The sequence below is a fragment of the Candidatus Villigracilis saccharophilus genome, from assembly GCF_016711665.1.
The window spans coordinates 230,066-273,124 of the sequence record NZ_JADJSO010000002.1 but is presented as its reverse complement, the minus strand read 5'-3'; the positions used below and the strand labels follow the sequence as shown (position 1 = coordinate 273,124).

The following is a 43,059-nucleotide window of genomic DNA, read 5'->3' as shown; positions in this document are numbered from 1 at the left end:
CATGGCAGTGATGCTTGCAAGGATGAACCAAAGCAGATCTTTTTTCCACGTTTCAGGTGAGAACTTGAAGATGTCGAAGAAGCGTTTGCCCTCGGCTTTGTACAGGCGCATTTGCAGATAGATGGATACGAAGTTGGCGAGGGACACTACAAGCGTCCACCAGCGCGCGGATTCATCCCACGCGGAAGCCGTGCCTGTTGCAAAGAGGATCAGTGCGATCAGGGCTTGGAACAGGACGAACAGCACAGAGCGCGAGATGAGCATGAGCCAGGGATGGGAAACGGTCTTTACATTTGCAGCGTGCATGGAATTGGGTTGGGCTGCGGTTTGCATGAGTTATCCTTTCAATTAAATCAATGTAAAAATGGGGTATGACATCTACGTTTCCATTTTATGATTTCCAGCAAAAAGACTCCCCCGCCGCTAGGGGAGTCTTTACTGTCCGAGTGGATAGGTGATTATTTTTGAAGATGGCGCGGAGTTATTTGTACCAACAAGGCAAAAACCAAAAGCGCCACGGAAGTGAACCATCCACCCACGGCAAAGGTCTGTGGCAGGAGCATTCCAATTGACACTCCGCCTCCGATCAATAAAGCGGCAAGCACGGCAAACTCCCGCATACCATATAAGAATATGAAAGGCATATAATGGACTCCCACCACGATCATAAAGGCGGGATAAAACCAGTTTATGTTATACAGTGTCGAGGCTCCAATTATAGGCAAACTGAGAGGTACGATAAATGCCACTTGCATGGCAAGCGAATTCATTGGGTGTGTTTTGGGCAAACCAGAGGAGTGACCAAGAAGACGCAAAGCGAGCTGGGTCAATGGGAAGATGAATATCCCGGCTAGCGTGAGAGTTAGGATGGCATGGCGTTCACTGACCCAAGTGCCTAGAACCGCTGAAGCAAGCCAAATGATTCCTGCTACGGTCTGTCCAACTGAACCGCGCAGAAAAGTTGATCGGACTTCTTGTTGTGCAGATTTTATATCCACGATGTTTATCCTTTATCTGAAATTAGAACAGTCCCCAAAGCACATGGAAGACGACATCCGCCCAGAAGTGGACTCCCGCCGCGGCGACCAGTCCATCTTTCATGTAGCGTTCGCCCATAATGAGTCCGACGACTCCGTTCAGGAGAAAGACCTCTATCAAGCAAAACGGGACTAACGTCGGCTAGGGACGAAGCGCCTGTCAGTAATAAGATGGTGCCGAGATGTCCTGCGCCGAATGCAAGCGCGGCGATGATGTTGGCGACCCAAAGGGACAATGCGACGGTACGTCCATTGAAACGTTTGAACAGCCAGTTCAGGATGAATCCCCACAAGCCGAATACGAATCCACGGAACATGATCTCTTCCCCAATGCCCGCGCTGATCGATGCGAGAATGGAGACAGGAAAGGTCGGATGGGAAAATTTGCCAAAGTCATTGATGGGAGCGAAGAGAAGGTCGCCAACGACAATGAAGACACCGCATACCAGACCCAGCACCAGAGGGATGACGAACCAGCGTTGCCAGTTGCCGTCTTCGCTGAAGATGCCAGGCAGTTCGAGTTTGCGTGCGAACCATAAACCCGCCAGCCCGAACAAACCGTAGAGAACAAACACGCTACCTGCGTTGATAAGCCCCAACACCCAGTCGGGGACTCCCATATCAGGTGTGGGAATGCCAATGGTTGCGGTGAGTTCATCCATGAAAAAGGCGTAGGTTGCAAAAGCAGAAAGTGCATACCCAGCGAGCAAAATCAAATATACAGTGAGTTGTTTGCGACTCATTTTTTCTCCTTTCTCCAATTCCAGATTATTTTTGTACGAACTTATATATGGCGAATCCTATCAGGGCAACGCCAGAAACAGCCACCGAAACAAGGGGATTCCACATTGCACTGAATAACACGATCAATGCGGCGACAATCGCGAGTGTGCCTTCTGTTTTTGCGTTCATTTCATACTCCTTCATAGGGCTTTAAAGCATCGCGCTTTAAGAAGATGATCAACGCTACTACCGCGATTGCCCATGAACCTATAATTCCTGCCAGCGATGGACCCAATACCAAGTTTGGACTGCCCTGTGTAAAGAACACATAGATGCCGGCGATCCCATTGATGGCGCCGTGACCGATGACCGCGGGCCACACACTATCTGCACGTAATGCCGCCCAACCGATGAACGTACCCAGGATGAACGTGAACCATGTCATCGTTAGGATGCCCAGCCAGGGCGCACCAAGATATTCTGTGCCATAGTTATGGCCCATGGCGATGATCGGCGCATGCCACAGACCCCAGACTACCCCCATCACAAGCATTGCCTTTTTTCCGCCGAGTGGCATTAATTTAGGTTGCAAATAGGCGCGCCAGCCAAATTCCTCTCCTAGAATGGGAATCGCATTCAGGATTGGTGCCACTAAAAGAGCCGTCAGCGTTTGCGACAGGACGATTATCCACGGATTCATCGCGGGCAAGGTCTGACCCGCCGCCGCGGCGGCGGACTGTTCCATCAGCTTTGTTACCGCTGAAAAGGTGGGATCATAATACTGTGGGAACAGCGCAAAGAAAACTGCCATGCCCGCGAACGCAAACAGTGCAGGCGAGACCCAGCAGATCAGCCAGTACACCCAGCCTTTCTTGATATTGGGACGAAGGTAGAGTCCCTGCCAGCCTTCACGCGTGACGAGACGGGTGAGGATGTGAGCAAGCGCAGGTGCGCTCATATATCCGCCACCCAACATGATGAGCGTATAAGGGGTTGGGGTAAGCCCGCCTGTCAGATAAAGTACCAATGCCACTAACCAGGCGGTTCCAAATGCGAATGCGATAAAAATACCAACACGTTTCCAATCTACAAGATTGTTTTCCATTTTTATTCTCCTTTTATGATTTATGAGTCTTTCCACTCACCAGCCAGAATAGTTTGACAAACCCTTGCGCATAATCGGGGACGGAACCGACGATCATCAGAACAGCAATATCAGGCAGGGTACGGAACATTGTCACCATTTGATAAGTTAGATTAAAGCGATAGCCCATGAAGGCTTTGACCTGGCTAAAAACAATAACAAGGATCACTGTGGGGATAAGAAAACTTATGCTGGTATCCCAGATCTTTTTTCCAGCAGACCAGGTATGGGCACGTTCAGTCCAACCGCGCAGGGAATAAAAATTCCTTGTGTGTAATATGCTCAATGCAAGGACGAAGGTTAGCAATCCCCAGCCGATGTGCTTTACCGACCAACCTTCGGAAACAGCGGGCGGCGTCTTTTCCAGCACGATGGCTTCGACGCCTTGGAAAATCTGTGGAGCCGAGATGTAATGGTCGACCATGTATCCTTGATTGATAAGCAATACAATGCTTATGTCTTGTAACGGATAAATATCCACGTAGGTCTTGAAGGTTTCGTTCGCACCGCCGTGAAAGATGTGTCCCTGCTCGATGAACCAACCCATGCCATAGCCATTCTCGGAGCGGAAGAGCATATCCATGCCATTGGGCGATAACAATTGCTTTTCTTTGTAGTGTCCAGCGTTGTCCATTGCCATCGAGTAATGGGCCATGTCCTCGGCGGTTGAAATGATATATCCCGCGCCAACTTCAAATACGCGATGCGGTTGTCTCTGCGGGATCGTAAACCCGAAGAGTCGGCCGTAGCCTTGTGAAAGCCCGTTCTCACGCGCAAGAGCAGGGTCGGTATAGGTGCGCGTCATCTCCAGCGGGTCAAAGATATTTTGTTGAATGTAATCCTCATATTTCATCCCACTCACGTTTTGCACGATCACCGCCAGCACGTCATACCCAACATTGAGATATTGGAATTTCGCGCCGACAGGTTCGGTCAATTGAGCAGAAGCCAACGCACGCACAGCATCTTCGTTCGATGCGTTTTCATCGAGAATAACGGTGAAACCTGATTCGGAGAGTCCGCTGGTGTGATGGAGCAGATGATTGACCGTGATCTTTTTTGACGCTTCTTCATCCGCAACCTTGAACCACGGGATATATTTCTGCACCGCGTCGTTTGGCTTGATCTTGCCTTGCTCGATCAACTGCGCGATCGCCAGCCCTGTGAACGACTTGCTTTGCGAACCGATATACATCGGCGTCTGCGGCGTCATCGGTCGGTCATCACCAGCCGTGCCATAGCCTTTGAGATAAACGATCTCTGTTTTGGATGTCACCGCGATGGAGATTCCCTGAATCCCATGCTTTTCCATTTGCCCAGTGATGTACGCATCGAGAGCCTTCGCGTCAAATTCAGACCGTGAGCCTGCTTCAGCATCAACAGGCATTGTCCATGCTGACAGCGCAACGATGAATACGATTGCAGTAAACAAAAGAAAACTGCGATATCCAACCACATTTTTTTCTGAAAATTTCATGCCCACATCATAGCCATTAAGAACAAAAGACTCCCCCGCTGATGGGGGAGTCTTCACTATCCACTTGGACAGGTGATTTATCTACGCTGAATATTTATCCCATCAAGCGCACATCAGGGAAGTAAATGGTTGGGAAGGAGAAATTCATTTGAGCGAACTTCCAGCCATCCGTTTCGTGAACGAGGACAGCGGTAAACCGCAACGCCCAAACAAAACTTTCGCCGCGGCGCAGTTCGTAGACAGTATTCGTCCCGCCGCGTAAGATATGGAGCAGTTTTTGTTCGGCGCTGAGGTTCGGGTCGTTGAGGAATGTTTTGATGAATTCCAAATAGGATTGATAGTTTTCTGGGCCGATGGTCTTTGTGACAGTTGCAGAGGCAGCAACCCAGCCCACATCCTCTCGGCTTTGAACGGACATCGAATCAAGATCGAGACGCAGGTCGCCCCAGCCTTCCCAATCACCAGCCACCAATTCACGGGCGGAGATGCGGTTCATATACCATTCGTCCATATTGGGCTTGATGCCGTTCGTGCCAATGACTTCTGCATCCGCCGTGAAGAGTTCCATAAACGAATCCACCTGCGACAGATCGCGCTGTGTATAACCATCCTGAAATTTTTGCAGGAGCGAACGAATTTCATCTTGTGAGTTCATGTGATTACCATTCCTTGATCCACGGTTCGAGTAGATCTAATTTTGAGGATCCCATTGAATTATATAACGCACGTGCGCCTGTTGAGTATGAACTGACCGTCGCAAGAGTCGCGCCGAGTCTTCCTGCGCGGCGCAAACCTTCGCTCATTACGGCTTTGCCAAGTCCACGATTCTGGTGATTCGGATGCGTACCCACGAACTCGAAGACCGTTGTGAGCGTCACATCATCGAACCAGACAGTGCAGAACGCGGTAAGTTCTCCATCTTCGGCAACGGCGACAATATCAAGGCGATACAAAGGTCCACACTGAACATTTTATACCATTCCAAACCTTGATTTTTTTTCGCCGGGCTCATCGGATGAAATACTTTCCACGAGAACCAAATGCGAGCGGGCAATTCACTCTCGTCGCCCACTGCACGGACGGAGTATCCACTTTTGGGTGTTGAATCAAACAGGTATCGGTGTAGAAATAAAGCGGCTGCGCATCGATACTTCACGCAATAACCCTTGGAGCCACCAATAATCTTCCTTGGTCTGATACGGGCGTGATATGGGTTTCATGGTTTCCATTATAAGGATCAATGGTAAAGACTCCCCTGCCATTGGACTGAACCCGTAAAGCGAGACAAAAAAAGAAAGCCCCCGCTGGTCAACTGGACAGACACCTGGTTTCAAAAGGTGTCTGCTTTGTTTTTAATTGTATCCGTTCATAGTTATAAAAGTAAATGTATTCATCAATGAGTTGCTCTGCATCCATAAAGGTGGTTTGTTTGAATTGTCGCAAAAATTCCTCTTTGAGGTGCCCAAAGAAGTTCTCCATCGGAGTGTGGGCAAGGATACAGGCGAGACCGCTCATATGGAACGCTGGAATTGTACTATCCGTCAACGCCTGGCCAGGTATGTCCGCAAAACCTTATCCTTTTCCAAAGTCGGGTATATGCACCTCTGGTGAAGCGCTGGTTCATTGTTGAATATAATCTTGCGATTACTCATAATCATGTATTTTGACCCACTACCAACTCAGGAGACTGCTTCGGACGAAAGAACCGCCCTCGCAACGGCATGATAGTTTCCCTGCAACTTTTTTACCTCTAAACCTGTAATACAATTTAGCTATGAATGCGCCCTCAGACCGTGACCTGATCCTGCAAGCCCGGCGCGGAGAATCTGAAGCGTTCGGGGAACTCGTCACACGCTATCAAACGGGCGTGTTCAATGTTTGCTATCGCATTCTGCATGAACGCGGCGAAGCGGAAGACCTTGCCCAGGAATCTTTTATCCGCGTGTATGACCGAATCAACACCTTTGACATTGAGCGTGAGTTTGGTCCGTGGATTCGGCGGGTGGCAGCGAACCTGTGTCTCAATCACCTTGAGACACAAAAAGTCACGGCTGAACTCGACGAGGAACGGGACGCCGATCCAACTCAAAGACCAGAATCAGATGTCGAGGTAAAAGAAAGAAGCGAGCAGATTCGCAAGGCGCTCATGTCCCTGCCCGCAAATTACCGGCTGGTTATCGAACTGCGTCATTACCAGGAAATGTCCTACGATGAAATTGCCGCGCAGTTAAACATCCCGTTGAGCGACGTGAAGAGTCACCTCTTCCGTGCCCGTAAAATTTTGGCGGAGAAACTCCATGCACCTGACTGACGATCAACTCAACGAATACCTTGATAAAGAAAGCTCCGAGCGTGCACAAATTGAAATGCATCTTGATTCATGCGACGATTGCGCGGCGCGATTATCCAGGCTTCAGGATTTGTTTGCCGAGTTGGAATCTCTGCCCGAACTGGCATTGACCAAATCCCTCGCCACTCCTTTCTCTCTCCGCCCGAGCCTGCCAACCCAACTTCCACATTGGCTCTCTCTGACAGTGATTCTGCAAGCCGCCATCGCGCTGGTCGCGCTGATCATCGCCGCGCCATTCGTAATTCAGCTTTTGCCCGTTGTGGAATTGCCATCAGTGAGTGACGCATTCATCCAATTGCAATCCCAATGGACAATCTGGCTCGATATGATTTTGCAATTTCCAATGCGCACTATTCCCACCTTGCCGTTCAAACTTTCGAGCTTGTACCTAATGTCTGCGCTCGCAGTTGTATCCGTGCTCTGGCTGGTAGGGAACGGGTTGCTGTTACGAAATCAAAGGTAGGGACATAGCCTCGCTGTGTCCGCGTAAATAAAAAATCAGGAGATCACATATGACCGACATCCTTCGTATCTTTTTCATCATCATCCTGCTGACCATTGCCCTCGCCGCATATTTTCTTGTCATCGGCGCATTATTTTCCAGTCGCATGATGAAGACCCGGCGAGTCATTAGCCAGATGCCAGGACGCGCATTTGGCGTGGGCTTTGTCAACTTTATGTTCTTTGGAGTGATCCTGATCATACTATTCACACTAGCCGATGGAAATGCAAACAGAGTCTCTTCGGTAATTCGGGGTATTTTGCTTATTCCCACGCTTACCCTTGCTGCACTGTTGTCTGCGGTCCTGAGCTTTGGCTTGGCGGGAATCGCAAATATTCTGGGTGAAAGAATCTTTCCCGAATCAAATGCATTAAAGCGAAATATATATGGAACTGTGGCCCTGTCCTTTGCCTGTGCCTTGCCTGGGGTCGGTTGGTTTTTATTATTCCCATACCTCGGCTTCATTGGTATCGGCGCATTTATTCTTGGACTTTTCCAACGAGAAAATATTTAAATCCAAAAACTCTTTTTCCCACAAAAAAGGACGTGCGGGTGCGCGTCTTTTTCTTTTCCTTTATGTACCTTCGTGTCCTTCGTGGTGAATAGCTTTTGCAACTTTTCCCCATCCATCCCTGTATCTCTTGTAACCTACAAAACGAAAGGACATTTCCAATGGCTGATATATCCACTATCTTCTTCATCCTGCTCATCATCGGGATCGCTTTCCCCGCACTGCTCACCGCCTGGTGGCTGTTGTTTCCTTCGCTCATTTCCCGCGCACAGAACCGAGTCGAAAAGACGCCCATGCAATCTTTCTGGATGGGAGTCGCCATCGTCATTGTTGTCGCCATCCCCGTTATTATCCTGCTTGCGCTTCCATTTGGCCCTGCCAAATTCATCGGCTGGATTTTGCTTGCTGCCGCGTTGGCGCTTTCCTCAATTGGCTCCGCAGGCATCGCCGCTCATTTGGGGGCGAGACTGTTAACCCAAAGCACCTTCTCTGCCCTAAGCGGTTTTATCCGCGGCTCCGTCATCCTCGAACTCACCGCTTTTTTTCCTGTGCTGGGTTGGTTCTTCATCTGGCCGCTTCTGCTCATCATGGCTTTTGGCGCAACAGCTTTTGCCCTACTCAATTGGATACCACGCGAGAAAATCATCCACGCACCTGAACCAATCTTAGGTCAAGCCTAATCTACTTCCCCCTTTTCACTTATTCCATTCTTCATCCTTATCATGCCCCTCTCCAGACGCGACTTCCTCAAACTCTCTGCCCTTGTCACTGCCAGCGCGGCGCTTTCCGCCTGTGCTCCCGTATATCAAAGACTCGCAGGTGATCTGCCCACTGTCCCGTGGACTGCGCTTGGCGCAAATGATTTCCTCGCGTTGAATCGCCTAACCTTTGGCCCACGTGTTGAGGAACGCGCACGCTTTGTCGAGATCGGTTTGCGAGCTTGGGTTGAAGAACAACTTGATTTTGAATCCATCAACGATCTCGATTGCGAACTTCAGCTCGCTCCCTTTAAATCCTTGAAGAAGGCAGCCAACGAACTCGAAGGCATCAGCAACCAACTCTTTGACGGCTATGACCGCGAGACCATTCCAAATGAATTACGTCAAGCCACACTCATACGCCAGATCTACAGCAAGCGTCAACTCTACGAAGTGATGGTTGAGTTTTGGAGCGACCATTTCAACATCTTCATCGAAAAAGGCAACGGGTTCTATCTAAAAACCGTGGATGACCGCGAAGTGATCCGTAAACATGCGCTCGGCTCATTCCGCGACCTCGTTTGGGCGTCGGCCCATTCGCCCGCCATGATGATCTATCTCGACAATCAGGCCAACGAGAAAAGTCATCCCAACGAAAATTATGCCCGTGAACTTATGGAACTCCACACCCTCGGCGTGGATGGCGGCTACACTCAAAAAGACGTGATGGAACTCGCGCGCTGTCTCACGGGTTGGAATGTAAAGGAACATTTTTGGCTCGGCGACTTTGTCTTCAAGGATGACCTGCATGACACGGGTGAGAAAAATGTTTTGGGTCTTTCGATCCAGCCGTCGGGCATTAAAGAGGCGGAGCAGGTTATCGAGATGCTGGTCGTGCTTCCATCCACTGCAAAATTTATTTCCACCAAACTTGTCCGTCGCTTCATCGCTGATGATCCTCCGCAAGCACTCATCGAAAAAGCTGCGCAAACTTTTATTAACACCAAAGGCGATATTAAATCTGTTTTGCGAGTCGTCCTGCTCGAAGGACTGCCGCTTGCTCAACCAAAATATAAACGCCCCGCAAATTTTGTTCTGTCATCACTTCGTATGCTCAACGCCGAAACTGACGCCGTTGCGATCAACGAACATTTGCTTCGCATGGGGCAGCAATATTTCAATTGGACCACGCCGGACGGCTATCCAGATTACAGCGAAGCATGGCAGGGCAACCTCATGCCGCGCTGGCAATTTGCGTTCGCGTTGATTCGCAACGAACTTAAAAATACAAAGCACAATCTCAATTCATTATTGGATGTCTCATCTACCGGCATTTTACAAGACGATGTGGATTCGATTGCATCTCTGTTATTAGGCGCCCCCATAGAATCCTCCGTTCGCGACGGGTTGATTGATACAGTCCGAGGGGCAGACGCCACCGACGAAGAGACTCTGCAGATCATCGCCGCGAGTGTTATTGCTTCGCCTGCATTTCAATGGCGTTGATCATGTCGTTGCGAGGGTGTTCTTGTTCTTCGCGCGAAGCAGCCACCCAATTGTTCGCTATGAGATTGTTTCGTCTCAAAAAACTCTCATCCCCATGACATTTAACTTCAGGAGTTTTTAAATGCTCACACATACCTGGCTCCCCCGCCTTTCCTTTGCCCCGGTCAACACCGCCCCGCGCGAGACACATTAGTTGTTGTCTTCCTCCGCGGCGCAGCGGACGTGCTCAACATGGTCGTGCCGCATGGTGAAGATGCTTATTATCAGTTGCGCCCATCGCTTGGCATTCCCCGTCCCGACGACTCAAGCGCAAGGAAAGAAGACCGCGCTGTTGACCTCGATGGTTTCTTTGGTTTTCATCCCACCATGCGTACCTTGATCGAAGCATGGCAAAGCGAACACCTCGCCATCATTCATGCCTGCGGAGCGCCCGACGAATCACGCAGCCATTTCAAAGCCATGGAGCTCATGGAGCGCGGCGTTCAGGATGAACGCGGACCCGCCTCCGGCTGGATCGGACGCCACCTTGCCACGTTGAACACAGGCAATTCATCTCCATTGCGTGCGGTGGGAATGGGCACACGTCCTCAACGCAGTTTAAGCGGATCAGTCCCCGCGTCAGCCCTGCGTTCCATTGCAGACTTTCACCTTGGCGGTGATCCACGCACCTTACAGCAAATGCGCGCGGCATTGAGCACTGTCTATCAAGATGACGTGTTGGGACAAGACACCCTGTCCATCATGGACGCCCTGCAAAAACTTAATCCAGCCAATTACCAATCTCCCAACTATCCTGATACTGAATTTGGCATGGCACTCAAACAAACCGCTATGCTCATCAAAGCGGATGTCGGACTCGAAGTCTCAGCAATTGACCTCGGCGGTTGGGATACGCACTTCGCGCAAGGCTCCGCCAGTGGGTTAATGCCCAACCTGATGAAAGATTTATCCGATGGGCTCGCCGCCTTCCATTCAGAGATGGCGAACCACATGAATCACCTCACCACAGTCACCATGTCCGAGTTTGGACGGCGCGCTTCCGAGAATGGCAGCCTTGGCACGGATCACGGTCATGGCAGTATGATGATGGTCTTGGGTGGAAATGTGAATGGCGGCAAAGTCTACGGACAGTGGCCTGGGCTGGCGGAAGGTCAACTCATTGGTCCGGGTGACCTTGCCGTCACCACCGATTATCGTGATGTGCTTTCCGAGATTTTGATCGAACGATTGAATAACCCCGCAGTAAATGAGATATTCCCCGACTACCAGCCCACAATGCCGGATGTGATATTGTAATTTTGCAGGTACCGTTGGTGACTGCCCTTTTTATTTATTTTGCGCTTGTCCACTTCTCCGCTCGTGAAAGTTTGATTCAATTGGAATTGTCATCTCCAAAACGCGATGCTATTCCATATCACGAATTTGGTTAAGCGCTGAAGATAAGGAAGAGAGTTTGGAGTACATCCAATATCAAGCAGGCAGGCTTTTTCCTGATGCTGTTAAAACCTTTCTAGAAATGACTGGGGAGTGAATGCGGCGAAAGATTCAGAAACGCTGAGTGTCTTGTAAATTTAGGTTGAATATGGCAGATGCCACCCCAGCCAAGAAACGCGGATATCAGGCCTAAAAAGGTTATTACGGAGAATTTCTGAGAGCTTTTCATTTTTTGATTGTGACAATTCCTATCCATTCGCCGGTTGGTGTGTTAGGTTCACCCGTCAAGTCCCCCCACAGACTCTTTACATAAAAGCCGCCCTGCTCCAATTCGGCGGTGATGGTTTCAGGCGTGTAATCCTGGAACCAGTTACGATAGACGGAGACTTTCCCGTCCGCTTCGACGACGGTGTATTGGTCGAGCCAAATGGATTCTTCGGGATAATCTAAGCCTTGTTCCAACACAAAGTGTGGACCGGGTTTCCAGAATCCGCCTTCCGCAGCGTACCAATTGTTTTTATTGCCATACTGCTTGCGATGTTCACGCGTGGATACGTCCAAGACGAATTGCCCGCCCGGTTTGAGCGCACGATGGATATTCATCAATAGCGTGGCGCGTTGCTCCGGGCTGAGCGGACAATAATCTCCGTAGATCAACAGAGCCGCGTCATACTGATCTTCATCGCGTAGTTCAAGATAGTTTTGATAGCGATAGGCGATGTTTTAAATTATTGTCATTCGCATATTTTGTAGCGTATTCGATGGAACTGTACGAATAATCCATGCCGGTGATCTGGAAACCAGCTCGGGCGAGGCGGGAGGTATATAGACCGGGACCACATCCCAAGTCCAGAATGGAAGCGTTTTTTTTAATCCCAGCGTTTTGATCAGCCACTTTACCGAGCGGTCTATCGTTTCAGGTTTGCGGCTTGCAGCTTCAATGTTCGGATCGAGGTGCGCATCCAACATCTGTTTTGAGATGTGCGGGTCGTTCCAAAACAAGAGTTCGCCGGGCGCGAAGGGTTCGGGGTTTTGTTGGAGTTCAATGAGTTGTGAAATGATCTTAAGCATGTGAGTTCCTTACTGTATGGATCTTACCGTAAATGATCGACAATGTTGTCAAGTACCTTGCGCACCCAGGTTCGCCTATCGGGTATCTTTGTACGAACCGAAATTGGTCAAGGAAACTATACTTTTGCATTTCTCCTTTTTCTGTGACGGATGAGCTAAGTAGCCAGCACAGGGGGGAAACTCCAACTATACGATCTTTTTTTTATTCGGTAAAGACAATATTTGTAGAACTCAAAATTTTTTAGATCCAGTCCTACCAACACGCGCTCGGTATTTGACATGTCGCCGATCAACCGCCGTAATGGAAGAGGCATTTTTTTATGAGGACTGGAACCGCAATGATCTGTTCCCCCCGCCGCGAGATGAGGTTTTCGATCAGGTCAATGACTTCAAGGATGTACTGACCCTGCAAATTCTCGGCACAGATCTTATTTAAGTTTGCGATGGCGCGCTTGGAATTTGGGGTCATTCCTGCAATATACAACCGTAGAATCCATTTTTCCTTATTGGCTGAATTTTCAGTTGAAGCTGAAGGTGATTCCGTTTTCATAAAGAGACACCTTTATTCTTTTTTGAGCGTATGTCCGCTTTTCGTCTGCGGGCCATTTCTTCGCGGTCTGTCGTCAATTGTACTTCCCTGTTTTGATCCTGTTCTATTGCACGTAAAAGCTCGGCTTCCTGTTCATCAAATTCACTTTGTAATGCTGCGATCTGGGTTTCCAGTCGGTTGCGCTTGCGTTCCAGTTCGAACTGTCTGTGGGTCATCTCCTGCTTCCTAACGATCTGTTCTGCCTTCTCTTGTGCCTCTTGGGTAAGGCGGGCTGAGCCGGTTAACACACCGCCAGGGCCAATATATACATCGATCAGTTCCACGCCGTGGTCGGTAAGTTGGAACTCGCGAATTTGATTTGAATGCGCCATGCCGCGTGATTTAAAGAATGTACAGACCGCGGTTTCTTTCTCCGCCCGCTTCAATTATACGGAGCAATAACCAGGTGTCGATCAGGGATGAGAGATGGCAGCATCGGTTTGTTCGATCGGACCACCGCTGGAAGTCAAACTTGTGAAGAGTCCGTGATTTGGTTCATTCTAAAAAAAATCAACCAGTCTCATCAGCATGGTTTTAACCTCCATTTCATTGCCTCCGATGACAAAGCTGTTCAGCGGATCCACCACCACGACTTGTGGTTTGAAGGTTTTGACCGCTTTATACATGCTGGTTAAGTGCATTTCAAGCCCGTAAATGTTGGTCGATTGGCATGAAAGTGAAGTAGACCCTTACGCACACAATCCTGCAGATCGATTCCGATCGAGCGCATGTTGCGGGTGATCTGACTTGGAGATTTCTTCGAATGCAAAGTAGAGCGCACGCTCCCCGCGGCGGCACGCCGCCTGAATAAAGTGTGACGCCAGGCTGCTTTTGCCTGTGCCGGCAGTGCCGGAGATGAGAACGCTGCTCCCGCGGTAATATCCGGAGTGTTCACCACCGAGCATGGCGTCAAGGCGGGGAACGCCGCTGGATATCTTTTTTGTGGAAACGGTTTGCTGCAACCCGAGCGATGTGATCGGCATGACAGAAATACCCGTTTCAGATATTAAGAATGGATATTCATTCGTGCCATGTAACGAGCCTCGATACTTAACCACACGCAGCCGCCTCGCCGAGACCTGGTCCCGCACTCGGTGGTCCAGCACGATTACGCAGTCAGACACATATTCCTCCAACCCCTGGCGGGTCAATGTCTCTGAGCCGCCTTCGCCCGTGATAACGGCGGTCACACCTTTTTCGGTAAGCCAACGGAATAGGCGTCGCAGTTCAGCCCGCAAAATAAGCGGGCTGGGAAGACTTGCAAAGAGCGATTCAACCGTATCCAAAACCACCCGCTTGGCATGAATGGCATCGATCGCCTGTCCGAGGCGGATGAACAAGCCGTCGAGATTGTATTCGCCGGTTTCTTCTATCTCGTTACGGTCTATGTAAACAAAATCCAGATGGATTTTGTTTCGCCCAACCCCTTTGAGATCAAAGCCAAGAGAGGAAAAATTCTGCATCAGGTCCTGGGCGGTTTCTTCAAAGGCCATGAAGACTTCGGGCTCGTTGAACTGCTCCGCGCCGTGGACTAAAAACTCCATTGCGAGAACGGTCTTGCCGCAGCCGGCGCTTCCGCAGACCAGGGTTGTTCTTCCTTTTGGGAACCCGCCGTTGGTGATTTCGTCGAGTCCCTGAATCCCGGTTGGAACCTTGGGAAGATTGCTGGGTATTTTTGCCATTTACATGCTCCTTGATTTTGAAATTTCTTTTGGATATTCCATGACTTCAGACAATGTTTCTTTCAATAACCACTTTATTTCGTCCAGACTGTTTTGCCCGGTACAAAGCCATATCGGCAAGACTTAAGAGCCTGTCGAGCGAATCAGACATATTTTCCAAACTGGAGATGCCGGCACTGATGGTGAAGGAAACGGATATGCCATCCGAGTTAAGGGATTGTTCCATGATGGCGGTACGAATTCGTTCGAGGATTTGATTTGCCTGATCTGCGCTGGTCTCCACCAAAAGAAGTACAAATTCATCTCCTCCGATGCGGGCAAATACATCCACGGTACGGATATAGTTTTGGCAGATGATCGTGAATTTCTTAAACACAAGGTCGCCCAAGGCGTGCCCATGGGTATCATTGATCTGTTTTAAATTATCCAGGTCGACTACAGCGATTGCCAGAGGATGTTTTTGCCTTATTGCGCGGGCAATTTCCTTGGATGCCTGTTCCAGGAAGTGACGGCGGTTCGAAATTGAGGTCAGAACGTCCGTTTCAGCCTGGTATTGCAGTTGTTTTAGCAGGCGTTTTCGCTCAGTTGCATCCCGCAGGCACACAAGGTAAGCCGGGCTGTTCAGCCAATGAAAATTGCTGACGCGCATCTCCACAGTATGGAACTCACCGTTGGGCTGGATAAGATCGATTTCGGTTGATTCGTTTGAGGTCAGTTGGCAACCCGAAACGCTGCCCGACTAATTGTTTAATGGGTCTTTTAAGAAGCTTGGCTGCAGCGGGGTTTCCCAACCTTACGATCCCGCTGCGGTCAACAACGATCAATCCATCCAGATTTGTGTTAAAAACGTCCCGAAGCTGGGCTTCGCTTTCGTGCAGCGCCGATTCCATTCGTTTTCGATCAGTGACGTCGTGGATGATGGAGAAGAGAACGGTCTGTTCATTGACCGTCACAGGGGTGGAATGCACTTCGACCGCCCGGACCTCACCGCTGGATACTCGGTGTGGAAGGACAAAAAAATTCTGCTTCCCCGGTCAATGTGATCCTGCGCTCTGAGGCCACTTCGTCCAGCGAAAGACGGTTGACTTCCTCGATATTCATTTTCCTCAGTTTTTCAACGGATATCCATAGAAATTTGATGCGGCTAAATTGGCATCTAAAATCGCACCGCTTTCAGGTTCGATCATCAACATAATCACATGATGCCGCTCGAATAAACTCCTGAAACGGTGTTCTGACTTTAGAAGAGACTCTTCCGCTTTTTTACGTTCTGAGATTTCATGTTCCAGCTCGGAATTTCTTTGAATAAGTTCGGAGGTTCGTTCCCGTACTTGGGCATCGAGTTGGGCATTTAAATCGCCTAATTCAGAGCGCGCCTTGGTTAATGCTCGTATCGTTCCAACAAAATATACGATCACTGCAAGCAGAATGACAAATAATGCGACGACTAAGATGGGCTCTGGCGGATTTAGATCCCAATCTGAATATTGGGGATGAAAAAAATATGAATAATGATTTGTTTTCTACAACTTGAAAGTATCGCTTAGAAGTTTGGTTGTCAGGGTGTAGTCAAACAATCCGCTTGTAGCATTGATTGGGGCAACATGTTCATAGCAGGCTGGATTTTGCCATAGCGAATCCTAAAAAATCTTCACTTGGAATACTTTGGGATGAATGGCTGTCGAATAGTGGACTGACCCGTCAATAAAATGCAAGGTTCTCATTGAAAACTGGGGATAAATTTCCCAACTTTCAAAATAGTTGATTTTGAGTCAGAATACTTTACTTTATCACCTCGAACAAGTGACTTTCATCACCATATTGCAGGGTAAATTCATATAAACAACTCCGATGAGCAGGTGGAGGAAACAAAAATTGAAATTGAATCTCTTGGTGATAAAGTTCATCTCTTCCAGGCTAATTTCCCCAACCTAACAAAATTTATTTTTTATTCTCATCACCGGGAGCGCGCACTTAGGAACACCTGTACTGGTGGTTGGCCTATTATCACTTCGCTCGTTCACACGAGAGCTTGCGATAAGAATGGAAGAGCCAATAGCTCGCAAGGGGAAATAGGGGTCGAAAGCAGATAGGAAGGTAACGCCTGCGGTAGCGGCGGGCCTGACAGATCGGCGTTGGTCAGTGATGGAACTGATTAGTTATCCTGTGCCGGTTACTTACTCATCCACGAGATTTTTTGGGATTTTACGCAGAGATTTCGATCAGGGGGGAATTCTTTTCCTGCCAAGCTGGGCTCAGCTTATTTTCAGAATACGCACTGGGAATCACTTGGATGATCGCTTTTAGGCAAACACAGCGGACGCAGGCAGCCAATTTCAAATCCCATTGTTCGTTTACTATCTGAGGGCGGGGTTGTTCCAGAGTTTGATGCGCTTTTGTAACCAGAGAAGGATTTTGCCATCATGCTGCTCTCAGATAATTATGAGACGAGAGTAAAATAACATGATAATCCTCTTTTTCCGGGCGGATAAGCGATGTAGCCAGCACAGGCAGGTTCTTACGAACCACATTTACTGTATGGATCTTACCGTAAATGATCGACAATGTTGTCAAGTACCTTACGCACCCAGGTTCGCCTATCGGGTATCTTTGTACGAACCGAAATTGGTCAAGGAAACTATACTTTTGCATTTCTCCTTTTTCTGTGACGGATGAGCTAAGTAGCCAGCACAGGTCGAATGATTGAGCAGAAAATCATCATTATATATTCAAAAAGCTCGCAAAGATTCAATTGAATCTTTGCGAGCTTTCTAACTCGATATATTTTTGATTAACCGTTTCCATTTGAGTTGTCGTCATTGGAATTGCTGCCGCTGTCGTTTGAGTTGCCGCTGCTCGAGTCATCATTATTAGAGTTGCTGCTGTTTGAGTTATCGTCCATCGAGTCATCATTGGAATTGGTGCTGCTGTTTGAGTTATCGTCCATCGAGTCATCGTTGGAATTGGCACTGCTGTTTGAGTTGTCGTCAATCGAGTCATCGTTGGAATTGGCACTGCTATTTGAGTTGTCATCCAACGAGTCGTCATCGTTTGAATTGCTACTGCCGCTGCCATTGGAGTTGTCATCATTGGCGTTTCCATTGGAGACATCGTCATTTGAATTGCCGTTGGAATTGTCATCCCCAATTCAGACTGGCCTGCTGTTGAGGGGAGTTCAACGCGTGTGACGCTGATCGTGCCGTCCTGGCTGACTTCCACTTCCACCTTAACCGTATCTCCGACCACGAAGGGGCCATCGTGGATTACCGTAGGCTCGACAGTGATAGTTTGTCCATCGACGACCCATTCCATTCCATTAACGCTTTCGATGACCCCGGTAAATTCAATTGGTGCGGCGCTAACTTTGCTGGCACCGGCGGAAGCGGGTGCGGCAGCACAAGCCCCGAGCATGACTGCAGCGAGTATAAAAATAACCAAGACATAATCTAGCTACCTGACAGTTTAACAAAAGAGATGTTGATCGGCACGGAAATCGGGTAAAGTTGTTTTGCGACAAACGATTTCACCTGGAGGTTCCAATGCCGATCAACGAGACCTATCGTACTTGGATTCAACGAATTTGTGAATTGCGGCCGAAGCAAAAGAATTACCCAAGTTCAAAACTTTGTTTGGCTGTTGGTTGGTATTTTTCATAGTCATTCAGTAAACCTCAGTAAGGTGGCAGGGAAAGTGATCAGTCCTGCCAAGAATGTAAGTATCACTCGGAGATTGAGTCGTTTCCTAGCGAACTCTGCGATAGAAGTACGCAGTTGGTACAAACCGATTGCAAAGAGTTGGCTGCAGTCCCAATTTGAATGGGTCGGCGAGATCCGTCTGATCGTGGACGGCACCAAAGTTGGGTTTGGTCACCAACTATTGATGGTCAGTCTGGCCTATCGAAAACGAGCTGTGCCGATCGCCTGGTCTTGGGTCAAGCATGTCCGTGGACTGCCGCTGGCAAACAACAGGTGCGTCTGCTCAAGTGTGTTGAAGCCTGTTGCCCAAAGGAGCACCTGTTTTCTGGTCGGAGATAGCGAATTTGGCTCGATTTTCGTTCTGCGACAGCTGGATCAATGGCGTTGGTTCTATGTGCTGCGCCAGAAAACGAACACTGGTCTCTGGATCAATGAACAGCTCAGCTGGCGAGAGTTGGGTAGCTTTGTGGATCATCCCGGACAAACCGCTTGGTTTCAGAAAGCCTGCCTGACTAAAAACGAGATCTATCCGGTGTCAGCCTTGGTTTATTGGCAGATCGGCGAGAAGGAACCTTGGTGTTTGGCGACCAATCTGCCGGACCAGACTTTGACGGTTCGTTATTATCGTCGTCGCGTGTGGATCGAAGAAATGTTCGGCGACTTCAAAAAACATGGCTTTGATCTCGAGCATACTATGTTGCGACATGCACCTCGTTTATCTCGTTTGACTTTAGCCGTTGCACTTCTTTATGTTTGGCTCGTTTCAACAGGGAGTCGTACGCTCGAGCTGGATTCCGTCATTTGGTGGATCGAATAGATCGCCGTGACTTGAGCCTCTTCCAAATCGGACTGCGTTTCATCGAAAAGAAATTTGATTCGCTCTATTCGAATTTCGGTACTTTGTACACGTTATTGAAACTGTCAGGTGACTAGAACATAATTAGATAATTTTTTCATTTTTTCACCTCAATAATTAGGATGTGTTATATCCTAATAGTCGCAGAAGGTTTAGAAAAGTTACGGGCAATGAATAATGAGGAAAATGCGAATCCACCCTGCGCAATCCTACAACGCATTTTCCTAATCAGTTTGGTCGGTAACACCCAAATCACAATACCGTTTTGTTTCATCAAGAATTCCAAACAGTTCATGCGATTGACCTATGTTCAGGAAGTGGGGTGGATAAAATTCCCACGCTATTATCTCGACAACATTTGCCTTATTCAGCGCAGTGTGATTGCAGCGAAGTATTCCCTCATGACTTTCTTGATGGGTAGCACCCTCATGGACGGCAATGCAACCATCGTACTGCTCATTTATCACCGACGATAAAGCCTTTAATGATCACACGATTGAAGATGTTATGCGCGAGACCGACCATTACGAAAATGGCAATTGCTACGTCCCGCACCTGCAATTGCCTCATTCTCAAGCTCGTTTATCCCACTGGAAGTTTGATAGAACGTTTATTACCAAAATCCTATGCCGTCACGGCTAAAGGTTTTGAAATCAAAGTGGCTCTTTTGTTTTCGCTTGCAGTATCAATTTCCTCTGGAATGTAGCAACTTAGGTTATGTATGGAAATAATTAAGGCTTTTCCCAATAGACTGGGCGGATGACGTTAGAAGTAGTCATGCCAAACACACGGACAACCCTATTAGGCATTTCGTGTATCTTAATATTAAAACTTGATTATTACGTGTTATCTCTCGGGATTTACAACAGGATATTTTATACGGGCCGAGTCCTAACCTGCAAAATTATATATTTGGCATGTGACCATAATAATGGGGAAGCGATCTCACCCCAGCGATCCATCCAGGTTGAAAAATAAGTGGGGAAATTAAGATTTTCAGAGATCTGCTCGGGTAAAAATAACATGTCTGCCCTTGATTCAATCCATGTCTGGCAGGTCTGTATTTTTTGTTTGAGCCCTGCTTCCAGGTCAGGACGCGCCACTGATAATTCCGCGTAGTACCAGCCCAGCCAGGCGGTCAGCAGGATCCAGGCTCCACCGCCGTAGTAAGAATCCTTGGCGTAACGGTGAAGACCTCCACCGTGCAGGATGGTCGCTTCAATCTGTTCCACTGTTTTGAGCATGATCGGGTCATCAGGAGCTACAACACCATATGGGACTGCCAACGCCAGCAGGCTTGCGTCCACAGCAGTTGAATCAGGAAATTTCACAAAGTGGCCGAATTGTTCCGCACCGTCAATCAATTGATCTCGAATGGCATCCGTCACCAATGGATGGCTCTTGCCGGTTAATTCGGAATGTGCCATAAGTCCACCGTAGATCGCGGCAAGCGTGTGCGGATGAACATTGTCTGGGAATTCCTCCCAGCAATCATAGCAGGGGAGTTTCCAGAGTTCGCTCAAATATTCAGCCGCAAGGTCGGCAGCGGATAGCAGCTCCTGTGAAAGCTTTATTCCAGGGGTTTGTTTTTGATGTTCATTGAGCGCCCAAAGCCATGTGCCAAAGCCATCCAGTTGAAAGTTTGGCCAATTGCCGGGTTCACCATCGGTTCCATCCAGTCGATAGCGGGTATGCAGGATATCCGCTTCAGTCAATTTTTCGCCAGCACGCACTTTGAGGATGCTGGCGCGCACCAGATCTCTGCGTTCGTTTATGCGATCAGCCACCCATTGATGAAAACGATGCGCGCTTTCGTGTTGCTCAGCCAGATCCATTGCATAAGCGATGAAAGAGCCATCGCGGAACCAGCAATAGTGATAGGTCGGGAAGTTGGGGCTGGCAATATAGCCACCGCTCTGGGATTGATTTTCAAGAATAATTTCGATGCTGCGTTGATATAAGTCATTCATGGATAACAACCAATCCTGTGAAATGAATTTGAGGAATATCGAAAGTCAACACTCCGTCCGAGTATTCAAAATTTATAATTTGTGTTCCTTCAAGCTGTTCGGGACAATCCCAGATGACTTTAGAAGGCGAGTGCTGCATTTGAATTTTGACTTCAACATTCTGGCGTAGTGTTGGCGCGGGATGAACCACATCCCATTGTTGATGGAGATCGAGATTGGAAAAATTAACCATATGAAGGATCAGCAGGTTTGGTTGACGCCTCAACAAGGTCAAAATGGTTTCGTCAATGGATATGAATTTGGGATTTAATTCGCCATTTGACCATGCTTCCTTCTCAGCTGCTGACAATGTATAGGGTCTTAGCCATTCTCCATTGCGGACAGCGAAATCCGCAAGCACTCTCAAGTTTGAACACAAGTCTTCTGAGAGCTCTTCATGCTTGGGGAAGTAGGGATCGGACAGCAGTTGCGCATCCTCGCCCAATTCAATACGCGTACCGCCGCAGGCCAAGATGACCGCGTCTGCCAAAAGATTATTCGCCGGGCGATCGGCCGGCAGATAATGGGCGATCACAACCGCCTTGCCGTGGGATAAGCGAACCGCGTTTACTACGATCTCAGCAAGGCGGCGATACTCGAGATCAGGCGGCCAGATCTCAATATACATGAAGTCAACTGCCGATTCCGCCAGGGTTTCGATCGGCCAGTTGCCGACCGCGTTGAACAGGATCGTTTTATCAGCATGTTGATCAGAAGCAGATTGGATGAAATCAGCAAATGCGCGCGGCAGATCCACACTCTCGTGCTCAGCATTCCATGCTTTTTTGGGGTCACCGTACTGGTCAATATGTAATCCATCAAAGGAAATGCCTTTCAATGTATTGGCACCTTCCTTCAAAAGGTGATGACTCCAGGAACTGCCGGCTGATGGATCCATCAGGCCGAGGAAATTCTCCCCAAAGGCAATGGGCTTGCCTGCTTCATCAAACAGCGCCCAATCAGGATGCGCGCGCCAAAAATCAGCGGAGGCTGCATAGATTGCGAGATACGGCATGGCCGCCATGCCATGTTTGTGGGCGGCGTCCACCAATTTCCGAACGATGCCCAGCGACATGGCACGTCCGAGCGGGTCGATATATTCTTCGGTGGAAGCCAGTAGTTGATCGTGACGATATTGCCAGTCGTAGAACTGCAGCCCGTTTATATGGAAAGGCATCAGTTTTCTAAGAGCAGCGTCAGGATCTGAGCGGGACGTGTTAAAGTCTGAGAGAAATCCGTAGCGGGGAAAATCGGTCCAACTCCTAAGTACATCGAAGGCTGTGGATGCTTGAATGTCAGGATCGATCAACAGCCGGGCCGAATACCCCGCAGGTGTGTTAGGAGGGTTCCAATCAACTTGAATTGTTTGAGAACCAGATTTTGTTTGACATTGATGTTCGAGAACGATGAATTGTTCGGTTAGGTGTTGTATGAAAATTCGAAGTGAGAGGTTTTTGGGAGCAGGAGCTTCAATTTCAATGAACAACGTGACAATTTCGCCGGGGGAATAACTTCCCTGCGAGGGATAAAAATCAACGATACGCATATTAACCTTTTAGACCGGTCGTGGAGATGCCCTGCACAAAATGGCGCTGGAAAATAATGAAAATAATCAATACCGGGACAAGTGCAACCAATGAGGCTGCAAAGACCTGTCCCCATTCGGTCAGGTGTTCGCTTTGAAAAAGTGCAATGGCGATGGGCAGGGTTCGCTGACTGGAATTCTTAATGGCAACATTGGCCCAGGCGAATTCCTCCCAGCTATAAAGAAAGGTATTTATGATCACCACTGAGATGCCGGGCCATGAAAGGGGCAGGATGATGCGCCAGAAAATAGTCCACGGGCTGCCGCCATCGATCAGGGCTGCTTCCTCAAGATCGCGTGGTACATTTTCAAAAACGCCACGCAGCAGGAAGGTCTGCATGGAGATGTTCATCGCGGTGTAGACCAGGATCAGACCCGTATGGTTGAACAGATTCAGCCACTTTGCAACAATGAATTGCGGGATGATGAGCATGACCGGTGGAACCATCATGCCGAGCAGGAAAATATAAAATAAGGTTTCCTTGCCGCGAAAATGCAGGCGGGCAAAAACAAAAGCCAGCATGGAGGAGATCAGCACGGTCAGCAGCGTGCTGATGACCGCCACTTTGGCGCTGTTTAGAAAATACAAGCCGAACTTGTCCTTGCCAAGCGCTGCAATGTAGTTCTTTAATGTCCAGACCTGCGGCCACATACGCGGGGGAAGTTCGAAGATCATCGTTTGGGGTTTGAACGAGGTGATGATCATATACCAGATGGGGAGGAGCACGAGTCCCAATCCCAGGGTCAGGACTGTGAGTTTGACAACTTTATCAAAATTCAGCTGTGATTTTCTGTTCATCAGAGTCCGCTGGACCCCTTGCCTTATCAATTGGGAGGAATACCGCCTTCTTTTGAATTGGTTTCAATTTTCAATTTAAGCCTCTGTATAATTTTGGTAAGGCACTCCATTTTTTGCAACAGCAATTAGCTGATTGAGAATGAAGGTTGCAGAGAATAATCGTTCTTTGCATTAATCTCGGCGTCAAAAGTGTAAAACTTTTGTAACTTCGAGCCAGTCCTTTGTACTGGCGGGGCGTAACGTATTGATCTCAACCTAAGGGTAGGGATAGCCTCCGCTTTAGGCGTAGGTTGTTTACACTAGTCTGCCCGTTCTCATCAAACGAAGTTCGACAGACTGATGACGAAACCAACCTGTCAACAAATAGCTGATGGCCGCGCCCAGCCAAAGTCAAGTCCGGTGGCTTGGTACCGAGCAATGGCGCGTCAGATCAGTGGATCTCCAACTTGGTCATTAATTGAAATGGAACGCCGTCAACCCGCCGACACTCAACCACCACCAGAACGTGGTGCGGGGAATAGCCTGGGAATCAGCGCCGTCAACCAGGAAAATGATCGCAGCCCAACCGATCCCTTTCCAGATGTCGAGCAGAATAATGGGAACGAGTGTCAGGTATTCATCGGCGAACCAGAGGATGTCCTTGGGGATAAGGTGCAGGAAATCCTTGAGGACATAATTCACCAGGCCGGCCTGACCGTTGAACATATATTCAAACAGCAGGCTGACAATTACCCAGGAGGTGATCACCGGCAGGTAGTATGCCACGCGGAAGAAGGTCCGCCCTGGCAGCTGTTGGTTAAGTAGCAAGGCCACGGAGAGCCCCAGGATCATTTTTACGATCACGGTGATGACCGTGTATGCGAGCGTATTCAGGACTGCGCGTTGAAAGATTGGATCGGATAATGCGTGTTGATAATTTTCAAATCCCACAAAAATGGATCGTTCCGGGTGAACGATCTTCCATTCGAAGAAGCTGATCCGCAGGGAATAGGCCATTGGGCCAAGAAAGAACAAGGCAAACAGGATCAACCCGGGCAGCAGGAAGATCAATGCTGGAATGATGTCGGAATGGCGGCTTTTGTTGCGCATGGTTGGGAAGGCTGCGGACGGGTGGATACCGCCCGCAGCATTTCTGGTTCCGGTCAAGCCCTCGATAGAGCAAGGACTTGACGATGATAATCTATTTTACTTTCCGAGCAGGGCATCGATCTCAGTAGCAGCCTGATCGAGTGCTTCCTGAGGAGTCTGGTCGCCTTTCAACATGCGTTGGTAGGCATTGTTGATGGCGTTGTCCATATCAGACCACTTGGGATGTGGAACGCGCGCCTGGGCGGTCTTCAATTGTTCCTGGAAGACGGCAAAGTATGCAGGCATGGCAGGATCTCCAACCAGGGAAGCGAGGGTTGGCATTTGACCCACTGCGGCCATCATCTTCTGAGCATCCGGGCTAAGCAGGTAGGCTGCCCACTTCATGGCGGCTTCCTGGTTTTGTGAATCTGCAAGTACAACCACATCTTCTCCACCGACGACTGAACTGGTGGTTCCCTGAGGGCCGCTGGGGACGGGGGCAAAGTTGACTTCAAAGTTTGGATAGTTGCCTTTGTAAATATCGACCATCCAGGGACCGTCAATGATCATGGCATAGGTGCCTTCGGCATGGCCGGCGTCGGTTGCAATACCACCGCCAAGCAGGTTCGGGGACAAGCAGCCTTGATCGTATAGATCCTTGAGCATGGTGAAGGCTGCGACGCTATCAGCGCCATTCACGTAACCGGTGGCTGTGGTGATCTTCTCGTCTGTGATCTTGCCGCCCATGGCATAGAAGACAGGCGCGGGAGCCCAGAAATATGTGCCGCCTTCAGCATAGCCGTACGTTTTCTTGGTTGCATCAGTCAGCTGACAAGCCGCTGCTGCAAATTCTTCCATTGTAGTCGGGGCGGCAGTGAGACCAGCCGCTTCGAATACACTCTTGTTCCAGAGCAGTACCTGGGTGTTGGTATCCAGGGGCATACCGTAATAGTGATCCTGCCAGACGTTTGTGGATAACGGGCCGGGGAAAGTGTCTGCAATGATGGCTTCGAAATCAGGAAGATTCCCATCCAGCTGGGTGAGCGCGCCCTGGTCGGCAAATTCAGAAACCCAGGCAATATCAAGACGGGCGACATCCGGAACTGCACCGCTAGAAATCGCGGTGAGAAGTGCGGTTTTGTAATCACTGTAGGCATAGCGGGTCGACTCGACTGTGATGCCAGAATTGGCGGCTTCGAACGCCGCGATAACCTGGTCCAATTGAGCAGCTTCAGCATCGCTGTGAGTGTGCCAGTATTGAAGGGTGACAGGTTCTACAACTGGCGCTTCAGTCGGGGCTTCAGTAGCAACAACGAGGGCTTCGGTCACTGCTACGGCCGCTGATTCTGTTGGGGTTGCAGCAGGTGCGCAGGCTGCCAGGATGGTAGCCGTGATGATGATCAAACTAAAAATCAGGATTGCGATACGATTGGATTTCATTTCTCTATTTCTCCTTGTTGGTTTGAGTTTTGAGGACTGTCAGATTATGAAGTTATGTTTGTCAGATGGCTTGTGCCTCCTACTTTATTCGCTGAGTAAAATAACTCAGGGCAAAAAAATTACACGGTTGCTGCCGTCGGGGTCTGTTTATGGATGGGTGACTCAAATAATTCACGCAGCACCAGACCCGCTGCACCACGTGCCCAGACATCGTCACCCCACGGGATAATTTCAACGATCTTCGGATCAAATAATCCAGGCATGGTGTTTTGCTGGATGGACTCCTTCATGGAAATGAAAAGATAGTCGCCTTCGCGGGTTCCCTCTCCGCTGATGATGATCTTCTTTGGGTTGAACAGGTTGATCAGATTTGCAATTGCGATCCCGAGAATGCTGCCGGCTTTTTTGAAAATCTTTATTGCAGATGTGTCGCCACTTTGAGCCAGCTGCAGTAATTCCTCAATCGTCTCGACTTTCACGGAGAGATGTCCACGTTCATATTCTTCATTGGCTGCACGGACCAAGCCAGGATCGCCCACATACGCCTCCAGGCATCCGTGTTTACCGCAGGCACACAAGGGTCCCTTCGGGTCAATGGTGGTGTGCCCCAATTCACCGGCGCCCCCGTTCTGGCCGCGATAGAACTGTCCGTTCACAACAATTCCCAGACCGACTCCACGTCCGACAGTGACGGTCAGGAAATTGTCCACGCCCTGCCCAGGACCGAACCATCTTTCGGTAAGCGTCAGTGTGTTCACATCGTTTTCAATATAAATAGGAACATTCAATTTGCTTTGCAGCATCTGACGGAGAGGGACGTTGTCCCAGCCGTAGATGGGGGATTGGCGCAGGATGCCTTCATCCGCATCCACGATACCTGCCAGGCCGACACCCACGCCCAGCAATTGTTTTTTTGATATTTTTTGTTCGCGGATGAACGTGGTAACCATGTGTGCCAGATCCTCTACGACCCGTATCGGGTTGTGGCCGGAGAGCGGCATGGATGCTTTTGCGATCACGGTAGCTTCCAGGTCGGTTAGTGCGCATACGGCATTGGTCTCGGTTAGTTTTATCCCAACCACATATCCACCCTTTGGATTAATGACCAGCAAAATGGGAGGACGTCCGCCACTGGAATCCCCGGCAGACTTTTCAAAGACGAGGTTCTGGGAGATCAACTTCGCGGAGATGGACGTGACTGTAGCCGGGCTCAGTCCTGTGCGGCGCGCGATGTCAGCCCTTCCAATCGGGCCATACGCCTTGATCGCATTCAAGACGTGTGAGCGGTTGATTGCTCTGATTAGTTCGCGGTTTCCAGTAGGGTGGGTCATATTGACTAACTTTATTCAGTGAATAAAGTTAGTCAGATTATATCCTTGTTACCCAACTTGTCAAGTGCATTGCAAGGAGCGATCATGGCTTTTCCAAGGTCAGGAAATTTTATGCTTTGGCTTCGTATGGGAACCGAAAATTCGCCAATTAGCCCTTTTATTCAGATGACGCCGCGAGTCTTAATTCTTGTCAAGCGACCTTGGAATAACCATGGAGGAGCGATGAATATCCAATAGAAACATTCATTATGTTGCCAATTCCTGCCTTGTGCTGGCTATTAGTTCATCCACCCAGATTTGAGCGATAAACGAGAGTTGCAACGTTGTTTACTCTCATTTTATAAATTCTCAGGTATAGTAAAATGGCTCAAATCCTTCTCCACTAAAAGAGCGGATTAAACTCTGGAAAAAATTTACCACTTGGTTCTATTCATCGATTTACTTTCAGATTAAAAGTGCAACCATGTAGATTTGTTGTGGAAAATTCGTTGCTGTGCCAAGAACTGATCGCTCTAAAATGGCAAGTCAAGCTATTTCAATTGAAAACGCCCTTTCCTACAAAAGGTCAGGTATCGATTCAAGACATTGGAGTTCCGCATCGATTTCTCCAATTTTTGATCCGAAAGGAAATATTACCCACTTTGTGGCTGTGAACGAAGATATTACTGTCTGCAAAGCGACTGAAGATAAGATCCGATCTTTAAATACAGAACTGGAAAAATTGGCAGCAACAGATTATTTGACAAACTTACCCAATCGCCGGTTTTTCATGCAACGGGGCGTGGAAGAATTCAAACGCGCCGTTCGAAACAGTCATCCACTTGCCTTATTGATGCTTGACATTGACGAGTTTAAAAAGTGAATGATACCTATGGACATGAAGTCGGGGATATGGCTCTTCAGCAATTTGCAGTAACCCTGAAATCTGCTTTGCGTGAAATTGATATTCTTGGAAGAATGGGTGGTGAGGAATTTGCGGTGCTCCTGCCTGATACATCCCTGGAAGATGCCTTCCTATCAGCTGAAAGAGTAAGGGAGGTCATCGCAAATACAACTTTTGAAAAGATGGGGAAGACATTATCTGTTACCACATCTATCGGAGTGGCATCTCAATTGGAAGATATGTCAGGAATTGACGAGTTGCTCAGTAATGCAGACTCTGCTCTATATCAGGCAAAGAATGGTGGGCACAATCGTGTTGTGAAGTTCGAGAATATTTGATCAAAGAGGAATATGACTAATTTTGGTTTGGCTCTCGAACAAGAGGAGTACCACCATGAAACCTGGAGATAATATCCTCAAAATCCTGAAAACCATCCTTGTCACCATAGCGCTTATCTTGATCGCATCTGCCTTGCGCGTGTGGCCATTGCACCCTCTTGGGATTCGTGTTCCCTGGCTGACATACTATCCTGCGGTAATTCTTTCTGCCCTCTACGGCGGGCTTTTTGCCGGTTTATTCGGAACAACCCTGGCCAGTCTGGTTATTCTATATATGTGGCCGTTCCTGACGGCTGTTCCCTTTATCAATGATTCTGCGGACTGGCTGGGTGTGGCAGTTTTTTACATCACTTGTTCAATGATTTCTGGAATATCAGAGTCGATGCACAGGGCTCAATTACGCGCTAAAAGAGCTCAGGAACAAGCCGAGACAGCCAACCGCGCCAAGAGTATCTTCCTTGCAAATATGAGTCATGAACTGCGCACCCCTTTGAACGCTGTACTTGGGTTTTCGAGACTGATGCGCGCAGAGCCGAATGTAGCCCTCGAACAAGCTGCAAAACTCGATATTATTATCCGCAGCGGGGAGCATCTCTTGAATTTGATCAATAACATTCTGGATATTTCAAAGATCGAGGCTGGCCGTGTGGTACTGGAAGAATCCGATACCGATCTCCACCAATTACTGCATGAAATGCAATCGTTGATGTATGTTAAAGCGGTCGAGAAAAACTTAACATTCGAAGTTGTTCCCCCCCCGAACCTGCCGCATTTTGCGAGAGTAGATTCCATAAAACTACGGCAAATATTGATTAACCTTCTTGGAAATGCCATAAAGTTTACCGAACATGGAAGTGTAACCCTGCGAGCCGGTCTATCTGAAGGCAAAACAAACAAAGATGGCGCAATTGGTGATTCAAATCGGTCAATTATCCGTTTTGAAGTTGAAGACACTGGCAGTGGGATTCAATTTCAAGACCGCCAGCGTATTTTTGAGTCATTTGAACAATTGACCAACCAGCCAGGTTCTGAAACCGGAACTGGTTTGGGATTGACGATCAGTAGACAATACGCGCAAATCATGGGTGGGAAAATCGGTGTGACAGATAGAAGTGTGAAGGAACAAGGGTCCGTCTTTTATCTGGAAATTCCAGTGACCAATATTACAGGGAAAGAAATTCAAGTTGACCATAATCCTGGACGCGTAATTGGAGTTGCGGAAGGACAGCCGAGATATCGCCTCTTAATCGCCGAAGATCAGCCTGAGAACCGTCTGCTCCTGCATTCCCTTTTGGAGCCGTTGGGTTTTGAGCTGCGTGACGCGGTCACTGGACAGGAAGCAGTAGCGCTCTTTGAGGAATGGCATCCTGATCTAATTTGGATGGATATTCGTATGCCGATAATGAATGGGTTGGAAGCAACAAAAAGGATCCGGGCAACTGAAGGAATTTCCCGCAGTACCCCTATTGTTGCACTAACTGCGCATGCGCTGGAGGACGAGCGCCGCGAAATCCTTTCAGCGGGTTGCAATGATTTTATTCGCAAGCCTTACAGGGAAAGTGAAATATACAATGTGCTAGAAAAACACCTGCGACTACGCTTCCTGTACTCTCAAGATCTTGTTGCTGTGGATCATAAATTTGAAAAAATAAATGCAGATGATCTGCGAAAACTGCCCTTGAATTTGGTCGAAGAGTTAAAGCGGTCTGTCGAGTTATTGGACAGCCAGCGCTGTTTAAGTACAATCAAGCTTATTGCTGAGATAGATCCCCGTGTTGGAGATCAACTGCAGCACATGCTGGAAAAATTTCAATATCAGGAACTTCTTTCAATACTGGATAATATGCCATGAATCCCATTCCAATCCCTGCAGACGATTTTTCAACTGACAAGTCTTTTGATATTCTGGTTGTAGATGACTCACCGGCCAACCTCAATTTGTTGGTGAATATTCTGGGTGAAGCCGGATACAAGGTACGTCCGGCCAACAGCGGCGAACTTGCCCTTAGAAGTGTTCAAGCCAAACAGCCAAGTCTGATCCTGCTCGACATCAAGATGCCGGGATTGGATGGATATGAAGTTTGCCAAAAGCTAAAAGAGGATGAAAAGACGCGAGCCATACCTGTGATTTTCATCAGCGCCCTTGAAAGCGAATTTGATCGAATTAAGAGCTTCAAATTGGGAGGCGTGGACTACATCACCAAACCATTCCACTCTGAGGAGATCCTGGTTCGTGTCGGCACTCACATCAAGCTGCGGCGTACCCTGATGGACTTGGAAACTGCCGCGAAAGACTACCGAATGCTGGCAGAGAACTCCCCCGATCTGATCGCGCGATTTGATACAGGGCTTCGGCATTTATATGTCAACGCGGCAGCGGCAAAGGCCGGGAATTTGCGAGCCAGTGATTATATTGGCCTCTCGATTGCAGAGACTGGTGTTCCTGAGGCAACTGCGGCAGTTTGGGAAGAACGCATCCGAAAGGTTATTGATATCGGCGAAACGCTGGATGTGGTGGACTCCTTTTCCACCCCGGAAGGTATCCGGTATTTCCACACAAGTTTCGTGCCGGAATTTACCCAGGATGGCAGGGTTGGATCGGTATTATCGGTGGCCCGCGATATTACCAACAGCAAGCAGATGGAAGATGCACTACGCGAGAGTGAGGAGAAATATCATCAACTCTTTGAAAACAGCCTCGACGCGGTCATGCTCACGAAAGTTGACGGCAGTATTGATGCGGCAAACCCGGCTGCCTGCCAAATGTTTGGATTGACCGAGATGGAAATCAAACAGGCTGGGCGAGGTGGCCTGATAGACAGATCAGACCCACGTTTGGTAAAAGCCTTGCAAGAACGTGCCCTGAAGGGAAAATTTAAAGGTGAACTCACAGGGATACACAAAAACGGTTCCAAATTCCCAGTTGAAATAACCTCTTCAACTTTCGCTGACAAAAATGGCACTATGCGAACGAGCATGGTGATTCGTGACATATCAATACGGATCCAGGCGGAGAAGGATCTCCAGTCTGCATTCGAACAACTGCGATTAATTTCCTCCCGTCTGGCTGAATTGCAGGAAAGCGAGCGGCGGGAAATTGCCAAGGAACTTCATGACCGGGTTGGCCAGAGCCTGACCGCTCTGGGAATCAGCTTGAATATAATAAGAAAATTTGTGGAGCGGGATGGGTTGACTAAGATATCTCCGCGCTTCGACTCCGCCCTTAACTTAGTGGCTGAAATCACCGCAGAAATCCGAACCGTAATGTCTAATTTATATCCTCCGGTCTTGGAGGATTATGGCTTGACCGCCACCTTGAAATGGTACACAGAAAATTTACAGCAACACACTGGATTACAGATCCAGGTTTTCGGAGAAGAAATTCACCCCAAGCTATCATCTTCCGTGGCTATGGCTCTCTTTCGTATTGCCCAGGAAGCCTTGACAAACGTAATCAAGCATGCCGCTACGAATTACGCGATTGTGAGGCTTGAAGAAAAATCCGACGAGGTCGTTCTTACGATCGAAGACAAAGGACGGGGGTTTGATCCTTTGAATATTACAACCCGCGAGAATCCCCACTGGGGAGTAATCACCATGCAGGAACGAGCTAGGGCTGTTGGTGGCTTTTTTGAGATCAGCAGCAATCCAAACAATGGCACAATTGTTTGTGCGAGAATACCAAGGTAAATTGATATGAAGATAAAAGTATTGTTGGCCGACGACCACACCATTGTACGGGACGGTCTGCGAGCGTTGCTTGAGAACGAAATGGACATTGAAATAATAGGCAGTGTAGCCAATGGACGGGAGGCGCTCTTGAAATCCCTGGAGTTGAAACCCGATGTTGTAGTGATGGACATTGCCATGCCTGAGCTTAATGGAATTGACGCTGCTGAACAAATTCGCCTGGGAACTCCCAAGACCCAGGTGGTGATCCTCTCGATCCATTCAACAGCGGAGCACATTTATCGTGCCTTTCGTGCTGGAGCATTGGGTTATTTATTGAAGGAATCCGCTGGGAGTGAATTAATAGACGCGATCCATGCGGTGCATAAAGGTCGTCGCTACCTGACCCAGAGAATTGCAGACACCGTCATGGATAGTTATATGCTTCAACATTCCAAAAGCCCGCTGGAAGAACTAAGCCTGCGAGAACGCGAGGGTTTTGCAGCTTGTTGCGGAAGGTTTGCCTTCCGCCGAAATCTCGGTTCGATTATCCCTGTCTTTGCGTACGGTTGAGACCTATCGCTCGCGGATAATGCATAAATTAAACTTACATGATTTATCAAGCCTGATCCGTTTTGCCATCGAAAATGGGTTGGCCACTCTGAAATGATTGCGTGTGAAATTTATATCATTAACGTGATGACATTTTTTCTGTAACGAATCAATTTCTTGTAACAGGAAGAGGGAGAGCCTCTGAATTCAAAACCAGAAGCTCTCCCTCTTTTGCTGCAGAGGGCTTGCTGTAGTAATTGCACTACAGGATTTGTCGTACTCTGCCTGACAGCCTTATCCGAAATCCCTGTTCTAATCAAACCAGAATAGCTCTTCCAGATCCAGTATTTTTCTGACTTGCCTCTGTATCATGAAAAGATTGATGCAGTTAGAGCCATGTAAATTGTCGAGATTGGAGAATAATTAGGAAGAATAATAAACGATGGCCTTCGGCAGTCCTGGTACCTGAAACGAATTCTCCTGCTGTGTAACAAAATGAAGTATTGAAGAGTCAATTGCGCGATTTGGTTGAAATCACCGTGCAATATTTCTGTAACTGGCAGGGAAAAAATGAACCTAATCCAAGAAAACGACCTGGAATCTCCAAATTTACATCAACGAAAAGCTGTTGTCTTAAATGGCGTTGAGATATTTATTAGCGACAATGAAGAATGTGCCAATAAATTCTTGGATTTTATAGAGCAGGTGGTTTACCTACTTGAATTAAATCTGCACACTAATGGGGGTGCAATTGAGTTGAAGGTTGTCATTGATTGTGCTTTAAACAAACCACCCTACAAAACAGTTTTCTTGAGCGGTTTATTTGATCAAGAAACAGAATATAAAATCCTCAAAGCCATCCAAGAATCAACCGATATGCTGGTTGGGTGTGACTTTGGAAAAGCGATTGCTAGAATTACTATTACTAACAATTAACTATTTATCTTCTAATGAAGAATATTTTATTTTAAAGGTAGGCAAGAACCACGTGTGGATTAGAAATGTCATGATAGGTGGGTTCTTCAAAAATATTTCCAGAAAGAATAGCGGACTCATTGATGAATGTTCAACCCATTTGGGGGTCCGTTCTTATCACTAGCTTCGTGATTTTAGGAACTCATCCTGAATATCTCTAATAATTTGTAGTAATCCCACATCAAAACTGTCGTACTATAACTGACAGCCTTTTCTGTAATCGCTGGTCTACTCAGGCTGGATAACTATTTCAACAATGTTTAAAAACCCATGCTAAAGAAATCAGATACGAGTGGAGTATCACATCATGAAACAAACTTGTATAGTAGTGGAAGACAAAGAAGAATTGCGACATCTGTTAAATGATTGGCTACAGAGTTCATTCCCAAGCATCGAATTTTTTGAATCTTCAAATGGTGAAGAAGCAGTGCAGCTTGCTTTACTCTACAAACCCACGATTGTGTTGATGGATGTCAGCCTGCCCGGTATCAGTGGAATAACGGCGACCCGTTTGATAAAACGGGTGTTGCCGCAGACCAAAATAATCATGCATACAATTCATGACGAAAAAGCCTATCACGACGATGCTGACGCTGCTGGGGCGGATGGTTATATTACCAAGAGCAAGACCCAAACCGACCTGCTCCCTCTTTTGCAGAAATTATTTGACAGTTGCTGCAATCAGGAAGAGATCTATCTCGAAACAAGGCCACGTACAATTGATCAGATAGCCAACAGGAAAATTTACTCTGCGGTCAATATCCAGGCAATTAAGGATGAATTATGGCATGCACTCGAATTGTTGGACGAACCTCGTTCGCAAAACGCCATCAACCAACTATCAGAATTCGATTCAGATTTAGGCAGTCTATTACAGGGCATGCTGGAAAACCTTGATTATCAAGAACTCCTTTCATTACTGGAAAAGATGAGATGACTTGGCGCCTTATGTCGGCATTTGATTCTTTGAATCAGTCTCCATTTGATATTCTTGTTGTGGATGATTCCCATGCCAGTCTTAAATTATTGGTTAGTATTTTGGGAAAAGCCGGGTATCGGGTTTGTCCGGCAAATAGCGGTGAACTTGCCTTGAGAAGTGTTCAGGCGAAACTGCCGAGTCTGATCTTATTGGATATCAAGATGCCAGGCCTTGACGGTTATGAGGTCTGTATGAGGCTCAAGGCGGACGAGAAGACCCGTTCCATTCCTGTGGTTTTCACCAGCGCTTTGGACAATGAAGCTGACCATGTCAAAGGTTTTGAAGTAGGTGGAGAGATCAGGCATGGTCACCACCCGTGATATCAGCGACAAACATGGAACATTGATTGTCGCCAAAGGAACGATCATCACTGATCAGGTAAAAACTGAATAATTACTTCCGATCGCAGGCGATTATTACGCCGATATTTATAGAGAGTGTCTTTTGGTCAAAATAAATTTCCTTGTGGAAAATTTGTTTTCCAATCATGAAATCTTGATTCACAGGGCTTTGTTGGCAAGTATCCAATATGCATAATCAAACTTCGCATATCTTGATCGTAGATGATAACCTTGACATGCTTGTATCAGTCAGTGATATCTTAAGAATAAAAGGTTATCAGCCGCTCTCCGTACTAACAGGCGGGGCTGCGCTTGATCAGATTGACAAAAAGCAGATCGCAGTGGCACTGATCGATCTGCATCTCGGGGATATGGATGGGTTGGATGTATTACTTGGCATCAAAATGAAATCGCCGGAGACAGAGTGCATTTTATTGACGGGCCTCGCCTCCCAGAAATCAGCTATCGAGGCGGTTCAGAAGGGCGCATTCGGTTATTTTCAAAAGCCTTTTGATATGGATCAAGTTCTGCTTTCAATTCACCAGGCGGAACAAAAAAATAAAGCGGCTGTAGCCTTGCGAGAAAGCGAAGAACGCTATCGTCGATTATTTGAAGATTCCCCTATCGCGATACGGGAGGAGGATTTTTCAGAAGTTATCCACGCCTTGAATCTCTTGAAAATAAAAGGCATTACCGACTATCGCGAATACCTCACCTTGCATCCCGATGAAGCCATGGCCTGCGGTGCAGGTATTAAAGTGATCGACGTGAATAAGGCTGGCTTAAGATTGTTTGGAGCAGGTAACCAGAATGACATCTCGTTAAACTTTATCAAACTGCTTGGGGACAGACCTCTGGAATATATTATCGAGTGTCTGGTTGCGATCTGCAATGGTCAGAATGAGTTTAGCTGGGAAGGTACTAATTGCACTCTGACAGGCAGGCGGATAAATGTACAAGTCAACTGGTATATCTCTAGTGGGCATGAAGAAACGCTGTCAAGGGTAATTGTCTCAATCCTGGATATTACCCTGCGCAAACAGACGGAAGAAAAATTAAGACAAAATTTATCTTTGCTTAGAATGGCGGAAGAAGCAGCGAAGATGGGCGGATGGAGTGTGGATCTCGAACAGAACCGCGTTACCTGGTCTGATCAAGTTGCCGCCATTCATGAAACCCCCTTTGGTTTTTCGCCTTTGGTGGAGGAAGGCATCAATTTCTACGCCCCTGAATGGCGTGAAAAAATCACCAGGGTTTTTAGCGATTGCGCGCAAAAGGGAATCCCATACAACGAAGAAATGGAGATCATCACTGCCAAAGGGAAGCGGGTTTGGGTGCAAACAATGGGGGAAGCAGTCAGGAATGATCAAGGCAAAATATACAAGGTACAAGGGGCGTTCCAGGATATTACAGAACGCAAACAGGCGGCCGAGGCATTGCGATTAAGTGAGTCTCAACTTGATCTATTCTTTGCTCAGTCAATTGATGGTTTCTTTTTTATGATGTTGGATAAACCCATCCGCTGGGATGATTCGGTGGACAAGGACCAGCAGCTTGATTATGTATTTTCTCATCAGCTTGTCACAAAGGTGAATGATGCCATGCTGGCCCAATACGGGGCAACGCGCGAGCAATATCTGGGACTTACGCCGAATATATTTTTTGCCCATGATATCGAATACGGGAAACGAGTGTGGCGGGAATTTTTTGATAAAGGGCATTTGCATGTCGATACTGACGAGCGCAAGTTCGATGGGACTCCCATCTGGATAGAGGGAGACTACATCTGTTTGTATGATTACCAGGGTCGCATTACAGGACATTTTGGCATCCAGCGTGACATCACAGGGCGAAAACAGTCAGAAGAAGCGCTGCAAGAGAAGCAAATGCAGCTTCAAGCGATCATGGATTATTCGCCGCTGCTGATTTCCATCAAGGATGTAAATGGGAATATTATGCTGGCAAATCGCAGTTTTGAGGTGCTGGATGCGCCTCCGTTAAATGAATTCGTGGGCAAAAACGTTTTTGATGTCTTCCCAGCAGATATTGCCGAGCAGCTGTGGAATAATGATCTGGCCGCCTTGCACGGCGGCACTCCGGTTCATGCAGAAGAGGTTGTCAGCCATAAGGATGGCAGCTTGCATACCTATTTAACGGTCAAGTTTCCAATTTACCTGAATTCAGATCAACCCTTTGGAATTTGCGCCATTTCCAATGACATCACCGAGCGCAAGCAGGCGGAACATCAATTACTTCTTCAAGGCGCCGCGTTGGAAGTTTCTGCTAACGCGATTGTCATCGCGGACCGCGAAGGCATAATTCAATGGGCCAACCCTGCATTCACGAAGTTGACCGGGTATACGATTCCACACGAGGTATTTGGACGTAATCCCCGTGACCTGGTCAAATCAGGCAAACAGGATCAGCGATTTTATAAGAAGCTTTGGGAAACCATATTGTCCGGCAACCCCTGGCACGGCGAACTTGTAAATCGCCGCAAGGACGGCACCTTCTACAACGAAGAGATGACAATTACGCCTTTAATGAAATCCGGGGGCGAGATCTCTCATTTCATTGCGATTAAGCAGGATATAACAGAACGCAAACAGGCGGAAGGTTTAATCGAGGCACGCCTGCGCCTGATCGAATTCGCCGCCAACCATTCCGTGGACGAATTGCTTGTAAAAACTTTGGATGAAGTCTGCGAAATTACAGACAGCCCGATCGGCTTCTATCATTTTGTAGAGGCAGATCAGAAAACACTCACATTACAAGCCTGGTCCACGCGTACCATGCAAGAGTACTGCAAAATTGAAGGAAAGGGATTGCATTACGACATGGATCTGGCCGGAGTATGGGTAGACTGTCTTCGCCAAAGACAACCCGTTGTTCATAATGATTATTCCGAGCTTCCTCATCGCCGGGGACTGCCTCAAGGCCATGCCGAACTTGTGCGCGAACTGGTAGTGCCCATTTTTCGTGAAGGCTTAATTGTAGCCATACTTGGGATTGGAAATAAAACACAAAACTATGCTGAAAAGGATGTTGAAATTGTGTCTTATTTTGCCGATATAGCCTGGGAGATTTCCGAGCGAAAGCAGGCTGAAGTGGCCATTCATCAGCGCGTGATGGAACTGGAAACCCTCAATCGTATCTCACATAGCCTGCGTTCCATTTCGAAACAGGAGGAATTGCTGGCCACCGTCCTGGATGAAGCGCTGGCCATCCTGAATACCGAACATGGTTCCATAGAACTGAAAAATAAAAGCACAAACAATTTGGAAAAAATAATTACACGCGGCTGGCCCTCCCAGGTGGTTGAGCCACCTCTCAACAGCCGTGAAGGAATTGCCGGGAAAGTATTCACCAGCGGCGAGCATTATGTATCCCGCAATTTTGCAAGCGATCCCGAGACCAGGCTCGCATCACGCAACTTAATTCCAGAAAACTGGGGCGGTATTTGTTTGCCGATAAGAACCACGCAGCAGGTCTTGGGCGTCATGATCGTTTCTGTGCCAGGCGGGCGCGAACTCAACAACAATGAAATTCGTTTGCTCTCGATCTTGTCAGAAATGACCGGCGCAGCGCTGCAACGCATGCAATTATACGAACAGACTGTACACAGGCTTGAACAGTTAAATGGATTGCGCGCTGTGGACGAAGCAATTGCCAGCAGCCGTGACATGCATGTAACCCTTAATATATTATTGTCACACACCATTTCCCAGTTGAATGTGGATGCGGCTGACGTACTCCTGCTTCACCCAGGATCAAACTTGTTGGAATTGGTGGCTGGCCGCGGATTCCATACACTTCTGTTCGAGAATATCAATGTGAGCGACAGCATGGCAGGGCGTGCCATCATCGAGCACCGCTCGATCATCTCAGTAAACATGGATTCCGCCGTATTGCAAAAATATCCCCAATTTATAAAATTATGGGAAGAGGAAGGCTTTGCCAGCTACTGGTGCGTGCCTTTGATCGTAAAAGGGGAAGTCAAAGGTGTTCTCGAAGCCTATCGCCGCAAAGTATTTACTCCCGATGACGAATGGCTGAGTTTTCTTGAAGCGCTGGCTGGGCAGGCGGCAATTACCATTGATAACACCCAATTATTTGAGAACCTGCAACGCTCCAACCAGGACTTAAGCCTCGCCTATGACGCCACGATCGAAGGCTGGTCGCGGGCGTTGGATCTACGGGACCATGAAACTGAAGGACATACCCAGCGCGTTACAGACCTGACTTTGAAGCTCGCGCGGGCAATGCGAATTAATAATTCTCAGCTGACGGCGATTCGACGCGGCGCGCTCCTGCATGATATCGGCAAGATGGGCGTACCGGATTCCATCCTGCTCAAGGAGGGAAAATTAACTGATGACGAGTGGTCAAGGATGCGTCAACACCCTCAACTTGCATACAATATGCTGGCTCCCATCGCCTACTTGAATGACTCACTCGATATCCCATTTTGCCATCACGAAAGATGGGATGGCAGCGGATATCCGCGTGGTTTGCAAGGAGAAGACATTCCACTCACTGCACGCCTCTTTGCTGTTGTGGACGTATGGGACGCTTTGATCACTGACCGCCGCTATCGGCTGGCCTGGTCAAAGGAAAAGGCTTTGGAGTATATCCTCGGGCAAAGTGGAATAAGTTTTGACCCGCAGGTGGTACAGGCATTTTTTACGATCCTCTCACCTGACACCGATCGTGTGAATCAGGATCCAAACAGATTGATAGAACATAACAAATGACTGATATACAGAAGCAGGATAAAAAATATGACAAATAATTTTGCCGATCACAAAAAGACACAGACAGAGAAAGTTGATCCCGACTCCGCCCTGCGAATTCTTTCATTTGCGATTGAGCAGAGTCCTGTGACCACAGTCATCACTGACTTGAGTGGGAATATCGTCTTTGTGAATCCCAAGTTTACTGAAACCACGGGGTATACCCTGGAAGAGGCTATTGGTAAGAATCCAAGGATCTTAAATACTGGCCATACCCCGAGTTCGGAGTACGCAGTCTTGTGGAACACAATTCTTTCCGGGCAGAACTGGCATGGGATATTTCAAAATAAGAAGAAGAACGGCGAGCTGTATTGGGAGTCTGCTGTCATATCCCCGGTCAAGGATAGGGATGGCAATATTACCCATTTCCTTGCTGTGAAAGAGGATATCACCGAGCGCAAGCGGATAGAAGACGAATTGAAAGAAAACGCATCCGAATTGGAAATCTTCAATCAGCAGCTTGAAAAAGCAATTGCCCAGGCCAATGAAATGGCTGTTCAAGCTGTACAAGCAGAGGCAATGATTCGTGAAAGGGAGAATGATCTTAACGAAGCCCAGCGTTTGGCTCATGTCGGCAGTTGGCGATATGATTTTGCGACTGGCAAAACAACCTGGTCTCTTGAAATGTTCCGCATCTTCGGGAGAGACCCTTCGCATGGCGTCCCATCCTGGTATGAGATGAGAAGAAATATCCATTCTGATGACTGGCAGAGCTTTATTAGCGCATTGCGCGGTGCGACAACAGATGGAAAATCTTACGAATTGGAGATCCGCGCCAAATACACAGATGGAAGTATCCTCTGGTTATTATTGAACGGGGGGAAAGCTCCAGAGGAATCCCGATGGGTCTCCGGCACAATTCAGGACATCACTGCCCGAAAGCGAGCGGAGGAGGTCCTGCGCGAAAGTGAAGTACGGTTTAAGAGTGCCTTTCAATACTCTGCAATTGGCATGGCGTTAATTTCACCACAAGGCAATTGGTTAAAAGTCAATTCCAGAATTTGTGAGATCGTCGGATATTCCGAAGTTGAGCTTCTAACCAAAACATTTCAGGATATTACCCATCCTGACGATTTGACTGCAGATCTGGAACAAGTACGCCAGGTGTTGGCTGGGGAAATTGAATCTTATAAAATGGAAAAAAGATATATACATAAAAAGGGGCATTTTGTCTGGGTACTACTGGCTGTTTCACTTGTCAAAGATGGGGATGGCGCTCCCCTATATTTTATTTCTCAAATAGAGGATATCACTGAACGCAAGCGGACAGAGAAATTTTCCGAGGTGCTTTATGAAATATCCAAGGCTGTATATCTGACCGCCAATGTGAATGAGTTATTTAAGAGCATACACAACATCCTGTTAGAGGTCATCGCGGGAAACAATTTTTACATCGCGCTGCTGACGAATAACGGAAGAACTTTAAGCTTCCCATATTCCAAAGACGAAATTGATCATGGCGACTGGCCGAACATCGATGTGGATGACTCACAATCCCTGACTGCGGAAGTCTTGAATTTAAAACAATCACTATTTCTGAACGAAACACAGCTCCATGACCGTTATATGAAAGGCTGGGATAAAGTCACATTGGGAACCAGACCGAAATGCTGGCTGGGTATCCCATTGCTGATCAAAGGGGAAGCAATTGGAATCATGGCAATTCAAGATTATCACAATAGCGCAGCCTATTCTCAGGAAGATATCGCTTTACTGGAATTGGCTGCCTCACAGATCGCGATCGCAGTTGAACGCAAGAAGTCCGATGATGCACTGCGCACGAGCGAGGAGCGCTACCGAGCTGTGTTCGATTCAGCCAGCGACGCCATCATCAGCGCCGATGGTGCGGGAAATATTGTGGATTGGAATCTTGGCGCAGAACGAATATTTGGCTACTCGGAAATTGAAGTGCATGGTCAGCCAATTACGATGCTGTTGCCAGAGCGTTACCAGGCAGGACATCTGACCGGCATGGCGCGTATTCAAGCCAACGGGGAAAAGCACGTGATCGGGAAAACTGTTGAATTGGAAGGGCGGCGAAGCGACGGCTGTGAATTTCCTCTGGAAATTTCCCTTTCTGAATGGCAGGTGGATGGCAAGACCGCTTTTGCCGCTGTGATCCGTGACATCACCGAGCGCAAACGCCTAAAAGAAGCCCTGCAACAACAGGCCTCCACAGATGAACTCACTGGAATATTCAACCGCCGTCATTTTCAACATCTGGCACACAGCGAACTCAAACGCGCAGCCCGCCAAAAACATCCGCTGGCAATTGTTTTGATTGATATTGATCATTTCAAGGCTGTCAACGATACGCTTGGACATGCAGCGGGTGACCAGGTGCTTTTGGCTTTTACGAAAATCTGCCAGAGAAATATCCGTGAAATAGATGTATTTGCGAGGTTCGGCGGGGATGAGTTTGCGTTACTTTTACCGGAAACCAATCCTCAACAAGCATTTATAGTGGTTGAACGGATCCGCATGGCAATCACAGCACAATCGATTGATCTTGACGGCAACCTGGTCTCGATCAGCATTAGCTCAGGCATCAGCAATTTATCGGATGAAGATGAAACCTTCGACAATCTCCTGAGCCAGGCTGATCAAGCCTTATATCGCGCCAAAGAAACAGGCCGTAATAATGTCGTTCAATATATTGAATTGTAAGGACTATCTCGTTACAAACCGACAGCTGTCCTGACTGGTTATATCATCCCTAGATGTGAAAAAAATACTATGGAACATGTTGTTGCCTACCCTAACCACTATTGATGAATTGGATCATTTTGTATACGGTCTTGATAAATAGAAGTCAAAAGCCACCATTCTATTTATAACGGAAAACTGCCATTCCTAATTTGGATGGAATGCATATTCCTGCAATTCCAGTAGAAGTCCCTGTTTAGAAGGTGTGATAAAAAACTGTGTCAAATAAAGTGGAAATAACGACTTAAGTCTTGTGCTATTTTTTGAAAATCCGCTGGATATGACGATTGCAGTATCTCCTCACGCGAGCCGATAA

Annotated in this window: 38 protein-coding genes and 3 pseudogenes; 19 read left to right on the top strand and 22 right to left on the bottom strand. The window is 47.9% G+C overall.

The window, feature by feature from the left end; translation table 11 throughout:
- From IPL17_RS01635 to IPL17_RS01600, 8 genes are all read right to left on the bottom strand, one after another.
- A partial coding sequence (locus IPL17_RS01635) for a hypothetical protein (RefSeq protein ID WP_345305329.1) occupies positions 1 to 333 on the bottom strand: 333 nt, incomplete at its 3' end.
- A gap of 125 nt (positions 334 to 458) precedes the next feature.
- Positions 459 to 998: a hypothetical protein gene (locus IPL17_RS01630; RefSeq protein ID WP_345305328.1), complete on the bottom strand. Its 540-nt coding sequence runs from the start codon at positions 996 to 998 to the stop codon at positions 459 to 461.
- Positions 999 to 1,003: 5 nt separating this feature from the next.
- Positions 1,004 to 1,780: a CPBP family intramembrane glutamic endopeptidase gene (locus IPL17_RS01625; protein WP_345305327.1), complete on the bottom strand. Its 777-nt coding sequence runs from the start codon at positions 1,778 to 1,780 to the stop codon at positions 1,004 to 1,006.
- A gap of 25 nt (positions 1,781 to 1,805) precedes the next feature.
- Entirely contained in the window at positions 1,806 to 1,949 is a 144-nt protein-coding gene (locus IPL17_RS01620) for a hypothetical protein (RefSeq protein WP_345305326.1), read from the bottom strand.
- 1 nt (position 1,950) lies between these two features.
- Entirely contained in the window at positions 1,951 to 2,865 is a 915-nt protein-coding gene (locus IPL17_RS01615) for a CPBP family intramembrane glutamic endopeptidase (protein WP_345305325.1), read from the bottom strand.
- Positions 2,866 to 2,878: 13 nt separating this feature from the next.
- Entirely contained in the window at positions 2,879 to 4,381 is a 1,503-nt protein-coding gene (locus IPL17_RS01610; RefSeq protein ID WP_345305324.1) for a serine hydrolase domain-containing protein, read from the bottom strand.
- 94 nt (positions 4,382 to 4,475) lie between these two features.
- Positions 4,476 to 5,036, bottom strand: coding sequence for a hypothetical protein (locus tag IPL17_RS01605; protein WP_345305323.1), 561 nt, complete (start codon positions 5,034 to 5,036; stop codon positions 4,476 to 4,478).
- 4 nt (positions 5,037 to 5,040) lie between these two features.
- Entirely contained in the window at positions 5,041 to 5,334 is a 294-nt protein-coding gene (locus IPL17_RS01600) for a GNAT family N-acetyltransferase (protein WP_345305322.1), read from the bottom strand.
- A 547-nt stretch (positions 5,335 to 5,881) separates the two neighbouring features.
- Between IPL17_RS01600 and IPL17_RS01595 the strand changes: the two are divergent.
- From IPL17_RS01595 to IPL17_RS01565, 7 genes and pseudogenes are all read left to right on the top strand, one after another.
- Positions 5,882 to 5,992, top strand: a pseudogene (locus IPL17_RS01595) (IS1 family transposase); the annotation flags it as partial.
- A 163-nt stretch (positions 5,993 to 6,155) separates the two neighbouring features.
- The gene (locus IPL17_RS01590; RefSeq protein WP_345305321.1) at positions 6,156 to 6,692 is read left to right on the top strand and encodes a sigma-70 family RNA polymerase sigma factor; all 537 of its coding nucleotides are present in this window, start codon (positions 6,156 to 6,158) and stop codon (positions 6,690 to 6,692) included.
- The gene (locus IPL17_RS01585) at positions 6,679 to 7,194 is read left to right on the top strand and encodes a zf-HC2 domain-containing protein (protein ID WP_345305320.1); all 516 of its coding nucleotides are present in this window, start codon (positions 6,679 to 6,681) and stop codon (positions 7,192 to 7,194) included. Before IPL17_RS01590 ends, IPL17_RS01585 begins: the two co-directional genes overlap by 14 nt.
- A gap of 49 nt (positions 7,195 to 7,243) precedes the next feature.
- Positions 7,244 to 7,747 (top strand): hypothetical protein, encoded by a 504-nt coding sequence (locus tag IPL17_RS01580; RefSeq protein WP_345305319.1) that lies wholly within the window; start codon positions 7,244 to 7,246, stop codon positions 7,745 to 7,747.
- 158 nt (positions 7,748 to 7,905) lie between these two features.
- Positions 7,906 to 8,424 (top strand): hypothetical protein, encoded by a 519-nt coding sequence (locus tag IPL17_RS01575; protein ID WP_345305318.1) that lies wholly within the window; start codon positions 7,906 to 7,908, stop codon positions 8,422 to 8,424.
- 42 nt (positions 8,425 to 8,466) lie between these two features.
- Entirely contained in the window at positions 8,467 to 9,948 is a 1,482-nt protein-coding gene (locus IPL17_RS01570; protein WP_345305317.1) for a DUF1800 family protein, read from the top strand.
- A 135-nt stretch (positions 9,949 to 10,083) separates the two neighbouring features.
- Positions 10,084 to 11,244 (top strand): DUF1501 domain-containing protein, encoded by a 1,161-nt coding sequence (locus tag IPL17_RS01565; RefSeq protein ID WP_345305334.1) that lies wholly within the window; start codon positions 10,084 to 10,086, stop codon positions 11,242 to 11,244.
- A 363-nt stretch (positions 11,245 to 11,607) separates the two neighbouring features.
- On the opposite strand, the gene IPL17_RS01560 is transcribed toward IPL17_RS01565, so the two are convergent.
- The 8 genes and pseudogenes from IPL17_RS01560 to IPL17_RS01525 form a co-directional block, all read right to left on the bottom strand.
- Positions 11,608 to 12,039, bottom strand: a complete 432-nt coding sequence (locus IPL17_RS01560) for a hypothetical protein (RefSeq protein WP_345305316.1) — start codon at positions 12,037 to 12,039, stop codon at positions 11,608 to 11,610.
- Positions 12,040 to 12,105: 66 nt separating this feature from the next.
- Positions 12,106 to 12,453, bottom strand: coding sequence for a hypothetical protein (locus tag IPL17_RS01555; protein WP_345305315.1), 348 nt, complete (start codon positions 12,451 to 12,453; stop codon positions 12,106 to 12,108).
- A 289-nt stretch (positions 12,454 to 12,742) separates the two neighbouring features.
- Positions 12,743 to 13,003: a circadian clock KaiB family protein gene (locus IPL17_RS01550; RefSeq protein WP_345305314.1), complete on the bottom strand. Its 261-nt coding sequence runs from the start codon at positions 13,001 to 13,003 to the stop codon at positions 12,743 to 12,745.
- A pseudogene (gene kaiC, locus IPL17_RS01545) lies at positions 13,000 to 14,724 on the bottom strand (circadian clock protein KaiC). The gene IPL17_RS01550 and the pseudogene kaiC overlap by 4 nt, the downstream one beginning before the upstream one ends.
- A gap of 46 nt (positions 14,725 to 14,770) precedes the next feature.
- Positions 14,771 to 15,373: a GGDEF domain-containing protein gene (locus IPL17_RS01540; RefSeq protein WP_345305313.1), complete on the bottom strand. Its 603-nt coding sequence runs from the start codon at positions 15,371 to 15,373 to the stop codon at positions 14,771 to 14,773.
- 16 nt (positions 15,374 to 15,389) lie between these two features.
- A pseudogene (locus IPL17_RS01535) lies at positions 15,390 to 15,710 on the bottom strand (PAS domain-containing protein); the annotation flags it as partial.
- A 120-nt stretch (positions 15,711 to 15,830) separates the two neighbouring features.
- On the bottom strand, positions 15,831 to 16,142 hold the full coding sequence (locus IPL17_RS01530) for a hypothetical protein (protein ID WP_345305312.1): 312 nt from the start codon (positions 16,140 to 16,142) through the stop codon (positions 15,831 to 15,833).
- Between the two features lie 1,330 nt (positions 16,143 to 17,472).
- Complete coding sequence (locus tag IPL17_RS01525) at positions 17,473 to 18,162, bottom strand: DUF5666 domain-containing protein (RefSeq protein WP_345305311.1); 690 nt, start codon at positions 18,160 to 18,162, stop codon at positions 17,473 to 17,475.
- 291 nt (positions 18,163 to 18,453) lie between these two features.
- On the opposite strand from IPL17_RS01525, the gene IPL17_RS01520 reads away from it, so the two are divergent.
- Positions 18,454 to 19,236: a transposase gene (locus IPL17_RS01520; protein ID WP_345305310.1), complete on the top strand. Its 783-nt coding sequence runs from the start codon at positions 18,454 to 18,456 to the stop codon at positions 19,234 to 19,236.
- Positions 19,237 to 20,150: 914 nt separating this feature from the next.
- On the opposite strand, the gene IPL17_RS01515 is transcribed toward IPL17_RS01520, so the two are convergent.
- The 6 genes from IPL17_RS01515 to IPL17_RS01490 form a co-directional block, all read right to left on the bottom strand.
- On the bottom strand, positions 20,151 to 21,245 hold the full coding sequence (locus tag IPL17_RS01515) for a glycoside hydrolase family 15 protein (RefSeq protein WP_345305309.1): 1,095 nt from the start codon (positions 21,243 to 21,245) through the stop codon (positions 20,151 to 20,153).
- Complete coding sequence (locus IPL17_RS01510; protein WP_345305308.1) at positions 21,238 to 22,830, bottom strand: glycoside hydrolase family 66 protein; 1,593 nt, start codon at positions 22,828 to 22,830, stop codon at positions 21,238 to 21,240. Before IPL17_RS01510 ends, IPL17_RS01515 begins: the two co-directional genes overlap by 8 nt.
- Before the next feature lies 1 nt (position 22,831).
- Positions 22,832 to 23,668, bottom strand: a complete 837-nt coding sequence (locus tag IPL17_RS01505) for a carbohydrate ABC transporter permease (RefSeq protein ID WP_345305307.1) — start codon at positions 23,666 to 23,668, stop codon at positions 22,832 to 22,834.
- A 453-nt stretch (positions 23,669 to 24,121) separates the two neighbouring features.
- Entirely contained in the window at positions 24,122 to 24,814 is a 693-nt protein-coding gene (locus IPL17_RS01500) for a sugar ABC transporter permease (RefSeq protein ID WP_345305306.1), read from the bottom strand.
- A 39-nt stretch (positions 24,815 to 24,853) separates the two neighbouring features.
- Positions 24,854 to 26,176 carry an extracellular solute-binding protein gene (locus IPL17_RS01495; protein ID WP_345305305.1) on the bottom strand — a complete coding sequence of 441 codons (1,323 nt, stop codon included), beginning with the start codon at positions 26,174 to 26,176 and terminating at the stop codon, positions 24,854 to 24,856.
- 119 nt (positions 26,177 to 26,295) lie between these two features.
- Positions 26,296 to 27,507, bottom strand: a complete 1,212-nt coding sequence (locus IPL17_RS01490) for an ROK family transcriptional regulator (RefSeq protein ID WP_345305304.1) — start codon at positions 27,505 to 27,507, stop codon at positions 26,296 to 26,298.
- A gap of 493 nt (positions 27,508 to 28,000) precedes the next feature.
- On the opposite strand from IPL17_RS01490, the gene IPL17_RS01485 reads away from it, so the two are divergent.
- The 11 genes from IPL17_RS01485 to IPL17_RS01435 all read left to right on the top strand — a co-directional run bounded on the left by IPL17_RS01485 (position 28,001) and on the right by IPL17_RS01435 (position 42,704).
- The gene (locus tag IPL17_RS01485) at positions 28,001 to 28,369 is read left to right on the top strand and encodes a diguanylate cyclase (protein ID WP_345305303.1); all 369 of its coding nucleotides are present in this window, start codon (positions 28,001 to 28,003) and stop codon (positions 28,367 to 28,369) included.
- Complete coding sequence (locus IPL17_RS01480; protein WP_345305302.1) at positions 28,366 to 28,728, top strand: GGDEF domain-containing protein; 363 nt, start codon at positions 28,366 to 28,368, stop codon at positions 28,726 to 28,728. The genes IPL17_RS01485 and IPL17_RS01480 overlap by 4 nt, the downstream gene beginning before the upstream one ends.
- 55 nt (positions 28,729 to 28,783) lie before the next feature.
- The gene (locus IPL17_RS01475; RefSeq protein ID WP_345305301.1) at positions 28,784 to 30,580 is read left to right on the top strand and encodes a response regulator; all 1,797 of its coding nucleotides are present in this window, start codon (positions 28,784 to 28,786) and stop codon (positions 30,578 to 30,580) included.
- Positions 30,577 to 32,418: a PAS domain S-box protein gene (locus tag IPL17_RS01470; protein ID WP_345305300.1), complete on the top strand. Its 1,842-nt coding sequence runs from the start codon at positions 30,577 to 30,579 to the stop codon at positions 32,416 to 32,418. The genes IPL17_RS01475 and IPL17_RS01470 overlap by 4 nt, the downstream gene beginning before the upstream one ends.
- A gap of 6 nt (positions 32,419 to 32,424) precedes the next feature.
- Entirely contained in the window at positions 32,425 to 32,970 is a 546-nt protein-coding gene (locus IPL17_RS01465) for a response regulator transcription factor (RefSeq protein WP_345305299.1), read from the top strand.
- Entirely contained in the window at positions 32,897 to 33,067 is a 171-nt protein-coding gene (locus IPL17_RS01460) for a LuxR C-terminal-related transcriptional regulator (protein ID WP_345305298.1), read from the top strand. The genes IPL17_RS01465 and IPL17_RS01460 overlap by 74 nt, the downstream gene beginning before the upstream one ends.
- A gap of 452 nt (positions 33,068 to 33,519) precedes the next feature.
- On the top strand, positions 33,520 to 33,885 hold the full coding sequence (locus IPL17_RS01455) for a hypothetical protein (RefSeq protein ID WP_345305297.1): 366 nt from the start codon (positions 33,520 to 33,522) through the stop codon (positions 33,883 to 33,885).
- Between the two features lie 346 nt (positions 33,886 to 34,231).
- Positions 34,232 to 34,861 (top strand): response regulator transcription factor, encoded by a 630-nt coding sequence (locus tag IPL17_RS01450; RefSeq protein WP_345305296.1) that lies wholly within the window; start codon positions 34,232 to 34,234, stop codon positions 34,859 to 34,861.
- A complete protein-coding gene (locus IPL17_RS01445; protein WP_345305295.1) occupies positions 34,858 to 35,223 on the top strand; it encodes a response regulator in 366 nt (121 codons plus the stop codon). Before IPL17_RS01450 ends, IPL17_RS01445 begins: the two co-directional genes overlap by 4 nt.
- Positions 35,224 to 35,432: 209 nt before the next feature.
- Positions 35,433 to 39,998, top strand: a complete 4,566-nt coding sequence (locus tag IPL17_RS01440) for a PAS domain S-box protein (protein ID WP_345305294.1) — start codon at positions 35,433 to 35,435, stop codon at positions 39,996 to 39,998.
- A gap of 27 nt (positions 39,999 to 40,025) precedes the next feature.
- A complete protein-coding gene (locus IPL17_RS01435; RefSeq protein ID WP_345305293.1) occupies positions 40,026 to 42,704 on the top strand; it encodes a PAS domain S-box protein in 2,679 nt (892 codons plus the stop codon).
- The last annotated feature ends 355 nt before the right edge of the window (positions 42,705 to 43,059 follow it).

Coding starts and splice junctions, on each gene's coding strand:
- IPL17_RS01625 (WP_345305327.1), bottom strand. CDS start 1,780: ATGAGTCGCAAACAACTCACTGTATATTTGATTTTGCTCGCTGGGTAT.
- IPL17_RS01620 (WP_345305326.1), bottom strand. CDS start 1,949: ATGAACGCAAAAACAGAAGGCACACTCGCGATTGTCGCCGCATTGATC.
- IPL17_RS01615 (WP_345305325.1), bottom strand. CDS start 2,865: ATGGAAAACAATCTTGTAGATTGGAAACGTGTTGGTATTTTTATCGCA.
- IPL17_RS01610 (WP_345305324.1), bottom strand. CDS start 4,381: ATGAAATTTTCAGAAAAAAATGTGGTTGGATATCGCAGTTTTCTTTTG.
- IPL17_RS01605 (WP_345305323.1), bottom strand. CDS start 5,036: ATGAACTCACAAGATGAAATTCGTTCGCTCCTGCAAAAATTTCAGGAT.
- IPL17_RS01590 (WP_345305321.1), top strand. CDS start 6,156: ATGAATGCGCCCTCAGACCGTGACCTGATCCTGCAAGCCCGGCGCGGA.
- IPL17_RS01585 (WP_345305320.1), top strand. CDS start 6,679: ATGCACCTGACTGACGATCAACTCAACGAATACCTTGATAAAGAAAGC.
- IPL17_RS01580 (WP_345305319.1), top strand. CDS start 7,244: ATGACCGACATCCTTCGTATCTTTTTCATCATCATCCTGCTGACCATT.
- IPL17_RS01575 (WP_345305318.1), top strand. CDS start 7,906: ATGGCTGATATATCCACTATCTTCTTCATCCTGCTCATCATCGGGATC.
- IPL17_RS01570 (WP_345305317.1), top strand. CDS start 8,467: ATGCCCCTCTCCAGACGCGACTTCCTCAAACTCTCTGCCCTTGTCACT.
- IPL17_RS01555 (WP_345305315.1), bottom strand. CDS start 12,453: ATGCTTAAGATCATTTCACAACTCATTGAACTCCAACAAAACCCCGAA.
- IPL17_RS01550 (WP_345305314.1), bottom strand. CDS start 13,003: ATGAAAACGGAATCACCTTCAGCTTCAACTGAAAATTCAGCCAATAAG.
- IPL17_RS01540 (WP_345305313.1), bottom strand. CDS start 15,373: ATGCGCGTCAGCAATTTTCATTGGCTGAACAGCCCGGCTTACCTTGTG.
- IPL17_RS01515 (WP_345305309.1), bottom strand. CDS start 21,245: ATGAATGACTTATATCAACGCAGCATCGAAATTATTCTTGAAAATCAA.
- IPL17_RS01510 (WP_345305308.1), bottom strand. CDS start 22,830: ATGCGTATCGTTGATTTTTATCCCTCGCAGGGAAGTTATTCCCCCGGC.
- IPL17_RS01505 (WP_345305307.1), bottom strand. CDS start 23,668: ATGAACAGAAAATCACAGCTGAATTTTGATAAAGTTGTCAAACTCACA.
- IPL17_RS01495 (WP_345305305.1), bottom strand. CDS start 26,176: ATGAAATCCAATCGTATCGCAATCCTGATTTTTAGTTTGATCATCATC.
- IPL17_RS01490 (WP_345305304.1), bottom strand. CDS start 27,507: ATGACCCACCCTACTGGAAACCGCGAACTAATCAGAGCAATCAACCGC.
- IPL17_RS01475 (WP_345305301.1), top strand. CDS start 28,784: ATGAAACCTGGAGATAATATCCTCAAAATCCTGAAAACCATCCTTGTC.
- IPL17_RS01470 (WP_345305300.1), top strand. CDS start 30,577: ATGAATCCCATTCCAATCCCTGCAGACGATTTTTCAACTGACAAGTCT.
- IPL17_RS01465 (WP_345305299.1), top strand. CDS start 32,425: ATGAAGATAAAAGTATTGTTGGCCGACGACCACACCATTGTACGGGAC.
- IPL17_RS01455 (WP_345305297.1), top strand. CDS start 33,520: ATGAACCTAATCCAAGAAAACGACCTGGAATCTCCAAATTTACATCAA.
- IPL17_RS01450 (WP_345305296.1), top strand. CDS start 34,232: ATGAAACAAACTTGTATAGTAGTGGAAGACAAAGAAGAATTGCGACAT.
- IPL17_RS01445 (WP_345305295.1), top strand. CDS start 34,858: ATGACTTGGCGCCTTATGTCGGCATTTGATTCTTTGAATCAGTCTCCA.
- IPL17_RS01440 (WP_345305294.1), top strand. CDS start 35,433: ATGCATAATCAAACTTCGCATATCTTGATCGTAGATGATAACCTTGAC.
- IPL17_RS01435 (WP_345305293.1), top strand. CDS start 40,026: ATGACAAATAATTTTGCCGATCACAAAAAGACACAGACAGAGAAAGTT.